This window comes from Mycobacterium hackensackense (assembly GCF_025822555.1).
In the GTDB taxonomy this organism is placed as follows: Bacteria; Actinomycetota; Actinomycetes; order Mycobacteriales; family Mycobacteriaceae; genus Mycobacterium; species Mycobacterium fluoranthenivorans.
On the sequence record NZ_JACKUC010000029.1, the window covers coordinates 452,157 to 509,827 of the forward strand.

Here is a 57,671-nt window from a genome sequence, read left to right on the forward strand (position 1 = left end):
CATCGCCAGGTGCTCGGCGCCGACGCTCTCCAGCATGTCGACGGCCTGTTCGTAGTCGACGTCCTCGTAGGTTTCGCGCCAGCGGCCCAGCACGGCGTACCCGGCCGAGATGACGAGATCGCGGACCACTTCGTCGTCGGGAACCCGCTGGCTCAGGGCGGAGCTGGACAGCCCCACACGGCTGCGCAGTTCGGCCATGTCGGTGCGGCCGAGCCGCTCACCCAGCACGAACGCGGTTCCCGACGAGGGATGTTCGACGGCCGCGGCGATGCGCAGCAGTGAGGTCTTGCCTGCGCCGTTGGGCCCGATCACCACCCAGCGCTCGTCGAGTTCGACGGCCCAGTCCAGCGGCCCGACCAGGGTCTTTCCGCCGCGGCGAAGCGTGACCCTGGCGAAATCGATCAGCAGGTCTGGATCGGCTTCACGTTCACTGTCGGGCACTCGCTCATCGTAGTGTCGGCGCCCCGCCCGGCTCGGGAGCGCCCCGCAGCGCCGAAGTCGTGGAACAGCAGCCGGCGCGGCATGATCCGCAGGATCAGCTGGACCAGCGGACCGATCCCGAAGGCGTACACCACCGTGCCCACGCCCACGGTGCCGCCGAGCAACCAGCCGACCGCCAGCACGCCTGCCTCGATCGAGGTGCGCACCAGCCGCACCGACAATCCGGTGCGAGCCACCAGCCCGGTCATCAGGCCGTCCCGCGGGCCGGGACCCAATCCGGCGCCGATGTAGAGGACGGTGGCCACGGCGTTGAGCACGACGGCGCCGAGCATCAACGCGATGCGGGCGGGCAGCGAGCCCGGTGCGGTCAGCACGGCCAGGCCGGCGTCGACCGTCACGGCGATGACGATGACATTGGCGATGGTCCCGACCCCCGGCTTGTTGCGCAGCGGGATCCAGGCCAGCAGCACGACGACACCGACCACCGCCGAGGCGATGCCGATCGTCATCGAGGTGTGCCGGGTCAGCCCCTGGTGGAAGACGTCCCAGGGGTCGAGGCCGAGACCGGCGCGCACCATCATCGCCATCGACAGGCCGTAGCCGATGAGTCCGATCAGGAGCAGCGACCCGCGAGTCAGACCCCTCATGAGTGGTCCGGGAAACGGGCTCGGATGGCGTCCAGCTCGCTGTGCACCCGGCGGGCGTCGGTGTCATTGCGGGTGACGCGGTTGTAGGGCCCGGAGCGGGGATACTTCGAGGCCAGTCGGGATAGCCAGTTCTTCCTCATGCATCCAGTTTCGGGCCAGATTGGCTTGCCATTCAATAGCCAGTTCGGCAATACTGGCATCAATGTCGATAGAAATGGCGGCCAGATCACTCGATGAGGACCTTTTGGCCCGCGAGTTGGGTAACTGGCGGACGTCCAGTGCCAGCGGACCCGCGTACTCGGGACTGGCCGACGCCATCCGGCTGCTGATCGTCGACGGCCGGGTGCCCGTCGGATCGCGGCTGCCCAGCGAACGCGCTCTCGCCGACGCCCTGCGGGTCTCGCGCACCACGGTCACCGCGGCATTCACCCAGCTCCGCGAGGACGGCTACCTGCTGGCCCGCCGCGGTGCGCGCAGCATTGCCGCGTTACCACCGCGACCCGAGGCGCGCCCCGCCGAACCTGCCGCGGGGGCCAACGTCAGCCTGGCCGCCGCGGCGATGTCGGCTCCCAGCGGGGCGGTCCTGGAAGCGTTCGCCGCGGCCACCCGCGATATCACCCCGTATCTCGGCGAGACCGGCCTCGACCCCACCGGGGTCTGCGCCCTGCGCACCGCCGTCGCCCAGCGGTACTGCGAACGCGGACTACCGACCGACCCCGGCCAGATCATGATCACCAGCGGCGCCCAGCACGCCATCGGGCTGATCCTGGCCGCCTTCACCGAGCCCGGCGACCGCGTGCTCGTCGAACAACCGACGTATCACGGTGCGCTGTCGGCCATTTCGACCGCCCGGGCACGCGCCGTACCCGTCTCCCTCGCCGACGACGGCTGGGAGCTGGACGCGATGCACGCGGCCATCCGGCAACTCGCCCCCAGCCTGGCCTACCTGATCCCGGACAACCACAACCCGACCGGGTTCACCATGCCGGCGGATGAGCGAATCCGGCTGGGGCACATCATCTCCGACACCCGCACGCGTACCGTCATCGACGAGTCGATCATGGACATGTGGATGAACGAGGCGCCCCCGGCACCGCTGGCCGCCACGGTGGCCCGCCGTGATCTGGTGCTCACCGTCGGGTCGATGTCCAAATCATTCTGGGGCGGGTTGCGGGTCGGCTGGATCCGGGCCGAACGCCACACCCTGGCCACCATCGCGGCCATCCGGCCGTCGGTGGACCTCGGCACCCCGATACTCGAACAGCTCACGGCGGCAAGGCTTCTCGAACAGCGCGATGAGGTGCTCGCGGAACGACGAGGACTGCTGCGCACCCGCAGGGCCTACCTGCTGGATCTGCTGGCGCGCCGGCTACCCGACTGGCAGCCCGGGCCCGGGCCGAACGGGATCTCGCTGTGGGTCAAGCTGCCCGCACCGATGAGCACGGCGTTGTCGGCGTCGGCGTCACGGTTGGGTCTGGATCTGCCTGCCGGGCCGCGGTTCGGGGTGGACGGCACCTTGGAGCGGTTCGTGCGGGTCCCCTATGCGCTGCCCGAGGCTGCGCTGGAGGAGGCCGTCGACCTCATGGCACGGGCCTGGGGTTCGATCACCGGTGCTGTCGAGCCCGAATCGCATGCGCTGGTGGTGTAGCTAGCCGCCCTGACTCTGCTGCAGGGCGATGCACCGGCCCATGTTCTCCGGGGTGCACGGGATACCGGCGACCGACGACAGCTGACCGCCCGGCAGGGTCTGAACCAGCGGCGGCGAGGCATCCGGCGGCGGAACGACGGCGTTACCGCTGGTGCTGCTGCCCTTGCCGGCTCCGGCGACGCACACACCCTCGAAGTGGCTCGGCCGGGTACCCCACGGGCAGTCCGCCGACGCCGGCGCGGCCAGCACGACCGCCCCACCGGAGATCGCGGCCGCGCACGCACCGAGAAGTATCGTCCGTTTCACCAACAACATGCCTCCACTGTAAAGGCCCGACCCCCGCCGCGCCGCCATAGCGCTGCTAGTCCGGGATATCGACCCGGCGCACGGTGCCGTCGACCGCGTCGGCGGCTTCGATCTCCCCGCGGGTCACTCCGAGGATGAACAGCACCGTATCCAGGTAGGGGTGGCTCAGCGAGGCGTCGGCGACCTCACGCAGGGCCGGTTTGGCATTGAACGCCACTCCGAGTCCGGCGGCCGCGAGCATGTCGATGTCATTCGCGCCGTCACCGACCGCGACCGTCTGCTCCATCGGGACGCCGGCCTGCTGGGCGAAGTCGCGCAATGCCTTGGCCTTGCCCGGCCGGTCGATGATCTGTCCGACGACGCGTCCGGTCAGCTTGCCGTCGACGATCTCCAGGTCGTTGGCGGCGACGTAGTCGAGCATCAGTTCGTGCGCCAGCGGTTCGATGACCTGGCGGAATCCGCCGGACACCACGCCGCAGTGAAAGCCCAGCCGGCGCAGGGTGCGGATGGTGGTGCGGGCCCCGGGGGTCAGCTCGAGCTCGTCGGCCACCTCGTCGACGACCTCGGCGGGCAGCCCGGCCAGGGTGGAGACGCGTTCACGCAACGACTCCTCGAAATCCAGTTCGCCACGCATGGCGGCCTCGGTGATCGCCGCGACCTTCGCCTCGGCGCCGGCACGCGCGGCCAACATCTCGATTACCTCGCCCTGGATCAGGGTCGAGTCGACATCGAACACGATGAGCCGTTTGGCCCGACGGGACAGGCTGTAGTCCTCCAGCGCGATATCGATGCCCAGCTCGACGGCGACCTGCGCCATCGCCGCCTGCAACTGGCCGTACGCCGCGCCGGCCGGCACCGACACCCGCAGTTCCAGACCGGTCACCGGGTAGTCGGACACGCCCCGGATGGTGTCGATGTTCACGCCGAGTCCGGCGGCCTTGCGGGCCACCACACCGAATGCCTCGGCGGTGATCGGCCGGCCCAGCACCACGATGGTGTGGGTGGACGGCTCGCGCATCACCGGCAGATCGGCACTGCGCTCGATGGTGACATCCAGCCCCACCCGGTGGATGGCGGCTCGGATGTCGTCGGCGAACACCGTGCCATCGGCCACCTCGGCGGGTGCGGAGACGAACACTGCCAGGGTGAGCCGGCTCCGGACCACCACCTGCTCGACGTTGAGCAACTCGACGTGGTGCCGAGAGAGCACCTCGAAGAGCGCCGATGTGACGCCGGGCTGGTCGAGTCCGGTGACGGTGATCAGGACCGACACCTTCGAATTACTCACCGATTCAGGTGCGGACGTTCTCGTCGTCGAGCCGGGTGACGTCGCCGTCGGCAGGACCGTGTGCCCGGCCGATGTGCGCCTCGGCGCGCATCCGCTCGACCATGTGCGGGTAGTGCAGCTCGAATGCCGGGCGCTCCGAACGGATCCGGGGCAGCTCGGTGAAGTTGTGCCGCGGCGGCGGGCACGAGGTGGCCCACTCCAGCGAGTTGCCGTAGCCCCACGGATCGTCGACCACGACGGGCTCACCGAAGCGCCAGCTCTTGAACACGTTCCAGACGAACGGCAGCGTCGACACACCCAGGATGAACGCACCGATGGTCGAGATGACGTTCAGCGTGGTGAACCCGTCGGTGGGCAGGTAGTCGGCGTAGCGGCGCGGCATGCCCTCGTCACCCAGCCAGTGCTGCACCAGGAAGGTGGTGTGGAAGCCGATGAAGGTCAGCCAGATCATCTTCGGGAACCAGAAGTAGATGCCTGCGTAGGTGGCGAACACGATGGTGCCGAAGAGCACGTAGTGGAAGTGCGCGATGACGAAGTAGCTGTCGGTGACGTGGAAGTCCAGCGGCGGGCTGGCCAGCAGCACACCGGACAGGCCACCGAGCAGGAAGGTGATCAGGAAGCCGACCGAGAACAGCATCGGTGTCTCGAAGGTCAACTGCCCCTTCCACATGGTGCCGATCCAGTTGAAGAACTTGATACCGGTGGGCACCGCGATCAGGAACGTCATGAACGAGAAGAAGGGCAGGAGAACGGCTCCGGTCGCGTACATGTGGTGTGCCCACACCGCCACCGACAGCGCCGCGATACCCAGCGTCGCGTAGATCAGCGTGGTGTAGCCGAAGATCGGCTTGCGGGAGAACACCGGGAAGATCTCGGAGACGATGCCGAAGAACGGCAGCGCGATGATGTACACCTCGGGATGGCCGAAGAACCAGAACAGGTGCTGCCACAGCAGCACACCGCCGTTGGCCGGGTCGTACACATGTGCGCCGAGGTGACGGTCGGCGGCGAGACCGAACAGCGCGGCGGTCAGCAGCGGGAAGGCCAGCAGCACCAGGATCGAGGTCACCAGGATGTTCCAGGTGAAGATCGGCATCCGGAACATCGTCATACCCGGGGCACGCATGCAGACCACGGTGGTGATCATGTTGACGCCACCGAGGATGGTGCCCAGACCACCGACGGCCAGGCCCATGATCCACAGGTCGCCACCGGCGCCCGGGGAGTGGATGGCGTCGGTCAGCGGCGAGTAGGCGGTCCAGCCGAAGTCGGCCGCACCACCGGGGGTGATGAAGCCGGCGATGGCGATCAGCGCGCCGAACAGGAACAGCCAGAAGGAGAAGGCGTTCAGTCGCGGGAACGCGACGTCGGGGGCGCCGATCTGCAGCGGCAGCACCAGGTTGGCGAAGCCGAACACGATCGGGGTCGCATAGAACAGCAGCATCACCGTGCCGTGCATGGTGAACAGCTGGTTGAACTGCTCATTGGACAGGAACTGCAGGCCCGGCAACGCCAGCTCGGTGCGCATCAGCAGCGCCATCAGGCCGCCGACGAAGAAGAAGATGAAGCAGACGACGCAGTACATGATGCCGATCAGCTTGTGATCGGTCGTCGTGATCAGCTTGTAGATCAGGTTGCCCTTGGGGCCCATCCGCTGCGGGAACGGACGCCGTGCCTCGAGTTCTCCGATTGGGGGCGCTTCGGCTACCAACAGATCCTCCATAAAAAGTCGACGGGTCATCCCGGCACTGGTCTGTTCGTGATCTTATCCCCCATCACCGCCCACGGCGGCATGGGTCCTACAAACTGTCGTAGTTTCGCTTCGACGGCTGGATGTTACCGTCGGCGACGTGCTGTTTCCCTCCGCGCGCATCGCCCGGCTCACCGGCCGGGTCGTCGGGGTCACCTCCATCGTTTCGGCTGTGGCACTGACCTTGTTGACCGGCTGTGGCAGTCAGGAGCAGGCCGGGCCGGGCCCCGCCCCGGGTGCGCCGGTCACCAGCACCACACGCATCGCCGGCGCCGGGGTGTTGGGCAACCAGCGCCGCCCCGACGACTCGTGCGCCGCCGAGCCGGCGCCGGCCGATCCCGCTCCGCGACAGGTCGGTAACACCCCGGCCGACGGTGTGCCCACCACGACGGAGGTACAGGGCGACCCACAACGCATCGTGGCGCTGTCCGGCGATCAGCTCGACGCGTTGTGCGCGCTGGGCCTGCAGGGCCGGATCGTCGGGACGCCGCAGCCGCAACCCTCCTACTTGGGCGCGGTGATCCACGGTTCGCCCGGCCTGGGTGATCCGGCGTCACCCGATCTGGCGGCCGTCGGGCGGGCCACCCCGGACCTGATCCTCGGCTCGTCGGCGCTGACACCGACCGACTTCGGCGCGCTGAACCGGATCGCGCCCACCGTCTTCACCGGGGCGTCGGGGGCGGGCTGGCAGGACACCCTGCGCACCGTCGCCGCGGCGGTCGGGCGAGCCGAAGCGGCGGCCCGGGTGCTCGACGAGTTCACCCAGGACGCCCGCAAGACCGGGCAGCAGAACGACGCCACGCATTTCCAGGCATCGGTGGTGCAGTTCACCGAGAACACCGTGCGGGTCTACGGGGCCGACAACTTCCCGGCCAGCGTGCTGCACGCGGTCGGCGTGGATCGCCCTGCCGCCCAACGCTTCACCGACAAGCCGTACATCGAGCTGGCACCCGATGCCGATCTGTCCGCCGCCGACGGCGATATCGTCTACCTGTCCTTCGACTCCCCCGCCGCCAAGGAGCACGCGGCGAGCGTGCTGGACAGCCCGGCGTGGCGCAAGCTCTCGGCCAACCGGGACAACCGGGTGTTCATCGTCAACAACGAGGTGTGGCAGACCGGGCGCGGTGTGGTGGCCGCCCGCGGCATCCTCGATGACCTGCGCTGGCTGAACGCACCGATCAACTAGACCGCACGCCGGGTCATTCGACGCCCTGCAGCGCCTGCTGGCCGAACTGACCCAGGCCCAGCGAGCCCTCCGGCAGCACCAGCTCCCCGGTCTCGATCCGGCGCCGCAGATAGGCGAAGGTCTGCGCGGTCTGCGCGAACAGGTGCTCCCCGGCCCGCAATGTCGGGCGGGATTTGGCATCCGCGGAAGCGAACTGCGGCAGCGGTTTGACCTCGGTGTCGTAGTCGACGTTGAAGAACAGCGGGAACGAGTACCGCTCTTCGGCGACCTTGCGGACACGGTGGCTGGTGGCCACGAACGCGCCGTTGGTCCACAGCTCCAGCAGGTCACCGATGTTGACGACGAAGGCCCCGGCCACCGGTGGGACGTCGATCCAGTCGCCCGCCCCGTTGAGCACCTCCAGTCCGGGGGCGGTCGGTTTGAGCAGGGTGAAGCACTCGTAGTCGGTGTGGGCGCCGATCCCGATGCTGTCCTTCGCATCCGGATTGTGCGGGTAATGGATGAGGCGTAACTGGCTCGGGGTCTTGGTGGCATGCCGGGAGAACACCTCGGGATCCTCACCGAGCGCGACCGCGAACGCCCACAGCAGCCGCTGCCCCACTCCCAGCAGCGCCTGGTAGTACGCGGTGACCGCCTCGGCGAAACCCGGCAGTGCCGGCCACGCGTTGGGGCCCAGCATCGGATTGCCGGCCAGGTAATCCGGATCGTCGGCGGGCAGGTCCAGCGCGGTGTCGAACGCCTCCTTCAGATCCGGGGTGGTGCCCTCGAGTCCTTCCTCACCGACGGGCACATAGCCGCGGTGGCACCGGGACAGCCCGATGTAGTTGCGCATCTTCTCTTCCACCGGCAGCGCGAAGAACTCCTTGACAGCGGCCAGCATCTGCTCGAACAGCGACTCGTCGATGCCGGTGCCGCTGATGTAGAAGAAGCCGACCTCCGCTGCCGCCCGGCCGATCTCGGCGGCCACCCGCTCCTGCTCGGTGCGCTCCGGTGAGTACAACCCACTGATATCGATGACGGGCACCGATGTGAATGACGTGACGCCACTCATGAATCCACGTTCCCTTCCGATTTCTCCACTGTCCAGCGCACGCCGTTGGCCTGGATGTCCTTGCCGGATATGACGATTCCGAGGGCCCGATGGTCGGCACCGATGACCACCTGGGTGCCGTCGGCCCAGCCGAACAGGGCACCGGCACGCACCAGCAGCGCCTGCGCACCGTCCGGCCCGGACAGGTGCAGCGCTCCGGCCGGGGTGGCCGCGCCCGGATCACGGACCCAGTGCTCGACGTAGTCCTCGTGCACACCGGTTTCGATGAGGGTGTCGCCGTCCCACGTCATCGCGCCCGCATCCGGGAACGGCCCCGGGGGTTGCACGTCGATGGCGCGGTGCCATTCGAAGATGTCGCCGTTCTGGTGCAGGGTGCCCGCGAAGCCGCGCGAGTCGACATAGGCCGTCGGGCCCTGTAGCCACAGCACACCGGGTTCGGTGTTGCGGGTGCCGTCCGGCTCGATCAGGAGGGTGCGCCGCCACAGCCCCACGCAGTCGGTCATCAGGATCGTCACGAACTTTCCTCCCATCGGTCCCGCAGAGTGCGCAGTCCGTCGGCGGTGGGCACACCGAACGCCCGTACCCGGGCGATTCCGCCGTCCGGGTAGGCCTGCACCCGCAGCGCCGTCACGGCGGGCACGTCGACGCAGAACACCTGCCGGGCGTCGGGGATCAACCGGGTGCGCGACAGCACCGGTACGTCGAATGCGACCAGCCCCCAGCCGTGTTCACGGTCGGGTGTACACCGGCTGCCCAGCACCGACACCTCTGGACTGGCGTTGAACACGAAATACGACGTGTCGACCTCGATCTGCCGGAGGTCGGCCGGTACCGCGAAGGAGATGATCACGGCATCGTGGGTTTCGGGCCCAATATCGCGGCGCCTGCGGGTCTCCCAGCCGTCGCCCATATTGTGCGGCCGGTTCGGGGCGACCAGCGAGGCGGCGCTGGAATAGAAACTGTCGCTGCACCATTCGACGCACCCACCCTGCTCCAGGCCGGACACCTCGACGGTGACATCGGCCCACAACGCCGGGTCCGGCACCACCTCGCCGTAGGCGCGTAACCGGGCGACACCGCCGTCGGACCGTAATCGCAGCCGCAGGTGCGTCCACCGGCGCCGGTCCGTCACGGCCAGCAGGTTGTGCGAATCCGCTTTGAGCGCCGTCGTTTCCACCACCGGCGTCCAGACCACCGCAGGTCCGGCCGGATCGTCGGTGCGGTCCAGGGCACACGCGTCCACCGCGCAGGCGGTCGGATGGTTTCCGGAGAAGAATCGGGTATCGACGTCCACGGTGCGCAGGCGGCCGGGCGCGCCCAGCCGGATGATCACCCAGTCACCGCCGGGCCCGGCGTGCCGGCGGGTCTCCCACCCGTCGACCACTTCACCACGCAGGTCATAGGTGCCCGGCACGAAGGCGGGTTCGGACGGGTCGACGAGCCGTTCCTTGAACCCGAAGGATTCGTCGCTGGCGGCCACCACACTGCCACCGACGACGCGGGAGGCGAGATCCACGTCGGTCACAGGTTCAACGATCCCGAGAGCGGCCAGTGGCTGCGCGGGTTGTCCGGGCCGGGTGCGTACACGCCGGCCTTGCTGGTGGACAGTCCCATCCCGACGACGGCCTGTGCCAGCGCAACCGCGGCGGCCACCCCGTCGACGGCCGGGACCCCGAGCTTGGCGGAGATGGCCGCCGTCACCCCGGCCATCCCGGCACAGCCCAGGCAGATCACGTCGGCCCCGTCCTCGGTGAGCGCGCGGGCGGCCTCGTCGACGATGGCCTGCACCGCCCCGGCCGGGTCGGCATCCACCTCGGCGGTTCCCAATCCGCAGGCCCGCACCGAGACGCAGTGCGCGTTCAGCCCGGCCAACATCAGCCGGTCCTCGATCGGCGGGATCGACCGCGCCAGCGTGGTGATCACCGAGAACCGGCGGCCGATCAGATGGGCGACGTGCGCGGCGCATTCGGCGATATCGAACACCGGCACCGTCAGCATCTCGGCCAGCGCGTCGCGCCCGTGCTCACCGAAGCCGGCCAACACCACGGCATCGAAATCGAAGGTGCCCGCGTGGGTCAACCGCGTCACGACATCCATCACCCCGACCGCCGACAGGTAGCTCTCCGCGGCGGAATCGATCGCCTCGGCGCCGAAAAGCGGTGACATGCACACGATCTCGACCCCGGGGTGGGCTGCGGACCGTGCGGCGGCCGCGATCTCGGCGGTCATCGCCGCGGAGGTGTTGGGATTGAGCACCAGGATTCTCACACCGGCTCTCCTATCCGAGTCAGGGCCGGTACACCGGCCACCCACGTCTGCAGCACCGCACCCCGCAGACTGACACCCTCATACGGGCTCACCGGGTGCCGGTGCCGCAGTGCGCCGGCGTGCACCGTCTCGTGCGCGTCGGGGTCGAAGGCACACAGATCGGCCCGCAGGCCCACCTCGATCCGGCCCCGGTCGGCGTAGCCGGCCAGTGCGGCGGGCTGCTGCGACATCCACCGGCTCACCTCGGCCATCCCGAAACCGCGCCGGGCGGCCTCGGTCCACACCGCCCGCGGACCGAGCTGCAACGAGCTGATACCGCCGAAGGCGCGCCCGAAATCTCCGGCCGCCTTGTCGCGCGGGGCGCACGGCGAATGATCCGACACCACCAGGTCCAAGGTTCCGTCCGCCAGCGCCGACCACAGCAGTTCGCGATTGGCACCGTCGCGGATCGGCGGGCAGGCGGCGAACTCGGTGCCGCCGTCGGGCACCTTCTCGGCGTCGAAAGTCAGGTAGTGCGGACAGGTTTCGGCGGTGAGGGCCAAGCCTTCGGCTTTGGCTGCGGCCACCAGAGGCACCACGTGGGCGCTGGAGACGTGCACGATGTGCGCGCGGGCTCCGGTCTCGCGCGCGGTCTCGACGACGAGGCCGACAGCGTCCTCCTCGGCGGCATCGGGTCGTGACGCCAGGAACGATCGGTAGGAACGGCCGGCCGGTCGGGGGCCGGCGTCGATCACCGCATGGCTCTCGGCGTGCACCAGCAGCAGCGAGCCCAGGTCTGCGATGCGGGCCATGGCGGCACGGAACTGCGCGGGACTCAGGTGGCCGAAGTCCGGGTTGCCCGAGTCGGCGAGAAAACACTTGAAACCCCGCACGCCGGCCTGCACCAGCGAGGCGAGTCGATCCAGGTTGTCCGGGACGACACCACCCCAGAACCCGATGTCGACAAGGCAGTTGCCTTCCGCGGCCGCCTCTTTGAGGTTCAAGGCGGACACGCTGGTGGTCACGGGGTCAGAGTCCAGCGGCATATCGACAAGTGTCGTGATACCGCCCGCGGCGGCGGCCGCGGTGGCACTGGCGAACCCCTCCCAGTCGGTGCCGGGATCGTTGATGTGCACGTGGGTGTCGACGAACCCCGGCAGCAGCACCGCATCGTGCGGCAGCCGGATGTCCTGTGCCGCCGAATGATCTGCGTCGAGGGCGTCGATGCGGGCGATCTGCCCGCCGGCGATCCCGACCGACGCCGGGACCAGGTGCCCGTCGATGAGCACCCGGTCCGCGCGCAGGACGCACTCCCTCACGTTCCGACCGGCCCGAACCTGTCGTGGAAATGCTGGGTGAGCTCGGGCCACACGTGCGGATCGTGGCCGGGGATCAGCTGGTAGCCCTTGTCGGCGGCCAGCCTCTTGAGCCTGCGGATCGGCTCGACGGTGTCCTGCGGATCGACGTCGATGAATCCACCGATGGCCAGTTCGTGCTCGATGTTCTCGGTGAGATCGGCGGCGTCGAAAGCGAATACGAAACCGTCGCCACCCACCGACTCGTCGAGCTCCACCACGAAGCTCTGATGCCCCGGGGTGTGCCCGTAGGTCGGCACGGCGGTGATACCGGGGGCGATCTCGGCCTCGCCGTCGGCCAGGCGCCACTCGATGTTGGGGTCGTCGAAGTCCACCCGCACGATCGCATGGCGTTCCGGTTCCGGATGATTCGACAGGCCGTACTCGAGTTCCCGACGCTGGGCGTGCACCGGCACCTTGCCGGCGAACAACTTCAGCCCGCCCGCGTGGTCATGGTGCAGGTGGCTGACGGCGACGGTGTGGATGGCATCGAAATCCACCCCGACCTCGGCGAGGCGCTGCTCGATCGGCTCGCCGGGCCCGGGCAGCACCGGGCGGTACTCCACCGTGGGGAAGAACCGCCGGTACAGCGCCGGGTCCCGCACCAGCGCGGTGTTGAAACCGGTGTCCAGCAACACCCAGCCGCCGTCGGTCTGTAACAGCACGCCGGGCACCGGTTCGCGCATCCTTTCCCCGGGTGGGGCGCCGTACACCGACACCGACTTCGGCAGTTCCTCCCAGCCCAGGGTCAGCAGGATGATCCGGCGCACCCCGCTCTTGCGGACCAGCGTCGCCATCAGCCCACCGACAGTGCGGCCAGCCGCAGCGTGTTCGGATCGGTCACCACGTGCGCCTGCTCGACACCCTTGAGCCACGGCTGCGCCACCATGAAGTCGTTGACGTTCGCGACGTTCAGCCAGCAACCGGTCTTGACCGCTTCCTCACCGGCTGTGGAGAAGTCGGCGTCCGAGCCGTTCGGCAGCCCCTTGGCCAGCGCATCCTTGATTCCCGGCGACGAGCATCCGAAGAAGTTCAGTCCGCCGTCGGCATCCCAGGAGATATGACCCCAGGTGTACGGCGACGGGGCGTCCGGCCAGCCGAGGTAGGTCATGATCTCCGGTGCCGCCTGCCCGTCACCGCCGACCCAGCCGTAGATCTCCGAGGTGGGGTAGGCCTGCACCTTGGCGTTCAAACCGGCTGCGGCCAACTGGGTCTGGATCAGGTTGCTGATCAGCTGATTGTCCGGGTTGGACGAGTCGTACCCGATCGTGACCGACTTCTGGTCGGCGGGCAGACTACCGGCGATACCGGTCAGCACCGACGGATCATGGGTCACCGACTGCTTGCCGAATTCGGGGGCCATCATGTTCGCCGGGTAGATCTGCTCAGCTTTCTTGCCGCGGCCGAAGTAGGTCTGCTTCACCAGTTCGTCGACGTCGATGGCCTGCATCACCGCGTTGCGATTCTTGACGTCGGTCATCATGCCCTTCTTGGGATTGATGTAGACGAAGTTCGACATCATCGTCGGCAGCGAGTAGTTCGCGAACGACTTGTTGTCCAGGTAGGACTGCACCGCCGAGGACGGTAGGTCGTGCAGGATCGCCGCCAACTGCCCGTTGTTGAACTGCAGTTGCTGGGCCGACACGTCGGTGATGACCGGGAGCTCGACCTTCTCGAAATAGGGCTTGGTGCCCCAGTAGTCACCGAACGCGGTCAGCTCGTACTTCGAGCCCACCTCGGCGGCGGTCAGCGTGTACGGGCCGGTGCCCAGGTCGTGATTGGTCAGATAGCCCTGGGCGTTGTCGGTGCCCGCGTTCTTCTTCAGGCCCTCGGGGCTCAGCATCCGCGGCCCGTATGGGCAGGCCAGGTAATCCAAGAACGCGGAGTTGGGTGCCTTGAGCGTGACGGTGACATCGTAATCACCTTGCGTGGTCACCGAATCGATATCGGAGACCATGTAGGCCGGTCCTTGATTGACCGCCGCCCGTCGGTCGAACGACGCCTTGACGGCAGCCGAGGTGAACGGCGTGCCGTCGTGGAACTTCACACCCTGGCGCAGCTTGAACGTGAACACCTTGTTGTCCGGCGAGGCCGTCCATTCGGTGGCCAGCAGCGGTTGCAATTCGGCCTTGTCGGTGCCCGCCTTGTACTGCAGCAGGCCCTCGTAGGTGTTCGTCGTCAGCAGCAGACCCTGCCCCGCGTAGTAGATGTCGGGGTCCGGTGGCTGCCCCGGATCCTGCAGGAACGACAGGTGCAGCACCTTGTCGGTGGGTGCGGCATTGGGTGTGCTGCTACCGCCGGAATTCGATCCACCGCAGGCGGTCAGCATCAGGGCGGTCGCCGCGCCGATGGCGACTATCGTGCGCAGTTTCTTCATCGTGCGGCTCCTTCGAGGACTGGGGTGGTCAGGGATTCGAACACGTCGAGGATTTCCGCGGTGGTGCGTACCGCACCGGTCTGCAGGTACTCCATGGCATCCAGCGCCGCGTCGTGCCGATACTCCGAGGAGCCACCGACACAGTCCTCGACGACGCGCACGTAGAAGTCGCGTTGGTGCGCATCGGCGAAGGTGTAGTGCACGCACACGTCGGTGAGCCCGCCGATCAGGATCAACGTGTCGGCCTTCAGACCGGACAGCACGATCTCGAATTCGGTGCCGATGAAACCCGAGTAGCGCCGTTTCACGATGTGGAACTCACGGTTGGGCCCGTCGAGATCGGGCAGCAGCTCGGGATGCAGCGGCGTGCCGGGTCGGCCGTCGATACAGTGCGGACCCTCGACACCGTCGAGTTCGCGGCCGAAGTCGATCCCGTTGGCACGGTGCACTTCCTGGAAGAACACGATCGGGATGCCGGCCGCCCGCGCCCCGGCGATCAGTTGCCGCGCCCGGCCGATCCGGTCGGCGTATCCGGCCATGTGCGGGATACCCACCTCTTCGACGGGCATATCGCCGGACTCCTGCATGTCGACCACGACAAGCACGGGATTCCCCACGATGAGTGGTTGTTTCGGCACCTAACCTCCTGTGACTGCGATACGGGGATCTGCGGCGGCCTGGAGCAGGTCCACGGCCGTGTTGATGAAGACGTAGAGGGCACCGAGCATCAGGGTGACTCCGGCGATCGCCGGGAAGTCCGCGACGGGGATGCTCTGGGCGATGTACTGACCGATACCGGGCCAACCGAACACCTGCTCCACCACGAGCACACCGGAGAACATCAGGCCGACTTGCAATCCCGTCATGGACAGCGCTGCGCCCACCGAGTTGCGCAACACGTGCCTGGCCATGATCCGGCCCTCGGAAAGGCCTTTGGCCCGGGCCGTGCGGGCGTAGTCGCTGTCGATATCGGTCATCAGGCTGCTGCGCAGCACCCGCCCGATCGCGACGGCCGGGCCGATCGCGATGACCAGCGCCGGCAGGATCAGGTGGTGCACTGCGTCGGCCACGACGTCGAACCGGGCGTGCAGCAGACCGTCCACCGTCAGCAGTCCGGTGGGCCCGTCGGGTGGATTCGGTACCGCGATACGGCCGTTGGCGGGCACCCAGCCGAGGGTCTGGTAGAAGACGATCAGCCCGACGATGCCGAGCAGGAACATCGGGGCCGACGACCCGGTGAACAGCACCGCCCGCAGCACCCCGGCGCCCCGCCATTTCAGGGTGGTGCTGAACGCCAGCAGCACCGCGAGCAGGATCGCGATCACCAAGCCGCTCAGTGCCAGTTCCAAAGTGGCGGGGAAGAACGAGCCGAGATCGGACATCACCGCGTGCCGGGTGCGGTAGGAGGTGCCCAGATCGCCGGTCACCGCGCCGGACAGATAGTGCCAGAACTGCACCAGCACAGGGTCATTCAGCCCCAGGGCTTCGCGACGGGCCGCCACGGCCTGGGCCGACGCCTGTGCCCCGAGCTGCGCCTTGACCGGATCGAGCGGGGAGATGTTCTGCAGCACGAACAGCACCGCGGTGAGGGCGACCAGGATGGCGGCCATGGCACCGACCCGGGAGGCTATGAAGGTCTTCATGGTCAACTCGTCTTCATCAGGTTGCGCAGACAGTCACCGGCGATGTTGGCGACCAGCGCCAGCACCAGGACACCGAGACCGGGCATCACCGGGATCCACCACTGCTGCAGGAAGTAGCTGAGGTTGCGGGCCGAGTCGGCACCCAGTTCGGGTGCCGGCGCCGCCTGGCCCAGTCCGAGGAAGGACAGCGCGGCCAGGGTGAGGATCAGGGTGCCGATATCGAGGCTGGCGGCCACCAGTGCGTTCGGTACCGCACCCGGCAGCAGGTGCCGGCCGGCGAGCCGAAATCTGCTGACACCGGCCAGTTTCGCCGCTTCCACATGTGGCCGGGCGGCCAGCCGAGCGACCTCCCCGCGGACCAGCCTGGCGTAGAACGGCCACCACACGATGGACACCGCGATCAGCGTGTGCAGGAAACCCGGTCCGAGTGCGGCCACCACCGCGATCGCCAGTACGGGTGCGGGCAGCGACAGGAACCCGTCGGTGATGCGCATCAGTGTGGCGTCCACCCAGCCACCGGTGGCACCGGCGATGAGGCCCACCAGCCCGCCGATGAACAGCCCCAGCGCCACCACCGCCAGTGCGGCGAACCAGCTCGAGCGGGCGCCGTAGAGCACCCGGGAGAAGATGTCGCGGCCGACGCTGTCGGTGCCGAGCAGAAACCCGTTCTTGCCCGGCGCCTGCAACGGTAGACCGACCGGGGTCAGCGGGTCGTGCGGTGCGATCAGGGGTACCGCGATGACCACCAGGGTCACCACGATCACCAGGGCGAATCCGGTCCAGTTCACGATCGCCGACCGGGACTGCGGCAGGGACGGCCGCCAGCGCGTGCCTCCGCGGACGAGGCCGGGAGCCGAGATCGCGATAGCCATCAGACCGCTTTCCGTTCGATACAGGCGACCTGGTGCGGATCGCCGGGGAAGCCTTCCAGGCGGACGTCGAGCTCGTCACCGCTGCAGGCGTCGACGGAGATGGGACATCGCGGGTGGAACGCGCATCCGGTCGGTGGCGACAGCGGGCTGGCGGGTTCGCCTGCCAGCACGCGTGATTCGCGGCCCAGGTCGGGAATGGAGTCGACCAGCGCCCGGGTGTAGGGATGGGCTGGATCGCCGATGACCTGCTCGGCGGGGCCGATTTCGACGATCCGGCCGAGGTACATCACCGCGATGCGGTCGGCGACCACCCGGGCCACTGACAAGTCGTGCGTCACGAACACCACGGACATGTCCAGCTTGCGGCGGAGATCGCCGATCAGGTTGAGCACCGAGGCGGCCAGCGAGACGTCCAGGGCGCTGGTGGGTTCATCGCACAGCAGCACAGGAGGGGGTACGACGGTGGCCCGGGCCAGTGAAACCCGTTGCCGCTGGCCGCCGGAGAGCTGACCGGCTCGCGATTTGGCCACCTCGGCGGGCAGCCCGACCCGTTCGAGCACCTCGATGACGGCCTCACGCCGCTGCGACCGGGACATCTTCGTGCCACGCAGGCGCTCGGCGATGAGTTCACCGACCGACAGCCACGGGGTCAGGGACGCGCCCGCATCCTGGAAGACCATCTGCGGTCGCTGCTCGCCGGCGAGTTTCACGGTGCCGGAGGTGGCCTTCTCCAGACCGGCGATCACGCGCAGCAGGGTGGACTTGCCCGACCCGCTCTCCCCCACCAGTGCCACCGATTCGCCGTGCCCCACCCGCAGCGTGACCCCGCGTAGTGCCTGCAGCTTGCCACGGCGGGCGACCGCGAAGGTCTTGAGGACATCGGCCAGTTCGATCGCACAGGGCGGCTCGGCGTCCGGCGGCGAAACCGCTTGTTCGGCAAAGGGTCCGCCGTCCGGGGCGGCCTCGGTCACCGCCTGCCGCTCGGGCGGCAGCAGGCACGCGCTGACCCGCCCGGGAGCCACCGAGATCGGATCCGGGGGTGTTTTCGTGCAGTCGTCGGTGGTGAGTTCGCAGCGGGGCGCGAACGCGCATCCCGGCAGCGGTACCAGGGGGCTCGGCACCGACCCCGGGAGCGCGGCCAGCCGCCGGTCCCGCGCGGTCTGCAGCGTCAGCCGCGAGCGCAGTAGGCCGCGGGTGTAGGGGTGGGCAGGCGCCTGCAGGACCTCGGCGGTCGGCCCGATCTCGGCGATGCGGCCCGCGTAGAGCACCGCGATGCGGTCCGAGATCTGCGCGGCCACACCGAGGTCGTGGGTGATGAAGACGATGCTGCAGCCGATCTCGTCGCGCAGTCCCTGCAGCAGCGTCAGCACCTGAGCCTGCACGGTGACATCGAGCGCGGTGGTGGGCTCGTCGGCGATGATGAGCTCGGGGTCACCCGCGATGGCGATGGCGATCATCACCCGCTGGCGCAGGCCGCCGGAGAGCTCATGCGGATAGGAACGTATCCGCCGGGCCGGCTCCGGGATGCCCACCGCCGTCAACAGGCGCAGCGCTTCCTCTTCGCTGCCCGCGGCCTCCGCGACCTGCTTGCCGATCCGCATGGTGGGATTCAGGGAGGTCATCGGGTCCTGGAACACTGCGCCGAGGTCGAGCCGGCGCACCTTGCGCAACATCTTGGCCTCGCCATGCACCATGTCCGAACCGGCCACCGAGATGGTGCCGTCGATGCGGGCCTGCCGGGGCAGCAGCCCGAGCAGGCCGAAACCCAGCACGCTCTTCCCCGAGCCGGATTCGCCGACCAGTCCGAGGATCTCGCCGGGGGCCACGGCCAGGCTGACCCCGCGCAGCGCGTGCACGTCGGTGCCGTTGCGGCGGAAGGTGACATGCAGGTCGCCGACGGCGGCGACGGGATCAACGTTCGGCGGCGCCGCGGAGTGCACCTGCTCCACATCGACCGCGGAACCGACGATGCCCATGAGCGCTCTCCCGGGTTGTTCGCGGTGCCATGGCTGGCCTGTCAGTTGACAGTTTTCACGGCAAGCAGGCTCGATGGGTGTCGCTGGCGTAACCAATTCGGGGCCGTAGGTAACCGAGGCGTATCGCGCGTTTCTGTCGTGTGACAGATACGCTCGTGCGTACCGATCGGGTAGGTCATGGGTCACGATGGGACCATGCCGCTCACCCGCGCAGGCCGGCCCCGACTGCAGACGCAGCGGCGCCCCGGCATGACGGCCCGCGACGAAATCCTGGATGCGGCAAGCGAATTGTTCACCACGACGGGCTACGCGGGCACATCCACGCGCAGTATCGCCGAGTCGGTCGGCATCCGGCAGGCCTCGCTGTATCACTATTTCAAGACCAAGGACGACATCCTGTGCGCTCTGCTGAGCCAGACCGTCACACCGACACTGTCGTTCATCCCGACCCTGCTGGGCGCCACGCCCGCCTTGACCGCGGCCGAGCACCTGCACGCGCTCGCCGCGTTCGACGGCGATCAACTACTCAGTGGGAGTTGGAATCTGGGCGCGCTGTACCTGCTTCCCGAATTGCGCGACGCTCGTCTGGAGCCGTTCTGGTCGGACCGGGAACGCCTCCGGCTGCACTACCTGGCACTGAGCCGGGCCGTGTTGGACCGCACCGGGGTCCACCCCGCCGCCGCAGATCTGCCGTTCCGGCTGGTCGAGTCACTGGTCAACATGTGGTCGGTGCCGCACGGCCCGGAGCGCGCCGAGCTGCCGGTACACGTGGCCGACGCATGCCTGCGGGTGCTCGGCGATGCGACGACACCCGAGCTACGGGACCGCAGCCGGCAGCTGATCGCACTGCACGCTCAGAGCTGACCGACCACCACCAGCGGTGTCCCGGGTTCCACCTGATGCCCCGCCTCCACCAGCACATGTGTGACGACCCCGTCGGACGGTGCGGTCAGCACGGTCTCCATCTTCATCGCCTCCAATGCCACCAGTGCCTGGCCCGCGACGACGCGTTCCCCCACCGCCACATCGACCTTCCACACACTCGAGGAGAACGGGGCATCCACGCGGTGCGCCGCGTCGTCGAGCACCAGGTCATCGGCGGTCGTCGTGGCCCGCGATTGGGCGCGCTCGGCCCGGTCGAATTCCCCTGCCGCGGCCCACGCGGCGCGTTCGGCGGCGAACGCCGCAGTCTGCACCGACTGGAACCGCTGGATGTCCTCGGCGTGTTCGGCGAGGAAGCGTTCATGCTCGGCCAGTGAGAAGGTGCCCGGCGTGATGTCGACGGTGCCGCGGCCCGCGGCGATATCGGCCCGCAGGTCCAGCAGTTCCTCCGGGCTGACGGGGTACCACGAGATGCGGTCGAAAAACCGGAGAAGCCAGGGTTTTTCATCGGCATCACGCGGATAGCGGCGCCAGACCTGCGTGGTCCGGCCGACGAACTGATAGCCGCCCGGCCCCTCCATCCCGTAGATGCACAGGTAGGCCCCGCCGATGCCCACGGAGTTCTCCGCGGTCCAGGTGCGGGCCGGATTGTATTTGGTGGTCACCAACCGGTGCCGCGGGTCCAGCGGAGTGGCCACCGGCGCACCGAGATACACGTCACCGAGGCCGAGGGTGAGGTACTCGGCGGCGAACACGATGTCCATCACCTCGGCCTGCGACGCCAGACCGTTGACCCGGCGGATGAACTCGATATTCGACGGGCACCACGGCGCGTCATCGCGCACCCCGGAGATATAGCGTTCGATCGCCTCGCGGGTCGCGGGGTCGTCCCAGCTCAGCGGCAGCCGCACCGAGCGGCTGGGCACCACCAGATCCGACACGGCGGGCAGGTCGTCCTCGAGCTCGCGCAGCAGCCCGAGCAGCCGGGTGACGGGCAGGATGTCCGGATCGACATGCACCTGCAGGGAACGGATTCCCGGGGTCAGGTCGACGATTCCGGTGACCGATCCGTCGCGCACCGCGTCCGCCAGTCGCCCGTGCAGGGCATGTACCCGAGCCCGCAGGCCCAGATCGAGCACCATCTCGCCGTACTCGACGAGCACGTTGTCATCGCCGCTGCGCCGATATACCACCGCCGGTGCGTCGCCCGGGGCGCGGCGGGCGAGGATGCCGTCGTCCCGGTCGCCACCGGTGCGGGCCACCGGGCCGGTGGCGCCGCGGTTGATGCCGATATCGGTGCGCGACGGCGCATCCTGGGCCCGGACCGGCACGAATCGCACGGTATCCCCCGGGCGCAGCTGCCCGAGTTTCCAGCGCTGCGCCGAGATCACCGTCACCGGGCAGACAAAGCCGCCCAGGCTGGGACCGTCGGGGCCGAGCAGGATCGGGGTGTCACCGGTGAAATCCAGTGCGCCGACCGAGTAGGCGGTGTCATGGATGTTGGACGGGTGTAGCCCGGCCTCGCCGCCGTCGCCGCGCGCCCACTGCGGGGTGGGCCCTTCCAGGCGCACGCCGGTCCGGGCGGAATTGAAATGCACCCGGTAGCGGGCCGTGTAGAGGGTGTCGATATCGGCGCGGGTGAAGAACTCCGGTGCCGCGTGCGGACCTTCGGTGACCGCGAGTTCCCAGTCCGAGGGCATCGCGGGACGCAGTTCGGCCGGCACCGGCGCGGACGGCACGGCGCCGGCCGGCGGGACGACGCGCACCACGTCACCGGTGACGAGCTGCCGTCCGCCGTGGCCGCCGAAGCGCCCCAGGGTGAACGTCGACGCACTGCCGAGGTAGCGCGGGATGTCCAGCCCACCGGCGAACAGCACGTAGGTGCGCAGCCCCGCGACCTCGGCCGCACCGATGTCGAGCAGCCCGCCGGCCGGGACCTCGACAGGCTCCCACATCGGCGCCGGCACCCCGTCGATGGTCACCAGACAGTGCGCCCCGGTGACGCACACCGTCGTGGGCCGGGTGAAGCGCAGCGCGGGACCGGTTGCGGTGCACTCCAATCCGGGTGCCCCGTCCGGGTTTCCGAGGGCTCGGTTACCGAGCCGGAAGGACAGGTCGTCCATCGGACCGCTGGGCGGGACACCGACATCCCACCGCCCCACCCGCCCGGGCAGGTCCTGCACGGTGGTGAGCAGCCCCGGCCGCTCGACCGTGATCCGCGGACGTGGATCCACCACGGCCGCCAGCGTTGCCGTGGTGTGCCGGACCGCCCGCACGTCGTCGTGCCCGAGCGCGGCACGCACGGTGCCGATGTTGACCTCGATACCGTGCAGCACGGTGTCGGCGAGGGCGGCGTCGAGGATGTCGAGGGCCGCCGCACGATCGGGCGCGCTGCCGATCACCTTCGCCAGCAAGGGATCGTAGGATGCCGATACCTCGGTGCCCCGTTCCACCCAGGTGTCCACCCTGATCCCGGGGCGGGTGGGAAAGGCCACCTCGGTGAGGGTTCCGGTGCTCGGGCGGTACTCCCGGGACGGATCCTCGGCGTAGATACGGGCTTCGACGGCATGGCCGGACGTCGGGATCGCGGACGGTTGACCGTCCAGCAGATCGCGTTCACCGCGGGCCAGCCGGAACATCCACGCGGCCAGGTCGATTCCGGTGACCGCCTCGGTGACGGGGTGTTCGACCTGGAGGCGGGCGTTGACTTCCAGGAACGACGCTTCCTCGCTGCGGGGGTCGTAGATGAACTCCACGGTGCCGGCGGACCGGTAGGACACCGCCGCGGCGAGCGCCCGCGACGACGAATGCAGTTGGGCCCGTAGCTCATCGGGCAGGGCCGGGGCCGGCGCCTCCTCGACCACCTTCTGGTTGCGCCGCTGCAGGGAGCAGTCCCGGTCACCGAGGGACACCACCCGCCCGGTCCCGTCGCCGAAGACCTGCACCTCGACATGACGGGCGTCGGCGACGTACCGCTCGACGAACACCCCGGCCGCGGCGAAGCTGCGCCCGGCCAGGCGCGACACCTGGTCGTAGGCGGCGCGCAATTCGGCCGGGTCCCGGCACACCTGCATGCCGATACCGCCGCCACCACCGGTGGCCTTGAGCATCACCGGGTAGCCGATATCGGAAGCGGCGGCAAGCGCCGCGGCGACATCGTCGAGCAGTCCCGAGCCGGCGAATACCGGGACACCAACGGCCACCGCGGCCGCCCGAGCGGTGTGCTTGGCTCCGAACACCCGCAGCTGTTCGGGTGTCGGGCCGACGAACACCAACCCACCACGTTCCACCGCGGCGGCGAATTCGGCGTCCTCGGAAAGGAATCCGTAACCGGGGTGGATCATCCCGGCGCCGGTGGCGTGCGCGGCATCGAGGATCGCGTCCACCCGCAGGTAGCTTTCCGACGGAGCCGGCGGGCCCAGCCGGACCGCCGCATCCGCCATCCGTACGTGCGGCGCCGCGCGGTCGGCGTCGGAGAACACCGCGACGGTCCGCAGATCCAGCGCGCGGGCGGCGCGGATCAACCGGACGGCGATCTCACCCCGGTTGGCAATCAGAACCGTGCCGGCCTCGCTGCTCACCGGACTCCCCCCAGTCGGCATCATTTCTGTCAATCGACAGTTTGATGGGCGGGACGGACTCCATGGTTGCGACGGCGTAACCGATCCCCGGCGGCACGTTAACGCCGTGCAACGGATGTGACTGGGCGATGACGCCGGTTACCCTCACGACGTGTCCGGACTTTTTCATGTGCTGAATCTGACCTACCTGCAGCCCGACGACGTCGTCGATGCGACCAGGCCGGCTCACCTGGCCTGGCTGACCGAGGAGGTGGCCGCGGGCCGCATCCTGCTCGCCGGACGCACGCAGACCCGCGGTGCGGTGCTCATCACCGGCGACATGTCCGCCGAGGAGGCCGACGCTCTCGCCGCCGCCGACCCGTACACCCAGGCCGGTGTGGCACGGTATGACCGGGTCAGTGTCAACGCCGGATTCCGGGCGCCGGGGCTATAACCCGATTCACAGCGTGAACCGGGACTAGACCCCGCAAGGTCGCTGTTGTAACGACCGGCGGTGCAAAGTCGCGCCCGCCGCCGAGCCGTGCTCGGTCACCTTCGCTAGCGTTGAGCGAAGGCACGTGATGCGCACTCAAAGAGGCATGTCGAAGAAGAAGAGGATCACCACACCATGACCACCACCGTTTCCGCCTACGCCGCCAACGAGGCGTCCGGCCATCTGACCAAGACCACCATCGAGCGCCGCGCCGTCGGCCCGCACGATGTGGCCTTCGACATCAAGTTCGCGGGTATCTGTCACAGCGATATCCACACCGTCAAAGCCGAATGGGGCACCCCCAACTACCCGGTGGTACCGGGACACGAGATCGCCGGCATCGTCACCGAGGTCGGCTCCGAGGTCACCACGTACAAGGTCGGCGATCACGTCGGCGTCGGCTGCTTCATCGACTCCTGCCGCGAATGCGACAACTGCAAGGCCGGTCTGCAGCAGTACTGCACCGGCGAGTACGGCATGCACGGCACCTACAACTCCACCGAGCGTGACGGCAGCCCCACCTACGGCGGCTACAGCACCGCCATCGTCGTCGATGAGAACTACGTCCTGCGTATCCCGGATTCCATCCCGCTGGACAAGGCTGCTCCCCTGCTGTGCGCCGGCATCACCCTGTTCTCCCCGCTGAAGCATTGGAACGCGGGCCCGGGCAAGCAGGTGGCCGTGATCGGTCTGGGCGGCCTGGGCCACATGGGCGTCAAGCTGGCCCACGCCATGGGCGCGCACGTCACCGTGCTGAGCCAGTCGCTCAAGAAGATGGAAGACGGTCTGCGCCTGGGCGCCGACGAGTACTACGCCACCTCGGACCCGGACACCTTCACCAAGCTGGCCGGCACGTTCGACCTCATCCTCAACACCGTGTCGGCCAACCTGCGCATGGGCGACTACCTGGGCCTGCTCAAGGTGGACGGCACCCTCGTCGAGCTCGGCATCCCGGAGCATCCCCTGGAGGTTCCGGCGTTCCCGCTGGCCGGTGGACGTCGCAGCATCTCCGGATCGATGATCGGCGGCATCCCCGAGACCCAGGAGATGCTCGACTTCTGCGCCGAGCATGACGTCACCCCGGAAATCGAGGTCGTCGACGCGTCGTACGTCAACGAGGCCTACGAGCGGGTGCTGTCCTCCGACGTGCGCTACCGCTTCGTCATCGACGCGTCCACCATCTAGCCGCCCGCGCTCGCCCCGGAGCCACCCGCTCCGGGGCGAATCCGCCGGCACAAGGGCCGCCGTGCACGGCGTTACCATGGCCGTGTGACCGGCATCACCGCCGCCCTGCCGCCCGGGCCTCCTCTTCCCCGGGCGGTGCAGGCGGCCCTGCTGGCGCGGTACTGGCCACGGTTCGTGGCGGCGTGTCACCGGCGCTACGGTCCGGCGTTCACGCTGCGGGTGTCCTCACTGGGCACGATCGTCTACCTGGCCGACTCCGCCGACATGAAGGCGGTGTTCGCCGGCAGCCCGCACGTTTTCCATGCGGGCGAAGCGAATTCGATGCTCAGCGGGCTCCTCGGCGACAGCTCCGTGCTCGTCATCGACGACGAGGTGCACGCCGACCGGCGCCGTTTGATGATGGCCCCGTTCACCCGCGCGGCCGTCGACCGTCGGGCCGCCGCGATGGCCGAGATCGCCGGGCAAGCCATCGACGAATGGCCGGTGGGACGGAGTTTCGCGGTGGCGCCGCGGATGTCGGCGATCACCCTCGAGGTCATCCTGCGCACGGTGATCGGCGCCAGCGACCCGGCCCGACTCACCCAACTGCGCACGGTGCTGCCGCGCCTGCTGAACCTCACCGCCTTCGACAGCCTGTCGATCGCCGACAGCCGTCTACAACAGCGCAGGCCGTGGCGCGGTGTGCGGGACCGGATCGCTGCGGCGGACCGGCTGCTCTACGCCGAGATCGCCGAACGGCGCGCCGATCCGGCGCTGGCCGACCGTACCGACGCGCTCGCGATGCTGATCCGCGCGGCCGGCGAGGACGGTCGTGCGATGACCGATCGTGAACTGCGCGACCAGCTGATGACCTTGCTCCTGGCGGGCCACGATACGACCGCCACGGCGCTCTCGTGGGCGTTGGAGCGGCTCACCCGCCACCCCGAGATCCTGGCCAGGGCCACCCGAGCCGCCCAGACCGGCGACGACGACTATCTGGATGCGGTGGCCAAGGAAACGCTGCGCATCCGGCCGGTCGTCTTCGACGTCGGTCGGGTGCTCACCGAGCCGGTCGAAATCGCCGGCTACCGCCTGCCCGCAGGTGTCATGGTGGCGCCCGGCATCGGGCTGGCGCACGCGGACGCGGCGCGTTATCCGGACCCCGGCCGTTTCGACCCGGATCGGATGGTCGGCACGACGCCTGGTCCCACCGCCTGGCTGCCGTTCGGCGGCGGTAACCGGCGCTGCCTCGGTGCCACGTTCGCCCTGACGGAGATGCGCGTCGTGCTCCGCGAGGTGCTACGGCGCGTCGAGTGGGAAACCACCGACGAGCCGGGCGAACGCCAACGCGTCAAGCACGTCGTGCTGACCCCGCACCGCGGGGGCCGGGTGACGGCCCGCGCCATCGGCTCTTAGTTCTCGGTCTCCTCGAGTCCCTCGACTCCCGACAACGGCCAGCCGGCCGCGGCGAGCTTGGCCGCCACCCGGCGTACGTTCTCCGGGCCCGCGTCGTGATGGGTGACCTCGGCGATGAACGCCTCGATCTCGTCCTTGTCGATCTCGCCGTCGGCCAGCGCGGACGAATCGGTGGCGGTGATGTGGGCCACCACCTCCTTGACCTGATCCTCGGTCAGCGGGGTGTTACGCAGCAGCGCCAGCAGCGGCACCCGGTCGGAACCGGGCACGCCCTCGGGGTAACCGGCGCGCAGCCAGTCCAGAATTCGGGCGACGAGCGAAGTCGAGGTGGTCACGCGACAAGTTTCTCGGGTCCAGCCGATATGCGCTACCACCGATGACATAGTTCTCCCGTCATTCACCGCGGGTTCATCCGATACCCCCGAACCGATCAGTCCACGGGGTTGCTCTTACGGACGATCAGCGGATCGGCCGGCGTGAACGGGAAATTCGGCAGGTCGTCGATATGGGTGTTGAACGTCGCGGCCAGCACTTCCCGGGAATACGCACTCGCCGAGGCGCGGTAGCCGATATCCGCCGGGAACGGCTGGTCGAAGAAGATCAGGAAGTGCCAGTCATCGGTACCGATGTTCTCGATGTGGTGCGGGTAGGCGCGCGGGATGAAGTACATGTCCCCCGTCGTCATGTTCCAGGTGTCCAGCGTCCCATCGGGATTCATGATCGTCATGCGTGCATCACCGTGCTGCACATAGCCCATCTCGGCGGTCGCGGGGTGCCAGTGCGGTTCCCGCATCCCGTCTTCGGCCACCCGCAGCGAGTACATCGAGATGTCCTTCAGCGCGGGCCAGTACTGGTCCCGGGCGAACCGCGCGTTGCCGTAGGCGTAGGTCAACCCGGCGGGCTGGCCCTCGATATCGAACTTGTGCGGATCCTTGAAGTACGCGCCGGAGGGAATCTCCGGATCGCCGATCCGGGCGGCGAGTTTGTGATCTGTACGTCGGGTGTCACGGCGGATCTTGGCCATATCGGACGACGGCAGGTCATAGGTGTTGCCCAGCACGGCATCGGTGAAGGCGCCGAACGTTGCACCGAGCCCGAAGTCCTCGGGGCGTTCGTTGCGGAAGGCGATGATGAATTCGGCCGCCTCCTCGCCGATGTTCTCGATGTGGTGCAGCGAGCCGGAGTCGATGTGGAACATCTGCCCCGCGGTGATGACGAAGCTGGAGAACTCGCTGTAGTTGTCGAGCACCGAGACCAGAGCCGTACCGGACACGCAGTAGGTCAGCTCATTGGCGTTGGCGTGCCAGTGCGGTGTGCGCATGGCACCCGGGTTCAACACCACCCGCTTGATGGACAGTCGATTCAGAATGGGCAGATTGTCGGCGGTGACGCGGCGCATCGAGCCCAGCTCGTTCTCTTCGACGATCTCGCCGTCGAGCAGAGACAAGGTGTGCGCGCTGCGGGTCAGTGATGTGGTCATGGCGATCTCCTCGGTGACTGGTTCGACGAGTTCACTTTCCTCCTCCACCGCCACGGCGTCTGCGGTGCTGGCTGCCAACACCGCGGGAGCGCTCGCCGTACCGGCCGGGTAGTGCCAGCCCCCATATCGGGCACGCATCCTGACGCGCGCGCGGCGAGATGCGAGAATGTCGCGGCTGCAACGGCAGCACCTGAAAGGGCGTGCGGGTGGCTATACGAGTTGTCATCGCAGACGATGACGTGTTGCTGCGCGAGGGGCTCGCCAGTCTCTTGCAGCGGTCGGGTTTCGAGGTGGCCGGGCAGGCCGGCGACGCGGAAACGCTGCTCGCCGCGGTGCGTGAACACGGGCCCGACCTGGTGCTCACCGATATCCGGATGCCACCCGCGCACAGCACCGAGGGGCTCGACGCCGCGCGCACCATCCGCGCCGAATTCCCCGACACCGGGATCGTGGTGCTCTCGGCGCACATCGACGTCGAACACGCCACCGAGCTGCTCGCCGGTGGCCGTGCCATCGGCTATCTGCTCAAGACCCGCGTCACCGATGTCGAGGATTTCGTCGACACCCTGAACCGGGTGACCGCGGGGGCCTCAGTCATCGATCCGGCTCTGGTCACCGAGCTGGTGTCGGCCCGGCGACGCAATGATCCGCTGGCCGCCCTCAGCGCCCGCGAACGCGAGGTGCTGTCCCTGATGGCCGAGGGCCTGTCCAATGCGGGTATCGGCCGGCGGCTGTGGGTGACCGAGGGCACGGTGGAAAAGCATGTGCGCAGCATCCTGACCAAACTGGACCTGCCGGAAACCGGGGACGATCACCGGCGGGTGCGCGCAGTGATCGTCTACCTCGACTCGCTCTGAGCTCAGCGGATCAGCAGGCCGCGGATCGCGTCGGGCGACAACGCGAACTTCGGCAGGAACCCGCGGGCCGAACTGGTCGCGATCATATCGGCGAAATCCTGCTCGTCGTGGGTGGAGATGAGGATCACCGGGACGTCGGTGAGTTGCTCCGCCACGTCGAAGCCGCTGTCGGCGCCGAGGTCCACATCCACCAGTGCGACATCGGGCCGCAGTGCACGGCTGGCGTCGAGTGCGCCGGCACCGTCGGTGGCGGTGCCGACCACGGTGATTCCGCCGTGGGCCAGCATCGTGGTCGCCGCATCGCGGAAGGCCGCGCTGTCATCGACGATCAACGCGCGCACGACGTGGGAACCGGACATGACTCGAGCTTGGCAGGATCGGGGTCCGCGGGCATTCCCGCTAGCCGGAAAGGTTTCTGTGAGCATCCGCAATAACATCTGCGGGGTGAACTGGCGTTCGTGGTCAAATCGGCTCCTGGCGATGATCGTGCGGCCGACCGCGCGCCCCGTGGGCTGGGGCATCGTCGTCGCGGCCGCGTTCATCGTGGCCGAGACGTTGCTGGTGCTGGCACTCAAGAAGGTGGCACCCGACGACGCGTTCGGCGCGGTGTTCCTGCTCGGGGTGCTGGTGGTGTCGGCCGGGTGGGGGTTCGGGCTGGCGCTGGCAACGTCGGTGGCCAGCGCACTGGTCTACGTCTACTTCCATCTGGACGGCCGCGACACCCTGGCCCCAGCGGTCGGCGTGTTCCTCACCCTTGCCCTGGTGACCAATGTGCTCGTCGGACAGGCGCGCCTGCGTACCGCGGAGGCCGAACAACGCCGCCGTGAGGCCTCCGCGCTGGCCGATCAGCAGGCCGCGCTGCGTCGGGTGGCCACGCTGGTGGCCCGCGGCGCGGCCTCGTCGGATGTGTACGACGTCGCAGTCTCCGAACTGGCGCACAGTCTCGGGGCTGAACACGTCACGCTGCTGCGTTACGAATCCGACGAACACGCGGTGGTGCTCGCTGCCAGCGATTCTGGGATTCTCGCTGTCGGACAACGGTTTTCGACCCAAGGCGACAATGTCAGCGCCCGGATCCGCAGTGCCGGTGCGGCGGCCCGTATCGACGACTACAGCACAGCGACCGGCGAGGTGGCCACCGCACTCAGCAAGCGCGGGATGCGTTCGGGCTCCGGGGCGCCGGTGATCGTGGACGGCGAGATCCGGGGTGCGCTCATCGTCGCCTGGCCGGCAGCACACGCGATCCCCGAGCACACCGAAGCGCATATTCGCGATTTCGCCGACCTGGTGTCCACCTCGATTGCCAATGCCGAGACCCGCGCCGAGCTCACCGCGTCGCGGGCCCGCATCGTGGCGGCGGCCGACCAGGCCCGGCGCGGATTCGAGCGGGACCTGCACGACGGCGCACAGCAACGAATCGTCGCGCTGAGCCTGCAGCTGCGCGCCATCGAAGCCGGCGCCGACGGCGCCATGCGTGCGCAGTTGACCGCGTCGATCGAGGGGCTGGCCGGGCTGTATGCGGACTTGCAGGAATTGTCCCGGGGCCTGCATCCGGCCATTCTGTCCAAGGGCGGGCTCGCCCCGGCGATCAAGACGTTGGCGCGCCGGTCCCCCGTCCCGGTCGAACTCGATCTGCGGGTGACGGGGCGTCTGCCCGAGTCGGTCGAGGTGGCCGCGTACTACGTGGTGGCCGAATCCCTCACGAACGCGGCCAAATACGCGAACGCCGAGGCGGTCTCGGTGTGTGTCGTCGCCGATGACGCCACCCTGCGGCTGTCGGTGAGCGACGACGGGACCGGTGGTGCGGTGGCGGGCGCCGGGTCGGGCCTGGTAGGTCTGCGCGACCGGGTGGAGGCGCTGTCCGGTGAGTTCGGCGTGGTCAGCCCTGTTGGCACGGGTACCACGGTCACCGCGAGGATCCCGCTCAGCGCTTGAACGGCAGCACCTGGCAGATGTGCTCGGTCACCGGCGCGGACACGGGCGTCGGACGTGCCATCGCCACGTTGCCGATCGAGGACGGGTGCCTGCGCTTCGCCTGGAGAAGCGCGCGCATGTTCTGGCGGGCGCGGCGGGGCGCGAGTTCGACGACATTGGTGTCGACTCTGTTCATTGCCATGTCTGTCCTCCTCGTGCCGGTCGTTCAACCGTCACCATTGAGGTTCCGCCCCCAATGGAGGAGGACCTTCAATAGAACCCGTGAACTCCCTGAGAAGTGCCCGTTTCGCAGTGACGACAAACACATTTCGGGCCGGTTCGGGCCCGGGGTGACGACGACAGCAACCATCGACACGCAATCCGGCCCTTGGTCGTCTCCGAATACCTAGGGAATCTGTCGGGTCAGCGACGCCGGCAGCCGCTTTCCGGGGAAGGAGTTGCCATGGCGGATGTGCAGACCATCGCCAAGCAGCTGGTGGAGACCATCGGCTCGGTGGCCGGGATCAGGTTCGGCCTCGAAGAACCGCGGTTCGACGCCGTCGAGCTGGCCCGGGGCGCGCAGGTGCGCCAGTACGGTGAACGGATCGCGGCCCAGACCAGGGTGCCCGCGCTTGCCGAGGACCAGGCCCGGTCCACCGGGTTCCGGCGGCTGGCCAAGTACATCTTCGGCGCCAACCACGGCAGTCAGAGCATCTCGATGACCGCTCCGGTGGCGGTGCAGACCGGACGGGCCACCGGCACCAGCATCGCCATGACGGCCCCGGTCGCCCAGCACCGTGACGCGGGCGAATGGGTCATCCGCTTCTTCATGCCGTCGCAGTGGACTCTGGAAACGTTGCCGGAAGCCGACGACGACCGCGTCGAACTGGTGGTGGTTCCGCCGGAGAAGTACGCGGTGCTCAGGTTCAGCGGCGGTTACGGGACCCGAAGGGTCGCCGAACAGACCGAGAAATTGCGGAACATCCTGCGCGAGACCGGTTTCGAACCGGACGGCGAGGCGACCGCCTGGTTCTACGACCCGCCCTGGACCCTGCCGTGCCGACGCCGCAACGAAGTCGCCATCCCGGTCACGTGAACGTGCTGACGCGACCGGATCGCTGCTGGCACCGGCGTGACTAGAAGTCCCAGTCCTCGTCCTCGGTGTTGACGGCCTTGCCGATCACGTAGCTGGACCCCGAGCCGGAGAAGAAGTCGTGGTTCTGCGTATGCCCCTGGTCGCAGTGCCAAAAAATAGTCCTACCAGCAGATACTAGTCACCCGAGATCTCGGGAAATATCTGTAACCGCCACCCAGTTGTGGGCAAAATGTGGGCACGTCGGCGAGTCGAATCCCGAGCTCCGTGTTCCTCACTCGCCTCGACGACGCAGAACGGGCAGGCCGTAGGAGACCCGACCTATCCTCTTCGAACAGCTATGAGAGTTCGATTCCTGTCGCCCGCTCAGGTACACCACCTGGAAGAGGGCGGCTTTCTACTTTCTGGAGTCATCGAACAGGGTTAGCCCTTCCGCATCGGTCCAGCGCTTCAACCGTCTCCCGGTCGCGACAATCGGCACCGCATACGACCGACTAATCTGGCCAGCGTGAGCCGATCCGCCCTTCAAGGGGCAGAAGACGTGGAGGCAATCCGGGACTACGTACTTCCGCTGGTCCTCGTTCGCCAAACAACACCAGAGGAATGCGAGCTGGAGTCAATCCAGGGAACCGGCTTCCTGCTTCGCGGCGGAAGAGGCCTCGGCGTAACGGCCGGACACGTGGCGAAGGCCTTAAGAGCTGGCGATCAGGCGGGCAAGATCCCAGGGGCGATCTTCTGGCCTGCAAGCGGCGGAAGAAGGTTCGCGACAATCTCCAGCATCTCGTTTCACGAGAGTCAAGATGTCGCCCTGTTCCGTATCGCCGACGACGACTACCACTCACCGCTGGAAATGCGCAAGGAACAAAGTTCCGCCCCGGCTGGCTACATGTTGTTCGGCTACCCGGAGGACACCTACTACGAGCGAATGAGCGAAGGTGCGGGGCTGACGCCGGATCTTGTTTACTCCGAAGGGCACTTGCGGCGCAGCGTCGGCTTCCCATTGCCGATTGACAAGATTCCCGGCCGGGCCTTCTACGAACTCAGCATGCCCGCTGGTGGAGGGTGTTCTGGCGCTGCGGTAACGCTTCGCATACCGCCGGACCCATACGGCGTCATTGGCATCTACGTGGGCGAAGTGCGAAACGAGAATGGCACCTTCGCTGTCGGATACGCGGCCCGCACCGACGAGTTGGCAGATCAGTGGCCCGAGCTATTCATGCAAGCTTCGGATTTGGCGGCGTTGTGCCCGCTGCCGCCGAAAACCGTCGAAGAAGCACTACAAATGCTCCGTAGGTCACTTCCCCGCCCGTAGCATAGGGGGCAGCCGTCGCGCCGCCGTGGTCGTCTTGCAGCAGGTGCGCGTTCTCCGTTCCGTGGTGCTCGGCTTCGCTGGCCCACGAACCCAATGTCTGACTCGCCGTGCGGATTGGCCGCTCCCCGTGAGACCTCACGGGCTGAGAACACTGTCCATTCGACTCCTGGCGAAGGGTGTCGTCATTTCCCTTCAACTTTGCCGCAATCCCTGCGTTAGCGCGGAGTCGAGGAGCTGTTGCCCAGCGCCGTTAGCCTGCCGCCAATGGCATCGACCGCACTGCCTCCGTGGATGACGACTGCACAGGTGGCCGATTACTTTGATACCGATCGCACGGACGCCTACAACACACTCTTGCAACAGCTCGACGTCCGCCGAATCGGAGTGCGAAGTGGTTGCGCACCTTGGGGCAGGTTGATCCGTGTCGAACGGAGCTCAGTACTGCAGCTACGCGGACAGCCCACTGTCCCCGATGACGAATTGCCCCGCTGGGTAACCCTACTTCAGGCCGGGAACCACTCCCAGGTCAGCCCACATCTGGTGCGCCGCATGATTGCCCACGAGCAGCTAGATGCTCGGCGCATCGGCAACAGCCGCTCTATTCGCATAGACCGAACGTCGCTGCTTAATCTTGGTCGTATCAGGATCTGGTCCGCCTGATGCCTCGGTGCTACATCACCATCGCAGAGGCCGCTGAGTACGTGCAGATCAGCCCACGCAACGTACGCCGGTTGATCACTGACGGAGAGCTGACCGGCTACCGGATGGGACTTTCGCTGCGCACGATCCGCGTCGATCAGAACGACATTGACGAACACTTGATGCGCCCCCTGAACGCTCCTGCCCGACCGCGCAGACGCAAGACCTGATGACAGCGGCCGCGTCCATTCGGTTAAGCCCGAGGACGGCGGCCCGTACCGTGCGGAGGCTCCGGCGATGAATCCGGCCGCACGGCGGCATCAGTCCAGTAATCCCGGTGGGCAGATCGCCCCGTAGACAGTAGCTGCGGTACTGGCCGAGGCGCGTGAGCAACTCCGACTAGCTCACTCGCCAGCATCGCCGGTGCCGCCGCCCCACCGACTGGGGTATTGCGGGATCTACCGGCTGACCCGGCGACGTTGACCTGGCGGTACGTAGATTTGCTTGAGATCTGCTCCCACGCTCTCCCCGTGCATACCAAGGGCCACAAGGTAGCTCGCGACGAACATGTAGTCGTAACCGGCGTCGAGAAGCACGTCGATTGGCGGGAAGTAGTGCGCCGCGTTGTACGGGTCGCGGTCCTTGTGGTAACCCTGGTATCCGGCGTCGTACAGGTCGCTGAGAGCCTCGTGAATCTCTTCTGGCACACCCGGTGTCGGCTCGCCTGTCGCAAGATCGATTGCGCCCGTGGCGGCTGCCCACCCTGCGACCTCGCCCTCAGTCCATTCGATAACGCCGAGCACTTGGCCTTCAGCAGCAGCCACAGCACGCGCCAGCAATCCCGCATCCGTGCAGTACGCGAGGACTGCCCCGCCTTTGTTGACATGAGGACTCTTCGAGGTACCAATGTTGCCGTTCTTGCTGAACGCCTGAATTGCAGGGGCGGCCATGGTCAGGCTGTTCTTCAGCGGCAAGAACAGAGCTCGGCGTGCGTAGGCCGCGTCACCAGCTTCTGCCGCAATCCACCGCGTCATCTTCTGGGCGCTTGCGGTGTGCCGCTGCCACGCCGCAGCGGCGGGGCGTGGGATCAGTTCTTCATTCACAGGCGCAATTGTCCCAGGTGTCAGTGACACGTGTCCCGAATCACCGTCAATACAGTTGCGATCTGCGGATGGGACCTGCAGCCGACTCTGGCGCAAAACGTATCTATCAGCCCGCACTCTGACCCGGTTCGCTGAAACGATCGGTGTACCGGCCTGGCAACACTGCCCAACTGGGTGAATCGCGGTGACTACGCAAGCTGCTCTCTATCGCACGGGGTTTGGGAACTCCTGCAAACGGTGCCGCTCTGCGTTCGGATCAAGGTCATCACTCCACTCGAAATTGACCTCGGGCCCCTTGTCATCCCCCGGCATGACGCGGATCAGCTTGACCGCACCGGCGGCGAACACATCCCACTCCCACAGCCTGGTTACCTGCGGGCCGCCAACCTTCACGTAGTAACGATCAGTACTGCTGCGGTTTTGCACCCGTAGATTGAACCGGTCGTCGCGAAGCACCAACCAGGGTGACTGAATACTCGACATTATGTTGATTCCTCGTCTGTCAATGGTTTCGGAATGATGACGCGCAAACGGGCATCCGTACCCCTCTCACCTACCTCGTCGGCGATAGCCAGCTGAAGGGCTTTATTTTCATCCGGCAGGCCTGAATGTAGTTCTACAAGTTGCCCCAAAGATGCTCGATGCCAGTGATTCCCATGGCTATCGCGGAAGAATAGGTTCACTCCCTCACCGCGCACCGACGTACTCGCCAGCTTGACACGGACCTGCCACTTTCCTGGCGGAAGCACCGAAGCGCGACCGATTGCTATCCGATCTAGTCGATGCTCCCATGGCTCCAATACTGTTTGCACCAGCTGAGATTCACCGAAATCGTTCATAGTCGCGGGCATCGGCGCGTCACTGTGCTCGCATAGCACGACGACGATCAGGTCGTAGATTGCCGACGATGACGCGTTGATGAGATTGACTTGCATCGTGGTCGTCAGGTTAACGTCCCGACCGCTGACTGGCCCGGGACTGATGATATTCATGATGAACTCAGCGGTGCCGACATCGGCCGGAATATCTCTCGGCTGCTTGTAAATAGCGCGGTAGCCACTGGGCCACGCGGTAATCGCGCCCGCTTGACTCCGCCGCTCGCTGAAGTTGCGGGCCCGTGTCTCATACCAGAACACGTAAGCCGCGATTGCGAACGCTAGCGTCGTTCCAACGCCCGCGATCCAATCGGGCACCGAACCCCAGTTCGCATTCATTTGCCGTTCTCGGAGTTGTCCCCATTGAACGAATGCGATCACACCAAAGATCAGCGCGAAGGTTGCAAACACGAGGGCAACGCCAGCTGCTACACCAAGACGCTTTCGCTGACTCATCACCTGAAACGGTAGTTGCGCCGGACGCATTACTACTGAGATTCACTCCGGCGCGTCGTGTGCGATACTGGATCGGGTATGTGAGGAATGCAACAAGTCGACGATCCTCGTGGTCGAGACGGTCCGACTCAATTGGAATCGCCACGGTATTCATCGGGACCATCCGAATACAGCCTCATGTCGATTGTGGACAAGCGGCGAGTTCGAATCCGCGAGGGGCACTGTTACCGCCGCAGTTCAGCGGCGGCCTTTTTAACGCCCGCACCGGCGGTGCTGTCAGCCCAATGCTAATCCGTCTCCGCAGGTGAGCTTGCTGGGGTGCTCAGCGCTACGGTGATCAGCGGCCCTGGTCCCCGTAGCTGTCAGGATCGGGGTGTGGGTAATCGTCAGGCAGAAAGGCCCACTCCGCCTTGCACGAAGTACAAACATCGGCCTCATCTGGATCAAACGGGTCAGGCTCGGGCATGTTAGGCACGTAAGGTCCGTCGCCGTCATTGCTAATGATACCGCACAGCATCTCACCGTTCGGCATGCATCCATGGATCTCGCGATCCTCTGGTCGGGCCGAGAGGTATGCCCTGGCGACTTCGAACTTCGGCACCAGTCCCAAGTCGAGCTCACCTTCCAGCTGGAGTGCGCCCTCAGGCTCAGTCGCACGCTGCTCAACCCCTTCCGCAGTGGTCGCAGGCAGATAATCTGCCAACGCGTCTTCTGGTTTCGCCTTATAGAAGGGATTCCACGACTGAGGCAAATACAGCTTCGACGGCCATTCTTCGCCACTGTGATAGCACGCTTCGCAAAGGTCATGTAGCTGGTCCGGCGTCCCGCGAGTCTCGAAGTTTCGGTATGCAGCGTTAACTGGATCGTCGAACTCAGTATCGATCGCAATAACTGGATAACGCCTATTCTTCCAAACGCCTTTTAGCTCCACAAAATCGAGCAGCATAAGGTCGCGAGTGTCCTCATCCCGGCGGAGCGATCCGGGAGCAGACCTACGCAGCATCGCGAGAGCGACTTCCACTGATAGTGTGAAATAGCGAGAATCACATTTACTTATCACGCGGAAGCCAGTGTCGATACTCGGACCGAAATAGTCATAAACAAATTTCGAGTGATCTTGCTGCTCCCAAGCCTTTCTATTTAAATCCACAACATCTTCGTCTGATTCTTCAGCGAACGGTAGACGCGGCACGCTGGATCGACTGTCCGGCCCAGGAAACGTCGCAATGAACGCTCCTCCTTTAGTCCCCATGGCTATGCCATCTAGCGAATAGAGCTCATAATCTGCCATTGATTTCAACCAAGTACGCACAGCGTTGCACACGTCGTCTTCGGAACGCACCCTGCAGGAGAAGATCAGCTCGTCGCCGATCGGCTTCCAGAGTTCAAAGCTAAGGTCCGCCGTACCCATTTCGAGCTGGGTTGTAGCAATTCGTTGCGGGAACTCTCGATAGAACTGCAGGAATACCTTCTGCCACGGATCAGGCAGATCGGCAGGATTTGTCTGCTTGAAAATTGTCGACCCCGTCAAATCGCACGACAGGAATATTAGCGAGACACTTTCATCGTCGGTGTCAGTGTCGGTATTGCCCGTCGTCACCGGAGTCCGAGCACCTCGGCGCGCACAGTTGCGGCACGTGGAGACACATCAAAGCGGCTTGCGAGCCGCCAAGGGTCGCCTCCGAGTTCGCGATATGCGTCTGCGAACTTCTCGGCTGGCATTAGTAGCGCTGAAGCAAAGACGTTCGCTTCCGTCTCCGCTCGGTCGCGGCCACCGCGTCCGAATTTCTTGTCTTCCACCTCTTTCGGATATAGGTAGTGCAGAAAATAGTGGCCGAGCTCGTGCGCTATGGTAAACCGGTCACGCCGCGACGACGTAAAGTGTGGAATGAAAACGGTGAAATTTCCTCGCCCGCGGACATGGAGCGATTCTTCATCTATTGCGGAACGGACGTCACCACCAAGACGTCTGAGTAGGACGTCTATGTCAGCACGGCCGGACGCATCGTAAATATCGTGGCCTACGCCCACCCGCTCCGCGTACTGTGAGATCGCGTCGTTTGTTAGCCAGGCGGGATCGGCTACATACGAAGACATCGAATCCGCCGCCTTTCTGCTGTTCCCTCTGCCCCACGATTGCCACTGTAGCGGCAGGGTCCGACAGCATACCGCGACTCGCCGGTTTGGATTTTTGCGCATTCACCTGCGAAGTTGCGCCGTCACCTCGCTAGCGCCGCCAGCACTGTGCCCAACGTCACCTGCTCCCCGCATCGGAAGCTACTTAGTGACCATGGCGTGTTCGTCGCCCCAGGCCTTAAGCAGGTGACAGAGCGGCACCGCCGCAGAGTGCCAGGAACCGCGACCCGTGATTGAGTTGACCGCTGCTGTGAACACTGTGCCGCGAGTGGCTTCAGTCTGGCACCAATGGCACGCTCGGGCACGGGCCAAGCGGGCGCAACTTGACTGTCTTGAAGGCCACTGACGCCTGGACGTACGTCGTCACCAAGTCCGGCAAGACCCGGTGCCAGCTCACCTAGATTTCGTGGAGTGCGAGATCCAGTTCTCTCCAGTGAAATATATATGCGGCCGATGTGTGTCCGGGATCAGGTTTGTACCCAGTGGATCGTTTAAGTGGAAGGACGGAACCCCGGGAGGTGCATCGTTCACCAAACTGGACTACGGGATGTATCGCACCATGTCCTGGACTATCAACGCCACCATCGACGGAACTGAGTTCGTCCACACCAACGGCAAACGGGATCTTCGTCAACACTGACGGTGTGCACACCAGCTGATAACTTTCGGCACCTGGACCCGTACTCTTGTCTGGATCCGGATACTCTCCAGCACAAAGGAATCCGATCGCGGACTGCTCCCAAGCAGTCCACCAGTTCGGTCTAACTACAACTCCTGATGGCCGCACATCTTGAGACAGCGGTTGTCGCCATCCCACTTGCAGCAGAACACTCGCCTTGGATCCAGATTGTCACGAGGATAGAACTCAGTGATGACGCGGCCTGGCTCGTACCGGGTGACACCTACGTATCCATCCAGATCTACGCCTATCTTCGCAACCTCAGCTTCAGTCGGCAGGGCGTCGATGGAGTACTTTTTCTTGGCATCTGGGAACTCGTCGAAGACCTTGCGGATACCGGCAAAGAACTCAGCATCAACCTCAGGCCCCAGGCTCGCTGCATCTATTTCACCGCAGCACATGGCCAACCCCTTTCATGCTCGGATTGCTTGTACAAGAGAAGCTTCGACCCGTGCGGGCGCTGCAAGCCAAGTAGTTCACTACTCGAATCCTCACCCGCAGGTCCTCTGCTGAGGGACTGCAACCCAGGTCGAGTGCGACCGCTGACCGCACCTGGGGAACGAGTAGCGCTTCGGTAGCACCGTTGCCAAACGACGTCCATGCATAGGGACAATCCGGGCCGGGTAGCGCCCCTTGCCAATCACATGTTGTCAGGGCAGTACGCGATGGACGCTGCACCTTTCATGAGGTAGAGCTGGAGAGCTTCGATGAACCAGGGGTGGGGATCCTCAGGTCGGGCGAGCGTTGGCGTTCTACCGGGAAGGTCGACGCCTTTCGAGCAGACTGCCGGACCTGCAGTGGGCGCGTCCAGGAAGAGCCGTCAGGCGAAGCACTCGTCTCGGCATTTGTGGAACCCCCGCGTACGAACGGGCGATTTTTGGACTCGCCACGGCAAGTTGAAGAGCTAAGCTACTCAAGCGCCCAGCCCTGGCCCGGGCGAGGAATTCACCCGAACCAGGACCGGTTGCAAGATGGGGCACTACATTGGCCACATCTCGAAGAACAGCCTGATCAGCTGGATTATGGCCGCCAAGCAATTAGCCCAGCTGCTCAGGTCTTTCTTATCCTTTTTGCGCTCCGTCCTCTTGTCACCGTGGGTCGCATCCATACGCTCGTCACCTCCCCTCCTACTTCGGCGGGGAAGCCAACCCGGTCGGGTAACACTGCCCCACCCACGAAGAGTTGCACGCCTGCAACTCAGACCGAGGACGGGTTGCGTCAGTGTCACACTGACAAAAGATTTAAGGTTTGGCGATGCCTAAGACACGACGTGATGTTCGGGATATCCAGGCTTCGGCAGCATGCGAACTTGCCGCACAGGCGCTTACTCTCACCGACGACCCCAGCATGGACCACGTTGTGGCACTTAGCCGCATGAGACAGCTGATCGAGATCCTCGAATCGAGTGTGACGTACTTGCTGCTTGACCAGGGATTTTCATGGGAGAGGATTGGTGACCAACTCGACGGCGTCAGCCGTCAGTCTTATCATCGACGCCTGAGTAAGCGCGTTGCAAAGCTCATAGACCTACCGCCCGGAATCGTGCACTACCAGGAGAACCGCGCCGGACGAGAGATCACGAGCGAGTTGCCCCCATGTAGCTGGACCGGCGACCTGCGAAGAATCGCTCAGTTGGTGGAGGGAATGTCCACCACGCAGCATCATCCTCAGCTGGTGAAGCACCATCGATCAGGCTGATCGCTAAGATCAGAGGAACGACAGCAACATTCTGATCCACAGGTGTAGAGAACCGCATGCAGGAAACCACTCCGAATCCGCCGCATAGGTTGGTTGTCATGGGTCAAGCTCAGCTCTCTTGCAGATCCGGCCAGATACATTCCCGGAGCTCCTGAGCCGCGACTGGCTCCGCTTTCATCAATGCAACTCGTAGAACACCCAGGCAAGCAATCTGCCATGCCTCGTACTTACGAGCATGAACCACCATGGTGGGTCCAGGCCCACTCACAATTGGCATTAGCGCATAAGGCCGGTTCAGCCTTCAGCGACAACTCGTAGCAATGCTGAGCGCCTTGCGGGTTCGCTGCCATCATGGAGATGTCGGGGTTGATGGATCGAAATCTTGCTAGCACTGTTTCCACGTAGCGCCGGGTCTCTGGGGTGAGGTCGTTGTCTAGTACGTACCGGTAGTGATGAGCCTGAAGGCTCGCACTCTCCCGACCATCGTTCTTCCCGTCAACAACGACTCGGACAACTCCGAGCTTCATCTTCTGGGCATAGCCCAGAAGCCATGCTGCATACTCTTCTTTGATACCCACTTCAGCTGCGAGGGCCTTTGGGTCGGTGCAGCCCTCTTCCAGAAACCGGACAGCCTGACCGAACCGGTGGTCACCAGCCATTTCGTATCGGGCTAGCTCCGCCCACACTGCTGGCGAAGGCGGGAAGACCTCGTCGAGACCAGCTTCCATTGAATTCTCCTAGATAGGTTGATTAGCAACCGAACTCGCGTAAATCGTTCGGACTGACGCCACCGTCACTACTTACCCAGCCACTTCCGTATGGTCATCCTGTTCACACCGAGATGTTGAGCGAGATCGACCTCCGTCATACCGTCCGCATGCGCTGCCACGGCTACTCGCGCCGCGAAATCCATTGCCCGCGCTAGATCAGCGCGGGCGTTGGCCACGTCGCGAGCCGCTTTCTTAAGGTCATCCATGTCTAGCACTATACACCGAGCCTGTATGGACGTATACAGCTTGCGACCCCTGTTTCTGAGGCTCACCAGCCCGAAGCCATCGGGAGCGCGCCGAAACGAAGTGGAAGATTTCGATGACCCTGCTGCACACTGTGGAGATGGTCAGAACCGGAGCGCGTGCGGAGGCGTTGAGGGATCTGTTGACGCGCGCGGGCTTCGAGCCTCTAGCGGCTGGACCGAAAGCCCCCCGAATCGAGGACCTTCCCAGCCGCGCGCGTGCCTTAGTCCAGGACGTATACAGTTCGCTCGGCGGTACTGTGCTGAAACCGTCACTTCAGCCAGGGGCCTGGGATCTAGCCTTCTCCGGTGAGCTGGTTGTGGAACTAGACGAGGAGCTGCACTTCAACCGCTATCGAGCACAGACACTCGAACCATGTTGGGCCGCTTCCCTGCCGTGGCGAGACGCTTATCTTGAGCAAGCTCAAGAACATGAGGGCGAATGCACTACGGCTGGCAGGTGGGGTAACCGTTGGACCACACCGTCTAGCGAAGCGATGTTCGGACAGCCTGACCTACCGGGTGAGCTTGATCGAGGTGCCGGAGCTCCACGCTGGAAGCAGCGCGCGCTCTACGACTCCATGAAGGACATCGCGGCCCTGCACTCGTCAACGACGCTGGCCAGAATCTCAGTTTGGGACAAAATCGGTGACGACAGAGTCGGTGACATGCTCAGCCGAGGGGTAACCGGGCACGTTGGCCTCCTTCGTCAACTTATTGAGAAACGCACCACGTCTGATCAGCATCCGTAGGCCGCCTCAAATCGCGATCCTCGCAGGCCGCACATTCTGCCGCCGGTCGTCGTCCTGCCTCCGCACTGCGAGATGCAACGTCGTCAGTGATCGCGCGGGCCGCGGCCGGTATTGGTGCAGCAGACGGTAGAAACCGCGCAGTATGCTGGCATCGATGTCTTTGCTAGAGACTGGGGGGTCTCATGTCGGATTGGTTACGGGTAGCGCCCGAGGATCTGCACTTGTCTGCCTCGACGGTGGACACGCACGCAGACGAGATGCGTACCAAGCACGGCGCAGCCGACGTCCGCGTGGAGGAGTCTATGCGTGGCCTACCTGCAGGTGCCGCCTCTGCGCTTGGTGCCAAGGTTACCGAGTGGCGGACCATCACCAGCACGATCTACGGCAACATGGCTAGCCATAGCGACGGCCTGCGAATGGGTGCGCTGAACTACTCGCAGAATGATCAGACCTCCACCGCCAACATCGAGAACGCTGCCAGTCAGATTCCCGACACCACCGTGTAGCTGCTTGACACTTCAATGACAGTTTCGGTTGCCGACATAGATCGGTGGGACGCTGGTGACGTCCGCGAGGTGTTTCATGCCACCCGCAGTCGCGCAGAGGCTGCATTCGAGGCTGCGAATGGGATCGCCGCGCTACCTGCGTTCGGCTCCTGGGGCGGAACCGCGTCTGATGCCGCCAAGACCGCCATCGAAGCCACCCGCAAGGATCTGGACGCCCACGGCAACGAGGCTCTGGCGGTGTCCCGAGCAGCCTCGGTGGCCGCAGAAGACATCGAACAGGTCAAGAACGACCTCGCTGCCCTGCGTGACGACGCCGAAAAGCTCGGCATGGCAATAGATGCAGCCAGCAGTACCGTTGTCGCGGGACCAGGGACGGCAGGCGCGCCGCCCATGGAAACTGAACTAAAACGTGAGCAACTCCAAGCTCGCCTGGATGCCATCCTCGCCGAGGCAGCGTCAGCTGACGCAAAGCTCAGCCAAGCGATCAATATGGCCAGCGGCAAGACGCCTATTCCGAGCCAATCGGCTGGGCCTGGAGAGGGAACGCCCGCAGGAACCGGCCAGCCGGGACAACCCATCTCACAGCAATCCAGTAATACCGCGAACCCCAGCTCCAGCACCGACTTCCTCAATCAGTTGCGGAACGAGATGAGCCAGCCAGGGTCTGCAGGTGTACCTCCCACGTCCGCCCCGGCGCTGGATCCCAGCACTCCTGCGGGCAAGGCCGCAGCGGACCAGATGCGCAAGCTGCTCCAAGAGCAGGGTGTGCCAGCAGACCAAATCGATGGGCGGATTGCCGATGTCTTCGCACGCGCGCAGCAGCCCTTGCCCGCCCCACCGAAACCAGAGCCACCAACCAGACAACCCGCACCGGGGCTTGGCGAGCAGCTTGGCGATGCCTTCAACGACTTCACCAATGAGGTTCACGAGGGCTTCTACGACCGGCTTGACCAAACTGTCGATTCAGCTGAGCAGACACTGCACACAGCCCAGAATCTGACCGGGACCGGCGGAGAAGGCCGCCCCGGCGTCATGGACTCGTGGAAACAGGTCTTCGAGGACAACGCCAAGAGCGTCATGTCTGATCCGTTGCGTGCGATGGCCGGCCCGGGGAACCCGCTTGCAGAGTTCGGTGCGGTTCCCGGCGAGCTCTCGCAGGCGATCGACAATCCCGGCCACTACGTCGGAGAGAAGCTCTTCGACGGCACGGCAATGGCAGCCACCGCACCCCTCGGCGGCGAGGGAGCCCTCGGGCGGGCGCTCTTTCCCGAACTGCGCGCAGTTGAGCACGGTGCCATCCCGGAGGTCGGCGCACTTCCGCGTGACGTCACCCCTGGCATCCCTCACAATGTCATCGACGTACCACCGGCGAACGAGAATCCCCTCGGCAGCCCGCTTGCCGGAGATCACGGGTTGCCACCCGTCATGGACCACCACGGGGACCTGACTCATGTGAACGCAGAGTCCGGTGGGACCGGGGCATGGAACCACGAGCTGAATAACCCTGCGCCGCTTACTCATTACAATGTGGATGATCGCTTCAGTTACACCACCGATGCCAACAGCCGCGTGGGCCATGCCGAAATGACGTACGACCATGGTCATGAGCCTGGAGATCGCAACGGGTATCAACAGCGGATTGCGGGCGGCGACGACCGGCTACCCGGTGACCACGGCGGACACATCTTTGGTACACAGTTCGGTGGTCCGGGTGAAGCGATCAACATCACCGCCATGCGAGATACGTTGAATGCCGTTGGAGCACGTGACTATTACAACCTGGAGATGCAGTGGCGCGCGTTGGCTGAACAGGGGAGCCAGGTGCAGGTGAAGGTAGACATGTCCTACCCGGAATCATCACTGCGTCCAGACACTTACACGGTAAAGACATACGTTGACGGCCAGCTGAATAGCACTTACCACTTTGACAACTAAGGAGGCCCAAGTGGCCGAAGATCCGCCATACCTTGCCCAGCTTGGCGAAGCCCAGACTGCCGTCGTCCGTGCGCTATTCAACGAGCTACCTCGTGACGGCTGGAACGACTGTGTCGTGGAGTACCGAAAGGCAGGCCCAGTCGCGGAGTCTCGGGTTGCGCTCATTAGCGGCGACGGAAGCGCGACCGTGGTGGAGTCGCCCACCCCCATGGTCATCGCGTTGAAGCGACTCCGAGAGTTGATGGCAACTCAGGGCAAGGGAGCCTGGCTGTCTGCCACCATTAAGGCGATGCCTGACGGGAAGTGCTCGTTCGACTACAACTACGACGCGCGCCCGAACTGGACGGTGCAGCCCACGGACGAGACCTACATAGAGGATCTAAGGAAGTACCCGCGCGCGGCTGATCAGATCCCCGATTGGTATCCGCGTTCGTCCTGAGGATCACGGTCTACTGGCCACAGCTGAAGATCGCGACTCTCGGGTCAGTTGTCGCACCTCCCCCGCATACTGCTGTGAACGCAATCGACCTACCGGAGGCGAACTTGGGCGCTGCAGATCAGGCCCGTGCTCTATTTGGCGGTGATGAGCCAGGGTCCCGCGACGACTTGCTCAGTCAAGGCTTTCTGCGCGACATGGCGAAGACGAAGCGCGCCGTGCCAGATCCGCAACTGTGGCCATCTGAGCTGGAGCGACTGCCGCTGACCAACGGGCGGTTCCGCATTGACCGTCGAACGGTGTTCGAGATCGCTCACCGGGCGGTCGCGACACCTGAAGATCAGTGGTCTGCTGCGCAGCTTCACACCGCAGTAGTCATCTGGGGCGCACACCCAGGTATGCCAATGACCCGCGCGCTCAAGCCTCTCCAGAGCCCGGATGCACCAAAGAATCTTGCTGCAGCGCTTAGGTTAGTGCGTGGCGAGGGACCTTCCAGTGCATACAGAGCGCTCATCAAACGCCCACGAGGAAGCCTCAATCTCCCCCATCTAGGCGCGTCGTACTTCACGAAGTTCCTCTACTTCGCCGGGTGGGATTCGAAGCCCCTACTCGGCCAACCGTTGATCATGGACGACCTTGTCATCAAGTCACTCGTTGCACTTACTGGCGAGACTTGGACCGACGAATCACCGGTTGATTACATCCGGTACCTAGACCTGGCCCGTGACCTCGCTCATGAAGCAGGTACTAGCGAAGATGTCGTTGAGCGGCAGCTGTGGCGCTCGAATGAAGGCGAATTGGCCGACTAGAGGGGTGCCGATGTCACGGCGAAAAGTTCGAATGGCTGAGCTGGTCGAAGGGATCATCGATACCAAAGCGGTACTTCGGACCCTTTCCCCCACCGATGACGGCGAGCAGTATCACGAGCTATTCAGGCAGCTGGTGATGTTCGAGGCTGAACGGCAAGAGATCCTCCGGAGGCAGCGGTAACGACGTCTCAAAGCTCATGAGGTCAAACAGCATCGACGTCTCGCCTACCTCAACTAGGGTTTACATCCCTCAACGGTCAACATCCGAATATCGCGGAATCACCTGCAGCACAGAGCTACCCGCTCGTGCTGATACGGAAGGAAGCAAGTGGTCTTGATTCGTCACATGGATCCGGCACCTGCGGTACTCGTAGCGTCCGAGCCGCTGGTAGGCCCATACCCATCCGCTGCCGTCCGCACTGTGCTCCACGGTTCCCCGGTTCCTATGATGCATCGGACAAGGCAGCGTCTTCGCTGACGTGGTTGCTCAAGGTCACTGCCCTGACCGTAGCCGGAAACCACTTTCGGTTTCCACGAGACGTCGGTACACCATCAGCCGTCAACCCCTCGGCGATGGACTGGAATGTGTTGCCTTGCTGACGTTCCCGAAGAATCCTCCCCACGGTAGCGGCAGGAAGCCTGACGGGGGCTCCTAGGCGCTCTCCCCGAGCGCGCTTGGCCGCTAGGGCATCACGCGTCCTCTGACTAATAAGCCGCCGTTCGTACTGCGACCCCGAGATGATGATGTTCGCCGCCATCTCCCCAGCCGGGGTGCTTGTATCGATGTCGAGGTCGGCGAAATGCAACGCCCATCCCTCACGCCGGGCGGATTCCATCAGTCCAGCTCCATCGACCACCGACCTGCTCAGCCGATCCATCTTGGCAACCAAGATGCCCTCAGCCTGACGGCTCCGCACGGCAGCCAGAGCGCTCAGAGCACCCGGACGTCCATTGAGGTTCTTTGCACTAATGCCCTCGTCGCAGAACTCATCGACCACCACCAGACCCTTACGTTCGGCGTAGGCCAGTGCAGTTGCACGCTGCGCCTCGATGCCAAGGCCTGAGGCCGCCTGTTCAGCGGTAGATACGCGAAGGTAGACCACCACCGAGTTCGGAGGAGCGGTCGCTCGGGGTCGTCGATTGCCTGAAATCCCCACAACATGCATAACATTGACGGACGTCAACATTATTTCGTAGGACATGGGATGCGTTCAAGGCGGGCTTATGGACTTCTAAGAACCCCAGCCTCGCCTTCGAAACCCCCTACTTCGACCGGAACTTGGTGCGATCAGGCGGGAACGGGGCTACCTTCGCAGAAACTCACTAACGCGAAGCACCGCCGTAGCGACTGTAGCAACCTGCGCCACTAGCGTCAGCCCGAGTCGGCGACCTGCGTGACGCCTGACTGTGCCAAGCTCTCTAGCTTCGGCTGCGATAGTTGGCAGGTCAGCGAGTGCTGGATCCGACACGCACGGAGACAGCGATTGATTTTCTTTGGCGGGGTATGGGCAACCTGGACTCTCAACGTCACGATTTGAAATGTGGGTTACCAGTGACGAACCGTCGAGACGAAGTGCCACGGACTGCACAATGGATCGCGAGTACGTAGTGGCATATTGCTTTGTTGTTGTCTGCTCAAAGCAACGGCAAACGACCTTAATCTCAGGACCCACTTCATACAGGTAAAGTTGTGCCACTATGTATGCTGAGTTGGTTAGTATATTGTCAAGCACTTCGCTGACATAGTGCTTTTCGCTAAGATCATTTGCCGCATTAGCCTTGGGCAATAGGCCGGACTTCCATCCTGGTACTTTGCTATAGAAGGTAGGGTAGAGCACACTCAGTTGCACCCTTCGAGGCTCATATTTAATAGCCATCTCGTGTGTCTCACCCTTTCGACTGATTGAAAGAGCACCCGATTGGGACGTAACCGAATAGCGTAGCCTCGGCTGGGCGATTACCGGGGGCCCAACTGCTGCGGTTCCAATTTTGGATACCGAATTGGCGAGTTCTTCACGGAGGAAGCTATTGAGCATACTAACAAGTTCTGGAATAAAGTCAGTTTTAGCAGGAGTGACAGTCAGAACAGTGGCGGATGTTCGCACAGTCCCTGGGATCCGCAAAAAGATCAATCCACCAACCCAGGAAACAAGCGCGGCAAGCATTGCTGCGGTCAAGACGGTGTGGTTTTCATACACGATGTTTCTAGTGGGGGGCAAGGCGATCAGAATGATTGTGCCAAGGCCCGCACCCAAACATCCACCTAGAAATCCCGCGGTCGAGTGAACTAGATATCCACACGCCAGAGATATCAAAAGAACGGAAAACACCATTGCCACATTTAGCGCCTCGACGCCGACAAAAGGTATCTGGAAGCTAGCTAGTTTCGGCGGTAGCAATGCGACACTCGCCGTCATCGAGGCCGCTATCGCACACGCAGTAATCAGCAACGCTGATATATGATTTACGATAATCCAATTGTAATATCCAGCTATGCGAGCCTTTTTGGTATAGAAGAGAACACTGGTGGGCGCAGTTTGAACATAACGCCGCGGCGACTCGCTGAATATCTTCAGCGACTGAGCACGAAGATTAGATTGCGCATTAATGGCCAACATTATTGATATAACACCTAAGAAGCATGCCACTATTATAGAGAGAGGCACGAATACCAATAGGTAAGTAACGACTTTCTGTTTGGACGCCACACTTTCAAGTAGGTACAACCAGCACGCTGGAAAGAGGCCCAGGAAATGCATGATCGGCCACCACAGCCAGAACCATCTTATTTGTATTCCAGCAAATCTAAGAGACCCACTGTATCGCATCGTAGGTCGGCCAAACCAATTATTTGCGTGTCCAACGCAACGCCAGTCCCACAGGACGTCGCAGTGCAATGCTAGGATTGCCGACATTGATCCCGCTGCGACGACCGCACTGTTGAAGTACAACGTCAGAATTATGCCAATAATCGTGACCGTAACTAGGCCTCCCCGAGAATGAATAATGAGTCTATTGATTTCTCGCGAATCTTCTATTTCTTTAAAACGCGAAATCGCTGTTCGGAAATTTGCCTTCAATAGTGATGACCAAGCTGCCCGCAAGCGTGGGCTAGATCGACTAAAACGGATCTGATAAACCGCATGATCAAGGGCATCCACCGCCAGCGCGGTCGCCACAGACACGGCGACCAGCGAACCGCTTGGCAGTTCGCCGCTAGCTGCCAGGACGATGGCGGTCGGAGCTATCGCTGATATTCCCACGTGAGCGGCGGTGTACACGGTGGGAATATATCAGCGTATTACCGTGAGCTGGCGGTATGCCGTGGCAGCTAGGGCGTACTGATCTGCCCGCCCATCCGTTCCGACCGTCATGTTGGTGGTCGTAATGCCGCGCTTGAGTCATCCAATGGGCGACACTCTGGAAGGCGACATTAATGCCCGGGGCGACACTAAAGCGACTGCAGGCTAAAGGCTGACGGAACTGCCTGCAGGGGACCATCAACGCACCTGCCATTGTGCTGCGCAACGCACCTGGGAGTCTACGCGGGTGGCGAAAGCGCCGGGCCATGGAAAGACCTAATGAGTCAGTCTTCGGGCTTGAATGAGCTGAAGAATCTCCTGAGCGAGGTCGTCACCAACTAGAGAGCTTAGGTCATTGGCACCGTTGCCAATCGCTTCGAACGATGTTAGTCCCCTGCCGGCGAGCACTAGATATTGAGCTCGCGTTAACCGTGCGCCAAGTTGCAATGCAACTTCCCCCATTTGTGGAGGTAGACCGATCTCGAGGCGCACACCGAGATGTGCCAGGGTTGCCTCGTCGGCAAGTTGGTAGCCGCGTACACGGCAAATCGTGATGACCGCATCAATCACATCGCGAGTACGTGCAGCGACGCTCCGTACTGGGCCCGCGGCAGCACGATTTGGCAAGTGCTGCATCAGGATCGACTCTATATTCGTCATTGGCAGATCGCTCATGAACAGCAATGCCGCAGCCGTCTTCTTCGAACGACTCAGTGGTTCTCCGCCCCCAACGTGGAACCCTCGCATCAGGGAGCCGTTCACGCCCATGGAGGCGACGCTTTGCGGCCAGCGGAACTGCTCTTGCCGCGACCTCCGTGCCACGGGAAAGTAAAAATCGAGTTCAACTGTCACCTGTGCCAACGCAACGAGGTCAGCCTCAGTGACGACCGCGTTCGCGGGAAGGAATCTGAGCAGGGAAGATACTTGGGTAACGGAACGTACCTCAAGGCCGGATTCGCCCGCGTAACGGCCAAGTTCGGTGACAGTGATTCGACCGTCCGGCTCAACATCTACAAGTTCGGCGCTCGAAAGTGCTGCGACATCCTGCTCAAGTCTTTGCCGACTCCACCCATCACCGCCAGCGTCGACGCGTTGCCATATGGCAAAACTGTTCTCGAGTATTGCAATGAGCTCTTCGAGTGGTGCTGTGCCTCCAAGGGCTACCAAACTCCGAAGCACTAGGGTCTGGGGATCAGTAGTCGCGCTCAGGAAGTGCGAGACGATCGGCTCAGGCTGTCCCAATACGTAGCGTTGCCATGCTTGTGAAGGCGCTGGATCGCCAGTCGCCACGATGTATGATTCGCCGTCTTCGGCATACCCCACTCGCCCTGCCCGTCCGACCATATTCTTATACTCAGAAACCGAGTACGGATTCGGTCCCGGGTGCGTGAGGCCTGCGATAACAACAGCCTCGGCGGGTGTGTTGACTCCCATCGCGAGGGTTGTCGTCGCGACGATGACCCTTAGATCTGAATCCTTCTCGCGAAACCGAGTCTCCAGCGCAAACCTCTCGGTCGCGTCTAAGTCTGCGTTATGAAACCCGACGCCACCAGTCAACGCGGCGCGCAACTCGCTAGAGGTTGTTGACGGGTCGCCACCCTCCGGGAGGAGCGATGACACCGATGATGCAGCCGCGAGCCCAAGGCTTTGAGATAGATACAGCGCCGTCCCTACGGTATCGTTCTTGTAGGCGCGGAAGACGATGACCTTCTTGCCTTCGCTCACAAGACGACTGACAAGTGGGATGATTATGGGCTTATTTCCTCGTCCCCCCACTCCCCACGCCGGTCGGATGAAGGTCTCGACTGAATCGCTACCGTCAGGGTGGTAGTGACGCGCTCGTCCGGATTCATCGATAATGCTTTCGCGCAGTGGAATAGGACGTTCAGTAGCGATGAGCAGGCCCGCGTCCAACCAGCGTTCAAAGCCGTTTGTATCGCCGATCACTGCCGACAGCGCGACGATCTGTGGTGGACTACCTCGACCGTGGCCCGATCGAAGTAGCGCCAATAGAAACTCGATGTTGGGACCACGCGATGGATCTGAGATTATCTGCGCCTCGTCAACAACGACGAGAGAGACGCCCCTCATAATCCAGGGTGACGCGGTCAGGATGTTCAGGAATTTCTCGTAGGTCAAGAGCGCTAGATCGTACTGGCCGTTATAGATTGATTCCAGCTGGTCTGCGTGTTCGCCAGTCGCTCGCACAACGGTTAAGTGATCGCTGTACAAGCCAGAGAAGTAGTCGTACTTTTCGTTGACCAGTGCCCTCATCGGCAGCAGCATCACTGCTCGCGATCCTGCCTCAGCTTCGCGTATAGCTGCTAACTCGCCAATCATGGTCTTGCCAGATGAAGTTGGAGCGACGACCACCAAAGAACTCCCGTCTAGCACGCCATAGTCATTGACGGCTTTCAGCTGTAACTCATTAAGCGCTGGCATTCGCGATGCCCAACGATCAATCACAGCTTGGCTATATCCGAATTGCTCTAACGACTTCCAATCCTTGGCTGCTGGCAGGCGGACGCGATGTGGGAAGGCAGCGGCATAGGTCGCCCCCGGAATGAGCCTTGGGAGGGCAGGTGCTCCTTCGATTGAGCCGTAGATGGTAGGCGTTTGAATGCTCCCCAGCGAACGAGCCGAGTCGGTCACGCGCGTTGTTACGTAGTCGAGGAGTGCCAGCAGGGGAATGAGATCCTTGGTGCTGTAATCGCCGAATCCTTGGAGCGCCTCGATCAGGTGGTGCGAGAACAAGCCGTGGCCGAACGCCGCCGATTCTAGAGCGGGCTCGGCATTTCCGGAGGCAGTCAAAACCATGCGACCCGCGCCCCGCACAAGGCGTTCAACACTCTGCCGGTCCTCGATTGTTGCTCGGGTGGCTGTGGGAGCAAAGACGCGAGCACCCCCAAAGCCGCCGGAGAAGCAGCAGTCGAGTATCACGATCAATTGGCGGCTGGGGATCGCATCGAGCAGAGACGCGAGCGTAGACAGAGCGATGCAAGTCCCTGCAAGATCACTGACATTGACATCAATCGGAACCAGTCGGTGATCGTCTGTGCCGTGTCCGGAGAAGGAGATGATGACGAGATCGTCGTCTGTTGCAGTGGCCAGAGATTGAATCGCTCCGATGATGTTGCTAGCAGTAGCCTGATCATCGACAAGGAACTTGACGTCGGCGGCAGCACTGTTGTCTGCGAATAGGCTCCCGAGCGCAACGGCGTCGGCCCGTGCACACGACAGTCGCGTGACAGGTGGCCGATACCTGTCAATACCGATAAAGAGTCCCCGCAACATAGGATCGTGATCGTAGCCACTAAGACCCGGCCTCGATGGATAAGTAGAGCCGCGACACGCCTTAAGCCAGACAACCTGGATGTACGGGTCGTCGAATCGAGGTCTTTCGGCGTGTCCACGCTGGAGTAGGTCGACGTGCTGAGCGATCCCGAAGTCAGCAAGGAACGCACTGGGCTCGTAGGTGTTGTGGCCGTGCATTTGGACTACTTAGACGTTTAATGGCACCTCCGTCGACGTGTACAACGTGACACGCGCGGGGGCACTAAACCCTTCGGGCCGACCAAGTTGCCCCGACAATTGCGCGGTTCGAGAGAAGCGAAGGCTGGTCTGACTGGGAAAAAGTAGGGTGACCGGCAACGGTCAGGGGGTATGCAGTGACCCGTCTATCCCCCCGCCCGACGGGTGGAGCTTTGCGATGACATCGACCAAGGTGGTCTCAAGTGAGTTTGCCACATTCCGCAGCTCGATCACGTCGAGCCTGCGTTCACCCGATTCGTACTTGCTCACAAAGGACTGCGGTACGCCAAGCCTGGCAGCCACCTCTACTTGTGTGAGCCCAGCCTCCCGGCGGAGGTCCCGCAGCAGCGCACACAGCTGCTGGTACTCCTCCGAGTAGATGGACTTCTCCACCCGGCCAGCGCACCTTGCCAGCTGGGAATATCCCAAAATAGGATATTGCTGGAGCGGGGTAGCAGAGGAGCTGAACATGCTGGTAGCTGAGAACGGTGATGCTCGCGCAGGGTCGAGGTCAAACGTTCGGCAGGCGACGCCCCAAGAAGGACAACCGTGAACCCAAGTGCTCCAGGTTGGTATCCAGATCCTCATGATCCGCTACGGACGCGCTACTGGACTGGCTCTGCATGGACTGACCACGCTCCGCCACCGCCCCCACAATGGGTGATTCCAGCACCAGCGAAACGGCACGATCCCAATCGAAAGTGGTGGCTGCTACTTATCGCCCTCGTCGTCGTTGTATCCGCAGGAGCGGCCATTGCCGTGTTCAGTCAGTCGGGCGAAGGCTGGGAGCTGCACGCTAATTCAGATTCCGCGTCTTCGGCAACCTCCACCGCCTTCGATGACTGGGTACCGAGCGTGTGCGCAGACCAAACGCTGACATCCCTTGCGAACGGCAGTATGGCGAATGCTGATCAAACTTGGTTCTGCCGTGCGAGTAAGTCCCCTTCAATCAACATTGCTATCGGCGTCTACCAGAGCTCCGCGTCCATGCGCGCCGACATCAATAGCTCTCTCCCGTGCTACTACTACGCGGCCATTCAGGACGATTCGGGAGCAACGTGGGCATTCGTTTCTACCTCTGCGTACGGATCCAAAGACCTCAAAACACTGACTCAGTATGGATTCTCGATCCAAAGAGCGAAGTGCTAGCGTGCCGCAGACCTGCGAAGTGCGGGATTGGATGAACTAGGACATCTTCTGGAGGCAGTTGATGTCGTGACCGTCGCCAGCGGTCCCTTGGTCGCGCACACGAACCGCACCGTCAACGTCGACCTGGCACGACAAAAAGTCTGCAGAACCCATGATCGGATCGACACCGAAGAAGTCGCCGCTCTTCCGGGCTCCCTCATTGCGTGTGACTGAACGGTCTGGGCTACAAATCTGCTGAGAAACAAGCTGGGTCGGCTGTCCGACGACTGCGGACTTGACGTCAATGCAGGCGGGACCTGACCAAGTCACAGTCGTGGCTACCTGTCTAGCAACAGGTCCGGCGCTGCCCGGTTGAGTAGCTGACGGCACCTGAGACTGGGCGCTCGCCCCCGGTTCATAAATATACTGCGGACACAGTGATTTCTCGGCGTTGGTTACAAAGAGTTCGATGTCGTAGGTGCTGATATTGGAGTTGGCCGCCGACAGTTGGTAGACGACCGCCATCTCGCTCATTCCGTTTGCGAGCAAGGCGCAGACTTCCTTCGGGCTGACCTCAGCACCCAACCCTGCGGGTAGTCCAGCCTTGGGACAACCGTCAAACCCGCCACCGAGCGCGGTCAGATAGGGGTCCTGGCTCAAGGCTGCACAGTCTGGGGGCGCAGCATCGGCGACACCATTACCCAACAGGCCAAAGGCCCCCGTAACAATGCTGGCTGTGCCCATCACCATGATGAACCGCTTGGTCATCTGAGTTCTCCTAGCGAATCTGAGATGATGCTGCCAGCAGCATCGCACAGGGGAGCATGAGGATGGACTCGAACGGCCCGACAGCGAATGTGCGATCGTTTCCGACGCAAATAGTCACGCGTTCAGCGCCTCTCGCCTGAATCACCCACACCAAGCTACTCCCAAGACTGGCTACATCAGCGCAGTCGGCAGGTCCCGCTCGGCGGCGTCCTTGGCTTCCTGCAAACTACCCATTGCGGCGAACACCTCCACTCCCCGCTTGTCCGCAGCGCCCAGGATCCAACGCTTCAGCCACCAGCCATCAGGATGAAGTATGGCTCTGTAAGTCACCTGCTCGTTCCACAACCAGATGGACATAGCCCAGTCGGTCGGGCCTAGCTGAGCCCATGTGCAGTTACTAGAGTGTCGTCCCACGACTTGACCTCTCGCCAACGCAGTACTACTTAGGCTGTGAGTCCGGCGGTGGCGGAATCCATCTGGCGGTGTCGTCGTCGCACACCGCGCTCCATGGTTGCCGCGGCTCGCCGAAACCTAAACCGTCCCAGTAGTTTCCACAGAGCCACCACGTGTGCCGCTGAAACTCGCAGAAGAAGCTTGGCCCACCCTCGGAAGGTGACTCAATCCGCCAACCCGACATGTCAGCATCTCGCTCATCGACAATGGCGTAACGGACCCCGTCGACGTCGGAACAATAGCGCACTGGAAATGGAAGTTGCGGCTCGGCCACGAGCTCTCCCCCCTGGAACCCCCTATGTGCAGCGTGGATCGAGACCTCGTTATTCCCAACGGCATCAACCATGCCTTCACAAATTTGCCGTTAGACAATCTATTTACCTTGTTCGTACTTGCGCTGTCATAGACGGGTGACATTTCGTGGCGGTCAGACCGTCTACGCATAATGCGGCCTTCCGGCTGGAGCCGTCAGAACTCCCCGTCGGCCGTCAGACAGTGCGAACAGCCCTCTTTGGCTTCCCAAGCACTAGAGGAGCATCCGGCTCTATCTGGTGAACGGGCCAACCAAATAGGCCCTACAAGGCGGAATCATGCCTCAAGGTCCTTTACTTTCGCGGACTGAATTTATTGAGCAGATTGGCATTTCGGAGAGCAGCGAGCTGCGCGGTCGGTCTCAAGACCCCAACTGGCTTCCTCACCTCCGAGTTGGACACCTTGTCTTCTATCGGAAGTCAACCGTCGAGCAGTGGCTACGGGAGAGGGAGTCAACCACCTTCCCAACAGCACAAAGAGGCAAAAGCGCTGGGCCAGTTGACATTGGTAGATCCGACGCCGCCCTTCCGAGTGCACCCTTTGGCGGTACCCGATGAACCAGGCGTTCGCATGGGCCGAAGACGCCCTCGACTACTCCGCCTGCCGGACCTGCAACCTGACAAAGCCGTTGACGCAGTTCGCAAAAGACTGTAATCGGCCATCGCGCCACCGGACACAGTGCGGTGACTGCCGTCGAGATTACGACCGTGAGCACAGATATGTGGCCAGGTCGTGGGCGTACGGCTTTCTTCCCGTCGTCGGAACTGTCGCCACGCCACTACTGATTTCCCGTTACGGGGATGGCTGCTACTACTGCCCAGTTGGAAAGTTCGAGTGCATCGATCACGTCGTCTGCGTACGCGCCGGGCGGCACACACGCACTCGACAATGTTGTGCCCTGCTGCCGCGACTGCAACACCGTCAAGCGCTGGACGGATGACGCCAGCGCTATCCGAGCCTTCGATAGCGGCCACGGGCAGCGAGCGTCAGCATGAACTCCCCACAATCCGCCTTCCCGTATCGGGCCTTGCCGGAATGGGCCGTAGACCAGCTGACCTTCGGGGCACCGGAAGCGTCACCGTAACCGCAAGCAGTCTGGGCCACAGCTCTGCGCATCGCGATGTGCGCCCAGGCTAGAGGCTGGAGCCAGACCGAGTTCACCAGCGAGGTCACCCGCTGCGAAAGGCGCAAGACCGGGAACAGAGGACGGCGGTGGACCAGACACCAGCTGTGGGAGCAGATGTTGGCAGCCAATTCCTCGGAGGCTGTCGCACACCGCGCATTGGACAAGGCGTGGCGGGTGCGCCCAGGAGGACATGTTCAGCGGAGCCATTCGAACTGCAGAGGACCTCCGAGCCTGTCCGTTCTGCCCCGAGGGACGACCCTCACGGCGGACCGCTTCGACAATGCGCCTAAATTTTCTTTTTTTCTCGTTCTCCCTTCTTAAGAGAAGGGGGAGAACGTGAAGGGAGCGTGGTCGGCGTGAGATCTCCGTGGGCTCACTGCCTGCATATTCTCGGCTTCGTGGGCCTCGGAGAGCACGGGCGTGACACACCGCTCACGCCGTCCTCACGGACTGGACCGGCCGAGTTCGGGTGGAGGCTCCCAGGGAGCGATACATGCTTGTATTGCCGATTTTGTCCTTGAAGAGCTTCTGCTGGTCAACCAGAGACTCGAGTCTTCGGCGAGCCTTCTCCGTTGAGCTACCCGAACACTCCCCGAACAAGGCCATCGACGCGTCTTTAGCTGAGATCCCTCCACCACGACCCGCCAACGCCACCAGGTCTACCCCATGATGGACCGACAGTAACCCGGCTGACTGATCGTGGTGCACCTTCAGCGGTCCGACGCGCTCCGCTGGCGTCTTGAGGTGGCGGAGTTCGAGATGCGCATCGCCGGGATGTCCCTCTAGCAGCACTACGGAACCCATACCGGCGGTGAGCCACGTCGAACCGTACAGCTCATCGATGTCCGTCTTTTTGTTGCCACTCTGCTTCTTATTGTGGTGCAGGACAATAAGGTCGCGGCCTGATGTGATGAGCTGCTGGGCGGCACGGTTCCATCCCGAACCCACTTCATCCTCACTTAGTCCCACGGCCGCGTCTTTGAGCGAATCGACGACGACGACGTCGGCTTCAGCCTGCTCTGCCATCTCAGTGAGAAGCGCGGTGTTCTTGGCAAGA

Annotated in this window: 55 protein-coding genes and 2 pseudogenes (2 of these 57 cut by a window edge); 18 read left to right on the forward strand and 39 right to left on the reverse strand. The window is 64.0% G+C overall.

The genetic code is table 11. The features are described from left to right. The 3 genes in view from H7J86_RS05330 to H7J86_RS05340 are tightly spaced (each overlapping or abutting the next) and all read right to left on the reverse strand, a layout consistent with a single transcriptional unit that may run on beyond the window. Positions 1-441: the 5' portion of an ABC transporter ATP-binding protein gene (locus H7J86_RS05330; protein WP_090357040.1), read on the reverse strand. Its footprint begins 399 nt before the window's first position; the window shows 441 of its 840 coding nt (coding positions 1-441); the start codon lies at positions 439-441; its stop codon lies off the left edge, out of view. Then, positions 402-1,088, reverse strand: coding sequence for a membrane protein YczE (gene yczE, locus H7J86_RS05335; protein WP_267289733.1), 687 nt, complete (start codon positions 1,086-1,088; stop codon positions 402-404). The genes H7J86_RS05330 and yczE overlap by 40 nt, the downstream gene beginning before the upstream one ends. Beyond that, the gene (locus H7J86_RS05340; protein ID WP_090357044.1) at positions 1,085-1,228 is read right to left on the reverse strand and encodes a hypothetical protein; all 144 of its coding nucleotides are present in this window, start codon (positions 1,226-1,228) and stop codon (positions 1,085-1,087) included. Before H7J86_RS05340 ends, yczE begins: the two co-directional genes overlap by 4 nt. A gap of 62 nt (positions 1,229-1,290) precedes the next feature. Here H7J86_RS05340 and yczR point away from each other — a divergent pair, with 62 nt between their 5' ends. Then, positions 1,291-2,736 carry a MocR-like transcription factor YczR gene (gene yczR, locus H7J86_RS05345; RefSeq protein ID WP_267289734.1) on the forward strand — a complete coding sequence of 482 codons (1,446 nt, stop codon included), beginning with the start codon at positions 1,291-1,293 and terminating at the stop codon, positions 2,734-2,736. Here the strand turns inward: yczR and H7J86_RS05350 are convergent, their stop codons facing one another. The 3 genes from H7J86_RS05350 to ctaD are packed head-to-tail and all read right to left on the reverse strand — an operon-like array spanning position 2,737 to position 6,041. After that, positions 2,737-3,051 carry a hypothetical protein gene (locus H7J86_RS05350; protein WP_090357048.1) on the reverse strand — a complete coding sequence of 105 codons (315 nt, stop codon included), beginning with the start codon at positions 3,049-3,051 and terminating at the stop codon, positions 2,737-2,739. It abuts the gene before it with no gap. 46 nt (positions 3,052-3,097) lie between these two features. Next, positions 3,098-4,330, reverse strand: a complete 1,233-nt coding sequence (gene serB / locus H7J86_RS05355; RefSeq protein WP_090357050.1) for a phosphoserine phosphatase SerB — start codon at positions 4,328-4,330, stop codon at positions 3,098-3,100. A gap of 4 nt (positions 4,331-4,334) precedes the next feature. Then, positions 4,335-6,041: an aa3-type cytochrome oxidase subunit I gene (gene ctaD, locus H7J86_RS05360; RefSeq protein ID WP_267289736.1), complete on the reverse strand. Its 1,707-nt coding sequence runs from the start codon at positions 6,039-6,041 to the stop codon at positions 4,335-4,337. 139 nt (positions 6,042-6,180) lie between these two features. On the opposite strand from ctaD, the gene H7J86_RS05365 reads away from it, so the two are divergent. Beyond that, positions 6,181-7,266, forward strand: coding sequence for an ABC transporter substrate-binding protein (locus H7J86_RS05365; RefSeq protein ID WP_267289738.1), 1,086 nt, complete (start codon positions 6,181-6,183; stop codon positions 7,264-7,266). A 13-nt stretch (positions 7,267-7,279) separates the two neighbouring features. Here the strand turns inward: H7J86_RS05365 and H7J86_RS05370 are convergent, their stop codons facing one another. Genes H7J86_RS05370 through H7J86_RS05420 form a run of 11 tightly spaced genes read right to left on the reverse strand, consistent with a single transcriptional unit; the run spans position 7,280 to position 18,787 of the window. Continuing rightward, the gene (locus H7J86_RS05370; protein ID WP_187098892.1) at positions 7,280-8,317 is read right to left on the reverse strand and encodes an isopenicillin N synthase family dioxygenase; all 1,038 of its coding nucleotides are present in this window, start codon (positions 8,315-8,317) and stop codon (positions 7,280-7,282) included. Next, the gene (locus H7J86_RS05375) at positions 8,314-8,832 is read right to left on the reverse strand and encodes a hypothetical protein (protein ID WP_267289740.1); all 519 of its coding nucleotides are present in this window, start codon (positions 8,830-8,832) and stop codon (positions 8,314-8,316) included. Before H7J86_RS05375 ends, H7J86_RS05370 begins: the two co-directional genes overlap by 4 nt. After that, positions 8,829-9,842 (reverse strand): allantoicase, encoded by a 1,014-nt coding sequence (gene alc / locus H7J86_RS05380; RefSeq protein WP_090357056.1) that lies wholly within the window; start codon positions 9,840-9,842, stop codon positions 8,829-8,831. Before alc ends, H7J86_RS05375 begins: the two co-directional genes overlap by 4 nt. Continuing rightward, positions 9,839-10,585 carry an aspartate/glutamate racemase family protein gene (locus H7J86_RS05385; RefSeq protein ID WP_090357058.1) on the reverse strand — a complete coding sequence of 249 codons (747 nt, stop codon included), beginning with the start codon at positions 10,583-10,585 and terminating at the stop codon, positions 9,839-9,841. Before H7J86_RS05385 ends, alc begins: the two co-directional genes overlap by 4 nt. Further along, a complete protein-coding gene (gene allB / locus H7J86_RS05390) occupies positions 10,582-11,883 on the reverse strand; it encodes an allantoinase AllB (RefSeq protein ID WP_267289742.1) in 1,302 nt (433 codons plus the stop codon). The genes H7J86_RS05385 and allB overlap by 4 nt, the downstream gene beginning before the upstream one ends. Continuing rightward, complete coding sequence (locus H7J86_RS05395) at positions 11,880-12,716, reverse strand: N-acyl homoserine lactonase family protein (RefSeq protein ID WP_090357062.1); 837 nt, start codon at positions 12,714-12,716, stop codon at positions 11,880-11,882. The genes allB and H7J86_RS05395 overlap by 4 nt, the downstream gene beginning before the upstream one ends. Further along, positions 12,716-14,296 carry an ABC transporter substrate-binding protein gene (locus H7J86_RS05400; protein WP_267289744.1) on the reverse strand — a complete coding sequence of 527 codons (1,581 nt, stop codon included), beginning with the start codon at positions 14,294-14,296 and terminating at the stop codon, positions 12,716-12,718. Before H7J86_RS05400 ends, H7J86_RS05395 begins: the two co-directional genes overlap by 1 nt. Then, positions 14,293-14,934 (reverse strand): cysteine hydrolase family protein, encoded by a 642-nt coding sequence (locus H7J86_RS05405; RefSeq protein ID WP_267289746.1) that lies wholly within the window; start codon positions 14,932-14,934, stop codon positions 14,293-14,295. Before H7J86_RS05405 ends, H7J86_RS05400 begins: the two co-directional genes overlap by 4 nt. Beyond that, the gene (locus H7J86_RS05410; RefSeq protein ID WP_090357068.1) at positions 14,935-15,939 is read right to left on the reverse strand and encodes an ABC transporter permease; all 1,005 of its coding nucleotides are present in this window, start codon (positions 15,937-15,939) and stop codon (positions 14,935-14,937) included. A 2-nt stretch (positions 15,940-15,941) separates the two neighbouring features. Next, the gene (locus H7J86_RS05415; protein WP_090357070.1) at positions 15,942-16,811 is read right to left on the reverse strand and encodes an ABC transporter permease; all 870 of its coding nucleotides are present in this window, start codon (positions 16,809-16,811) and stop codon (positions 15,942-15,944) included. Further along, positions 16,811-18,787, reverse strand: coding sequence for a dipeptide ABC transporter ATP-binding protein (locus H7J86_RS05420; RefSeq protein WP_090357072.1), 1,977 nt, complete (start codon positions 18,785-18,787; stop codon positions 16,811-16,813). Before H7J86_RS05420 ends, H7J86_RS05415 begins: the two co-directional genes overlap by 1 nt. Positions 18,788-18,982: 195 nt before the next feature. Between H7J86_RS05420 and H7J86_RS05425 the strand changes: the two genes are divergently transcribed. After that, positions 18,983-19,651 carry a TetR/AcrR family transcriptional regulator gene (locus tag H7J86_RS05425; RefSeq protein ID WP_187098884.1) on the forward strand — a complete coding sequence of 223 codons (669 nt, stop codon included), beginning with the start codon at positions 18,983-18,985 and terminating at the stop codon, positions 19,649-19,651. Here H7J86_RS05425 and uca read toward each other — a convergent pair. Continuing rightward, the gene (gene uca / locus H7J86_RS05430; RefSeq protein WP_267289748.1) at positions 19,642-23,250 is read right to left on the reverse strand and encodes an urea carboxylase; all 3,609 of its coding nucleotides are present in this window, start codon (positions 23,248-23,250) and stop codon (positions 19,642-19,644) included. The genes H7J86_RS05425 and uca overlap by 10 nt on opposite strands. A 151-nt stretch (positions 23,251-23,401) precedes the next feature. Between uca and H7J86_RS05435 the strand changes: the two genes are divergently transcribed. The 3 genes from H7J86_RS05435 to H7J86_RS05445 all read left to right on the forward strand — a co-directional run bounded on the left by H7J86_RS05435 (position 23,402) and on the right by H7J86_RS05445 (position 26,302). Continuing rightward, entirely contained in the window at positions 23,402-23,683 is a 282-nt protein-coding gene (locus tag H7J86_RS05435; protein ID WP_267289750.1) for a YciI family protein, read from the forward strand. 174 nt (positions 23,684-23,857) lie between these two features. Next, entirely contained in the window at positions 23,858-24,907 is a 1,050-nt protein-coding gene (locus H7J86_RS05440) for an NAD(P)-dependent alcohol dehydrogenase (protein WP_090357076.1), read from the forward strand. Between the two features lie 84 nt (positions 24,908-24,991). Continuing rightward, positions 24,992-26,302 (forward strand): cytochrome P450, encoded by a 1,311-nt coding sequence (locus tag H7J86_RS05445; RefSeq protein WP_267289752.1) that lies wholly within the window; start codon positions 24,992-24,994, stop codon positions 26,300-26,302. Here the strand turns inward: H7J86_RS05445 and H7J86_RS05450 are convergent. After that, on the reverse strand, positions 26,299-26,607 hold the full coding sequence (locus tag H7J86_RS05450; RefSeq protein ID WP_235632829.1) for a DUF3349 domain-containing protein: 309 nt from the start codon (positions 26,605-26,607) through the stop codon (positions 26,299-26,301). The genes H7J86_RS05445 and H7J86_RS05450 overlap by 4 nt on opposite strands. Positions 26,608-26,732: 125 nt before the next feature. Then, positions 26,733-27,782, reverse strand: coding sequence for a cupin domain-containing protein (locus tag H7J86_RS05455; RefSeq protein ID WP_090357318.1), 1,050 nt, complete (start codon positions 27,780-27,782; stop codon positions 26,733-26,735). Between the two features lie 212 nt (positions 27,783-27,994). Here H7J86_RS05455 and H7J86_RS05460 point away from each other — a divergent pair, with 212 nt between their 5' ends. Beyond that, positions 27,995-28,639 (forward strand): response regulator, encoded by a 645-nt coding sequence (locus tag H7J86_RS05460; protein WP_372517238.1) that lies wholly within the window; start codon positions 27,995-27,997, stop codon positions 28,637-28,639. Positions 28,640-28,641: 2 nt separating this feature from the next. Here H7J86_RS05460 and H7J86_RS05465 read toward each other — a convergent pair whose 3' ends face one another. After that, the gene (locus H7J86_RS05465; RefSeq protein WP_267289754.1) at positions 28,642-28,998 is read right to left on the reverse strand and encodes a response regulator; all 357 of its coding nucleotides are present in this window, start codon (positions 28,996-28,998) and stop codon (positions 28,642-28,644) included. 85 nt (positions 28,999-29,083) lie between these two features. Between H7J86_RS05465 and H7J86_RS05470 the strand changes: the two genes are divergently transcribed. Then, positions 29,084-30,574: a sensor histidine kinase gene (locus tag H7J86_RS05470; protein WP_308204822.1), complete on the forward strand. Its 1,491-nt coding sequence runs from the start codon at positions 29,084-29,086 to the stop codon at positions 30,572-30,574. On the opposite strand, the gene H7J86_RS05475 is transcribed toward H7J86_RS05470, so the two are convergent. Beyond that, positions 30,564-30,755: a hypothetical protein gene (locus tag H7J86_RS05475; protein WP_139169935.1), complete on the reverse strand. Its 192-nt coding sequence runs from the start codon at positions 30,753-30,755 to the stop codon at positions 30,564-30,566. The two genes, H7J86_RS05470 and H7J86_RS05475, sit on opposite strands and share 11 nt — an antisense overlap. 261 nt (positions 30,756-31,016) lie before the next feature. On the opposite strand from H7J86_RS05475, the gene H7J86_RS05480 reads away from it, so the two are divergent. Beyond that, complete coding sequence (locus H7J86_RS05480; RefSeq protein ID WP_267289756.1) at positions 31,017-31,649, forward strand: SOUL family heme-binding protein; 633 nt, start codon at positions 31,017-31,019, stop codon at positions 31,647-31,649. Positions 31,650-31,689: 40 nt separating this feature from the next. Here H7J86_RS05480 and H7J86_RS33540 read toward each other — a convergent pair. Next, positions 31,690-31,776, reverse strand: a pseudogene (locus tag H7J86_RS33540) (hypothetical protein); the annotation flags it as partial. Positions 31,777-32,154: 378 nt separating this feature from the next. Here H7J86_RS33540 and H7J86_RS05485 point away from each other — a divergent pair. Then, positions 32,155-32,958, forward strand: coding sequence for a trypsin-like peptidase domain-containing protein (locus H7J86_RS05485; protein ID WP_267289758.1), 804 nt, complete (start codon positions 32,155-32,157; stop codon positions 32,956-32,958). Positions 32,959-33,617: 659 nt separating this feature from the next. Further along, on the forward strand, positions 33,618-33,827 hold the full coding sequence (locus tag H7J86_RS05490; protein WP_267289760.1) for an excisionase family DNA-binding protein: 210 nt from the start codon (positions 33,618-33,620) through the stop codon (positions 33,825-33,827). A gap of 228 nt (positions 33,828-34,055) precedes the next feature. On the opposite strand, the gene H7J86_RS05495 is transcribed toward H7J86_RS05490, so the two are convergent. The 6 genes from H7J86_RS05495 to H7J86_RS05520 form a co-directional block, all read right to left on the reverse strand. Continuing rightward, entirely contained in the window at positions 34,056-34,700 is a 645-nt protein-coding gene (locus tag H7J86_RS05495; RefSeq protein ID WP_267289761.1) for a hypothetical protein, read from the reverse strand. Positions 34,701-34,904: 204 nt separating this feature from the next. Further along, positions 34,905-35,183, reverse strand: a complete 279-nt coding sequence (locus H7J86_RS05500; protein ID WP_267289762.1) for a hypothetical protein — start codon at positions 35,181-35,183, stop codon at positions 34,905-34,907. Then, positions 35,183-36,031, reverse strand: a complete 849-nt coding sequence (locus tag H7J86_RS05505) for a phage holin family protein (RefSeq protein WP_267289764.1) — start codon at positions 36,029-36,031, stop codon at positions 35,183-35,185. Before H7J86_RS05505 ends, H7J86_RS05500 begins: the two co-directional genes overlap by 1 nt. Positions 36,032-36,368: 337 nt before the next feature. Continuing rightward, positions 36,369-37,631 (reverse strand): hypothetical protein, encoded by a 1,263-nt coding sequence (locus tag H7J86_RS05510; RefSeq protein ID WP_267289766.1) that lies wholly within the window; start codon positions 37,629-37,631, stop codon positions 36,369-36,371. Beyond that, positions 37,628-38,230, reverse strand: coding sequence for an ImmA/IrrE family metallo-endopeptidase (locus tag H7J86_RS05515; protein ID WP_308204823.1), 603 nt, complete (start codon positions 38,228-38,230; stop codon positions 37,628-37,630). The genes H7J86_RS05510 and H7J86_RS05515 overlap by 4 nt, the downstream gene beginning before the upstream one ends. Positions 38,231-38,932: 702 nt before the next feature. Beyond that, entirely contained in the window at positions 38,933-39,247 is a 315-nt protein-coding gene (locus H7J86_RS05520; protein WP_267289770.1) for a hypothetical protein, read from the reverse strand. 853 nt (positions 39,248-40,100) lie between these two features. Between H7J86_RS05520 and H7J86_RS05525 the strand changes: the two genes are divergently transcribed. After that, on the forward strand, positions 40,101-40,544 hold the full coding sequence (locus tag H7J86_RS05525; protein ID WP_267289772.1) for a hypothetical protein: 444 nt from the start codon (positions 40,101-40,103) through the stop codon (positions 40,542-40,544). Positions 40,545-40,771: 227 nt separating this feature from the next. On the opposite strand, the gene H7J86_RS05530 is transcribed toward H7J86_RS05525, so the two are convergent. Both H7J86_RS05530 and H7J86_RS33545 read right to left on the reverse strand, forming a co-directional pair. Then, positions 40,772-41,272 (reverse strand): hypothetical protein, encoded by a 501-nt coding sequence (locus H7J86_RS05530; RefSeq protein WP_267289774.1) that lies wholly within the window; start codon positions 41,270-41,272, stop codon positions 40,772-40,774. Between the two features lie 68 nt (positions 41,273-41,340). After that, complete coding sequence (locus H7J86_RS33545; protein WP_372517221.1) at positions 41,341-41,520, reverse strand: helix-turn-helix domain-containing protein; 180 nt, start codon at positions 41,518-41,520, stop codon at positions 41,341-41,343. A 137-nt stretch (positions 41,521-41,657) separates the two neighbouring features. On the opposite strand from H7J86_RS33545, the gene H7J86_RS33675 reads away from it, so the two are divergent. The 5 genes from H7J86_RS33675 to H7J86_RS05550 all read left to right on the forward strand — a co-directional run bounded on the left by H7J86_RS33675 (position 41,658) and on the right by H7J86_RS05550 (position 45,994). Next, positions 41,658-42,308 (forward strand): DUF7255 family protein, encoded by a 651-nt coding sequence (locus tag H7J86_RS33675; protein ID WP_443677654.1) that lies wholly within the window; start codon positions 41,658-41,660, stop codon positions 42,306-42,308. A gap of 257 nt (positions 42,309-42,565) precedes the next feature. Beyond that, positions 42,566-42,814: a hypothetical protein gene (locus H7J86_RS05535; RefSeq protein ID WP_267289776.1), complete on the forward strand. Its 249-nt coding sequence runs from the start codon at positions 42,566-42,568 to the stop codon at positions 42,812-42,814. A 69-nt stretch (positions 42,815-42,883) separates the two neighbouring features. Continuing rightward, a complete protein-coding gene (locus tag H7J86_RS05540; protein ID WP_267289778.1) occupies positions 42,884-44,749 on the forward strand; it encodes an Rv0964c family protein in 1,866 nt (621 codons plus the stop codon). Between the two features lie 10 nt (positions 44,750-44,759). Then, positions 44,760-45,188, forward strand: coding sequence for a hypothetical protein (locus H7J86_RS05545; protein ID WP_267289780.1), 429 nt, complete (start codon positions 44,760-44,762; stop codon positions 45,186-45,188). Between the two features lie 74 nt (positions 45,189-45,262). Further along, positions 45,263-45,994 carry an 8-oxoguanine DNA glycosylase OGG fold protein gene (locus H7J86_RS05550; RefSeq protein ID WP_267289782.1) on the forward strand — a complete coding sequence of 244 codons (732 nt, stop codon included), beginning with the start codon at positions 45,263-45,265 and terminating at the stop codon, positions 45,992-45,994. Between the two features lie 443 nt (positions 45,995-46,437). Here the strand turns inward: H7J86_RS05550 and H7J86_RS05555 are convergent, their stop codons facing one another. The 5 genes and pseudogenes from H7J86_RS05555 to H7J86_RS05570 all read right to left on the reverse strand — a co-directional run bounded on the left by H7J86_RS05555 (position 46,438) and on the right by H7J86_RS05570 (position 53,220). Next, a complete protein-coding gene (locus tag H7J86_RS05555; protein WP_267289784.1) occupies positions 46,438-47,196 on the reverse strand; it encodes a recombinase family protein in 759 nt (252 codons plus the stop codon). A 102-nt stretch (positions 47,197-47,298) separates the two neighbouring features. Further along, on the reverse strand, positions 47,299-49,275 hold the full coding sequence (locus H7J86_RS05560; RefSeq protein WP_267289786.1) for a hypothetical protein: 1,977 nt from the start codon (positions 49,273-49,275) through the stop codon (positions 47,299-47,301). Between the two features lie 24 nt (positions 49,276-49,299). Beyond that, positions 49,300-49,386: pseudogene (locus H7J86_RS33550) on the reverse strand (hypothetical protein); the annotation flags it as partial. A 186-nt stretch (positions 49,387-49,572) separates the two neighbouring features. Next, positions 49,573-52,590, reverse strand: a complete 3,018-nt coding sequence (locus H7J86_RS05565) for a DEAD/DEAH box helicase (RefSeq protein ID WP_267289788.1) — start codon at positions 52,588-52,590, stop codon at positions 49,573-49,575. A gap of 360 nt (positions 52,591-52,950) precedes the next feature. Next, positions 52,951-53,220, reverse strand: coding sequence for a helix-turn-helix domain-containing protein (locus tag H7J86_RS05570; protein WP_267289790.1), 270 nt, complete (start codon positions 53,218-53,220; stop codon positions 52,951-52,953). A 156-nt stretch (positions 53,221-53,376) separates the two neighbouring features. On the opposite strand from H7J86_RS05570, the gene H7J86_RS33555 reads away from it, so the two are divergent. Next, a complete protein-coding gene (locus tag H7J86_RS33555; protein WP_372517222.1) occupies positions 53,377-53,976 on the forward strand; it encodes a DUF2510 domain-containing protein in 600 nt (199 codons plus the stop codon). A 36-nt stretch (positions 53,977-54,012) separates the two neighbouring features. On the opposite strand, the gene H7J86_RS05575 is transcribed toward H7J86_RS33555, so the two are convergent. From H7J86_RS05575 to H7J86_RS05585, 3 genes are all read right to left on the reverse strand, one after another. Continuing rightward, a complete protein-coding gene (locus tag H7J86_RS05575; RefSeq protein WP_267289792.1) occupies positions 54,013-54,723 on the reverse strand; it encodes a DUF732 domain-containing protein in 711 nt (236 codons plus the stop codon). 171 nt (positions 54,724-54,894) lie between these two features. Next, positions 54,895-55,080: a hypothetical protein gene (locus H7J86_RS05580; RefSeq protein ID WP_267289794.1), complete on the reverse strand. Its 186-nt coding sequence runs from the start codon at positions 55,078-55,080 to the stop codon at positions 54,895-54,897. A gap of 1,966 nt (positions 55,081-57,046) precedes the next feature. Next, positions 57,047-57,671: the end of a bifunctional DNA primase/polymerase gene (locus tag H7J86_RS05585; RefSeq protein ID WP_267289796.1), read on the reverse strand. It continues 1,391 nt past the right edge of the window; only the last 625 of its 2,016 coding nucleotides appear in the window; its start codon lies off the right edge, out of view; its stop codon occupies positions 57,047-57,049.

Coding starts and splice junctions, on each gene's coding strand:
- yczE (WP_267289733.1), bottom strand. CDS start 1,088: ATGAGGGGTCTGACTCGCGGGTCGCTGCTCCTGATCGGACTCATCGGC.
- H7J86_RS05340 (WP_090357044.1), bottom strand. CDS start 1,228: ATGAGGAAGAACTGGCTATCCCGACTGGCCTCGAAGTATCCCCGCTCC.
- yczR (WP_267289734.1), top strand. CDS start 1,291: ATGTCGATAGAAATGGCGGCCAGATCACTCGATGAGGACCTTTTGGCC.
- H7J86_RS05350 (WP_090357048.1), bottom strand. CDS start 3,051: ATGTTGTTGGTGAAACGGACGATACTTCTCGGTGCGTGCGCGGCCGCG.
- H7J86_RS05370 (WP_187098892.1), bottom strand. CDS start 8,317: ATGAGTGGCGTCACGTCATTCACATCGGTGCCCGTCATCGATATCAGT.
- H7J86_RS05395 (WP_090357062.1), bottom strand. CDS start 12,716: ATGGCGACGCTGGTCCGCAAGAGCGGGGTGCGCCGGATCATCCTGCTG.
- H7J86_RS05400 (WP_267289744.1), bottom strand. CDS start 14,296: ATGAAGAAACTGCGCACGATAGTCGCCATCGGCGCGGCGACCGCCCTG.
- H7J86_RS05410 (WP_090357068.1), bottom strand. CDS start 15,939: ATGAAGACCTTCATAGCCTCCCGGGTCGGTGCCATGGCCGCCATCCTG.
- H7J86_RS05415 (WP_090357070.1), bottom strand. CDS start 16,811: ATGGCTATCGCGATCTCGGCTCCCGGCCTCGTCCGCGGAGGCACGCGC.
- H7J86_RS05420 (WP_090357072.1), bottom strand. CDS start 18,787: ATGGGCATCGTCGGTTCCGCGGTCGATGTGGAGCAGGTGCACTCCGCG.
- H7J86_RS05425 (WP_187098884.1), top strand. CDS start 18,983: ATGCCGCTCACCCGCGCAGGCCGGCCCCGACTGCAGACGCAGCGGCGC.
- H7J86_RS05440 (WP_090357076.1), top strand. CDS start 23,858: ATGACCACCACCGTTTCCGCCTACGCCGCCAACGAGGCGTCCGGCCAT.
- H7J86_RS05455 (WP_090357318.1), bottom strand. CDS start 27,782: ATGACCACATCACTGACCCGCAGCGCGCACACCTTGTCTCTGCTCGAC.
- H7J86_RS05465 (WP_267289754.1), bottom strand. CDS start 28,998: ATGTCCGGTTCCCACGTCGTGCGCGCGTTGATCGTCGATGACAGCGCG.
- H7J86_RS05475 (WP_139169935.1), bottom strand. CDS start 30,755: ATGGCAATGAACAGAGTCGACACCAATGTCGTCGAACTCGCGCCCCGC.
- H7J86_RS05480 (WP_267289756.1), top strand. CDS start 31,017: ATGGCGGATGTGCAGACCATCGCCAAGCAGCTGGTGGAGACCATCGGC.
- H7J86_RS05490 (WP_267289760.1), top strand. CDS start 33,618: ATGCCTCGGTGCTACATCACCATCGCAGAGGCCGCTGAGTACGTGCAG.
- H7J86_RS05500 (WP_267289762.1), bottom strand. CDS start 35,183: ATGTCGAGTATTCAGTCACCCTGGTTGGTGCTTCGCGACGACCGGTTC.
- H7J86_RS05505 (WP_267289764.1), bottom strand. CDS start 36,031: ATGAGTCAGCGAAAGCGTCTTGGTGTAGCAGCTGGCGTTGCCCTCGTG.
- H7J86_RS05515 (WP_308204823.1), bottom strand. CDS start 38,230: ATGCGCAAAAATCCAAACCGGCGAGTCGCGGTATGCTGTCGGACCCTG.
- H7J86_RS05520 (WP_267289770.1), bottom strand. CDS start 39,247: ATGTGCTGCGGTGAAATAGATGCAGCGAGCCTGGGGCCTGAGGTTGAT.
- H7J86_RS05525 (WP_267289772.1), top strand. CDS start 40,101: ATGCCTAAGACACGACGTGATGTTCGGGATATCCAGGCTTCGGCAGCA.
- H7J86_RS05530 (WP_267289774.1), bottom strand. CDS start 41,272: ATGGAAGCTGGTCTCGACGAGGTCTTCCCGCCTTCGCCAGCAGTGTGG.
- H7J86_RS33545 (WP_372517221.1), bottom strand. CDS start 41,520: ATGGATGACCTTAAGAAAGCGGCTCGCGACGTGGCCAACGCCCGCGCT.
- H7J86_RS33675 (WP_443677654.1), top strand. CDS start 41,658: ATGGTCAGAACCGGAGCGCGTGCGGAGGCGTTGAGGGATCTGTTGACG.
- H7J86_RS05535 (WP_267289776.1), top strand. CDS start 42,566: ATGCGTACCAAGCACGGCGCAGCCGACGTCCGCGTGGAGGAGTCTATG.
- H7J86_RS05555 (WP_267289784.1), bottom strand. CDS start 47,196: ATGTCCTACGAAATAATGTTGACGTCCGTCAATGTTATGCATGTTGTG.
- H7J86_RS05565 (WP_267289788.1), bottom strand. CDS start 52,590: ATGTTGCGGGGACTCTTTATCGGTATTGACAGGTATCGGCCACCTGTC.
- H7J86_RS05575 (WP_267289792.1), bottom strand. CDS start 54,723: ATGACCAAGCGGTTCATCATGGTGATGGGCACAGCCAGCATTGTTACG.
- H7J86_RS05580 (WP_267289794.1), bottom strand. CDS start 55,080: ATGTCCATCTGGTTGTGGAACGAGCAGGTGACTTACAGAGCCATACTT.